This is a genomic window from Halomonas halophila (assembly GCF_030406665.1).
Taxonomy (GTDB): Bacteria; Pseudomonadota; Gammaproteobacteria; order Pseudomonadales; family Halomonadaceae; genus Halomonas; species Halomonas halophila.
Window position 1 is genome coordinate 2,685,196 of the sequence record NZ_CP129121.1, and the last position, 55,956, is coordinate 2,741,151.

Annotated in this window: 53 protein-coding genes (2 of these 53 cut by a window edge); 9 read left to right on the forward strand and 44 right to left on the reverse strand. The window is 67.2% G+C overall.

Going from position 1 to position 55,956, the window contains the following annotated elements; all coding sequences use genetic code 11:
* The 5 genes from phaC to prmB form a co-directional block, all read right to left on the reverse strand.
* On the reverse strand, positions 1–1,470 hold the 5' portion of the coding sequence (gene phaC / locus QWG60_RS12630) for a class I poly(R)-hydroxyalkanoic acid synthase (protein WP_146910135.1). The gene continues 360 nt to the left of window position 1, outside the view; only the first 1,470 of its 1,830 coding nucleotides appear in the window; its start codon is at positions 1,468–1,470; its stop codon lies off the left edge, out of view.
* A gap of 86 nt (positions 1,471–1,556) precedes the next feature.
* Positions 1,557–2,042 (reverse strand): phasin family protein, encoded by a 486-nt coding sequence (locus QWG60_RS12635; protein WP_146910137.1) that lies wholly within the window; start codon positions 2,040–2,042, stop codon positions 1,557–1,559.
* Between the two features lie 132 nt (positions 2,043–2,174).
* Complete coding sequence (locus tag QWG60_RS12640; protein WP_107181580.1) at positions 2,175–2,573, reverse strand: DUF6489 family protein; 399 nt, start codon at positions 2,571–2,573, stop codon at positions 2,175–2,177.
* Between the two features lie 55 nt (positions 2,574–2,628).
* Positions 2,629–3,714, reverse strand: a complete 1,086-nt coding sequence (gene aroC / locus QWG60_RS12645; protein WP_107181579.1) for a chorismate synthase — start codon at positions 3,712–3,714, stop codon at positions 2,629–2,631.
* A 19-nt stretch (positions 3,715–3,733) separates the two neighbouring features.
* Positions 3,734–4,690: a 50S ribosomal protein L3 N(5)-glutamine methyltransferase gene (gene prmB / locus QWG60_RS12650; RefSeq protein WP_046078952.1), complete on the reverse strand. Its 957-nt coding sequence runs from the start codon at positions 4,688–4,690 to the stop codon at positions 3,734–3,736.
* 190 nt (positions 4,691–4,880) lie between these two features.
* Here prmB and QWG60_RS12655 point away from each other — a divergent pair, with 190 nt between their 5' ends.
* Positions 4,881–5,456: a Smr/MutS family protein gene (locus QWG60_RS12655; RefSeq protein WP_107181578.1), complete on the forward strand. Its 576-nt coding sequence runs from the start codon at positions 4,881–4,883 to the stop codon at positions 5,454–5,456.
* Between the two features lie 4 nt (positions 5,457–5,460).
* On the opposite strand, the gene QWG60_RS12660 is transcribed toward QWG60_RS12655, so the two are convergent.
* The 10 genes from QWG60_RS12660 to QWG60_RS12705 form a co-directional block, all read right to left on the reverse strand.
* Positions 5,461–6,513 carry a patatin-like phospholipase family protein gene (locus QWG60_RS12660; RefSeq protein ID WP_146910139.1) on the reverse strand — a complete coding sequence of 351 codons (1,053 nt, stop codon included), beginning with the start codon at positions 6,511–6,513 and terminating at the stop codon, positions 5,461–5,463.
* Between the two features lie 13 nt (positions 6,514–6,526).
* Positions 6,527–7,387: an alpha/beta fold hydrolase gene (locus QWG60_RS12665; RefSeq protein ID WP_107181577.1), complete on the reverse strand. Its 861-nt coding sequence runs from the start codon at positions 7,385–7,387 to the stop codon at positions 6,527–6,529.
* Positions 7,384–8,199, reverse strand: coding sequence for an alpha/beta fold hydrolase (locus QWG60_RS12670; protein WP_107181576.1), 816 nt, complete (start codon positions 8,197–8,199; stop codon positions 7,384–7,386). The genes QWG60_RS12665 and QWG60_RS12670 overlap by 4 nt, the downstream gene beginning before the upstream one ends.
* 248 nt (positions 8,200–8,447) lie before the next feature.
* Entirely contained in the window at positions 8,448–9,176 is a 729-nt protein-coding gene (locus QWG60_RS12675; RefSeq protein WP_046078947.1) for a FadR/GntR family transcriptional regulator, read from the reverse strand.
* A gap of 114 nt (positions 9,177–9,290) precedes the next feature.
* Positions 9,291–10,316 carry an Ldh family oxidoreductase gene (locus QWG60_RS12680; RefSeq protein ID WP_046078946.1) on the reverse strand — a complete coding sequence of 342 codons (1,026 nt, stop codon included), beginning with the start codon at positions 10,314–10,316 and terminating at the stop codon, positions 9,291–9,293.
* Positions 10,317–10,424: 108 nt separating this feature from the next.
* Entirely contained in the window at positions 10,425–11,222 is a 798-nt protein-coding gene (locus QWG60_RS12685) for an NAD-dependent epimerase/dehydratase family protein (protein ID WP_046078945.1), read from the reverse strand.
* Positions 11,223–11,358: 136 nt separating this feature from the next.
* Positions 11,359–12,501, reverse strand: a complete 1,143-nt coding sequence (locus tag QWG60_RS12690; protein ID WP_146910141.1) for a mandelate racemase/muconate lactonizing enzyme family protein — start codon at positions 12,499–12,501, stop codon at positions 11,359–11,361.
* 28 nt (positions 12,502–12,529) lie between these two features.
* Positions 12,530–13,810 (reverse strand): TRAP transporter large permease, encoded by a 1,281-nt coding sequence (locus tag QWG60_RS12695; protein ID WP_046078943.1) that lies wholly within the window; start codon positions 13,808–13,810, stop codon positions 12,530–12,532.
* Positions 13,811–13,813: 3 nt separating this feature from the next.
* Positions 13,814–14,347, reverse strand: coding sequence for a TRAP transporter small permease (locus QWG60_RS12700; RefSeq protein ID WP_046078942.1), 534 nt, complete (start codon positions 14,345–14,347; stop codon positions 13,814–13,816).
* Positions 14,348–14,409: 62 nt separating this feature from the next.
* A complete protein-coding gene (locus QWG60_RS12705) occupies positions 14,410–15,414 on the reverse strand; it encodes a TRAP transporter substrate-binding protein (protein WP_046078941.1) in 1,005 nt (334 codons plus the stop codon).
* Positions 15,415–16,028: 614 nt separating this feature from the next.
* Here QWG60_RS12705 and QWG60_RS12710 point away from each other — a divergent pair.
* Positions 16,029–16,970, forward strand: coding sequence for an AEC family transporter (locus QWG60_RS12710; protein ID WP_106489191.1), 942 nt, complete (start codon positions 16,029–16,031; stop codon positions 16,968–16,970).
* A 108-nt stretch (positions 16,971–17,078) separates the two neighbouring features.
* Here QWG60_RS12710 and QWG60_RS12715 read toward each other — a convergent pair whose 3' ends face one another.
* From QWG60_RS12715 to QWG60_RS12750, 8 genes are all read right to left on the reverse strand, one after another.
* On the reverse strand, positions 17,079–18,656 hold the full coding sequence (locus QWG60_RS12715; protein WP_107181570.1) for an aldehyde dehydrogenase (NADP(+)): 1,578 nt from the start codon (positions 18,654–18,656) through the stop codon (positions 17,079–17,081).
* A gap of 158 nt (positions 18,657–18,814) precedes the next feature.
* Entirely contained in the window at positions 18,815–20,140 is a 1,326-nt protein-coding gene (locus tag QWG60_RS12720; protein ID WP_146908451.1) for an enolase C-terminal domain-like protein, read from the reverse strand.
* 43 nt (positions 20,141–20,183) lie between these two features.
* The gene (gene garD / locus QWG60_RS12725; RefSeq protein ID WP_046080340.1) at positions 20,184–21,752 is read right to left on the reverse strand and encodes a galactarate dehydratase; all 1,569 of its coding nucleotides are present in this window, start codon (positions 21,750–21,752) and stop codon (positions 20,184–20,186) included.
* 26 nt (positions 21,753–21,778) lie between these two features.
* Positions 21,779–23,290, reverse strand: coding sequence for a tripartite tricarboxylate transporter permease (locus QWG60_RS12730; RefSeq protein WP_046078937.1), 1,512 nt, complete (start codon positions 23,288–23,290; stop codon positions 21,779–21,781).
* Positions 23,291–23,303: 13 nt separating this feature from the next.
* Entirely contained in the window at positions 23,304–23,747 is a 444-nt protein-coding gene (locus QWG60_RS12735; RefSeq protein WP_035593085.1) for a tripartite tricarboxylate transporter TctB family protein, read from the reverse strand.
* A gap of 101 nt (positions 23,748–23,848) precedes the next feature.
* Positions 23,849–24,901, reverse strand: a complete 1,053-nt coding sequence (locus QWG60_RS12740) for a type 2 periplasmic-binding domain-containing protein (protein WP_046078936.1) — start codon at positions 24,899–24,901, stop codon at positions 23,849–23,851.
* 54 nt (positions 24,902–24,955) lie between these two features.
* Complete coding sequence (gene kdgD / locus QWG60_RS12745) at positions 24,956–25,873, reverse strand: 5-dehydro-4-deoxyglucarate dehydratase (protein WP_146908453.1); 918 nt, start codon at positions 25,871–25,873, stop codon at positions 24,956–24,958.
* A gap of 276 nt (positions 25,874–26,149) precedes the next feature.
* The gene (locus tag QWG60_RS12750; protein WP_046078932.1) at positions 26,150–27,112 is read right to left on the reverse strand and encodes a 2-hydroxyacid dehydrogenase; all 963 of its coding nucleotides are present in this window, start codon (positions 27,110–27,112) and stop codon (positions 26,150–26,152) included.
* Between the two features lie 388 nt (positions 27,113–27,500).
* Between QWG60_RS12750 and QWG60_RS12755 the strand changes: the two genes are divergently transcribed.
* The gene (locus QWG60_RS12755) at positions 27,501–28,460 is read left to right on the forward strand and encodes an AEC family transporter (protein WP_046078931.1); all 960 of its coding nucleotides are present in this window, start codon (positions 27,501–27,503) and stop codon (positions 28,458–28,460) included.
* Positions 28,461–28,534: 74 nt separating this feature from the next.
* Here QWG60_RS12755 and QWG60_RS12760 read toward each other — a convergent pair whose 3' ends face one another.
* From QWG60_RS12760 to QWG60_RS12780, 5 genes are all read right to left on the reverse strand, one after another.
* Positions 28,535–28,855 (reverse strand): antibiotic biosynthesis monooxygenase family protein, encoded by a 321-nt coding sequence (locus QWG60_RS12760; protein ID WP_046078930.1) that lies wholly within the window; start codon positions 28,853–28,855, stop codon positions 28,535–28,537.
* Positions 28,856–28,875: 20 nt separating this feature from the next.
* Positions 28,876–29,358, reverse strand: coding sequence for a phosphohistidine phosphatase SixA (gene sixA, locus QWG60_RS12765; protein WP_046078929.1), 483 nt, complete (start codon positions 29,356–29,358; stop codon positions 28,876–28,878).
* Positions 29,351–30,451, reverse strand: coding sequence for an NAD(P)H-dependent glycerol-3-phosphate dehydrogenase (locus QWG60_RS12770; RefSeq protein ID WP_046078928.1), 1,101 nt, complete (start codon positions 30,449–30,451; stop codon positions 29,351–29,353). Before QWG60_RS12770 ends, sixA begins: the two co-directional genes overlap by 8 nt.
* 106 nt (positions 30,452–30,557) lie before the next feature.
* Positions 30,558–32,000 (reverse strand): NAD(P)(+) transhydrogenase (Re/Si-specific) subunit beta, encoded by a 1,443-nt coding sequence (locus QWG60_RS12775; protein ID WP_046078927.1) that lies wholly within the window; start codon positions 31,998–32,000, stop codon positions 30,558–30,560.
* A 16-nt stretch (positions 32,001–32,016) separates the two neighbouring features.
* The gene (locus QWG60_RS12780) at positions 32,017–33,588 is read right to left on the reverse strand and encodes a Re/Si-specific NAD(P)(+) transhydrogenase subunit alpha (RefSeq protein WP_146908456.1); all 1,572 of its coding nucleotides are present in this window, start codon (positions 33,586–33,588) and stop codon (positions 32,017–32,019) included.
* A gap of 208 nt (positions 33,589–33,796) precedes the next feature.
* Between QWG60_RS12780 and QWG60_RS12785 the strand changes: the two genes are divergently transcribed.
* Positions 33,797–33,943, forward strand: a complete 147-nt coding sequence (locus tag QWG60_RS12785) for a hypothetical protein (protein WP_161796804.1) — start codon at positions 33,797–33,799, stop codon at positions 33,941–33,943.
* Here the strand turns inward: QWG60_RS12785 and htpG are convergent, their stop codons facing one another.
* The gene (gene htpG / locus QWG60_RS12790; RefSeq protein WP_046078925.1) at positions 33,944–35,848 is read right to left on the reverse strand and encodes a molecular chaperone HtpG; all 1,905 of its coding nucleotides are present in this window, start codon (positions 35,846–35,848) and stop codon (positions 33,944–33,946) included.
* An 87-nt stretch (positions 35,849–35,935) separates the two neighbouring features.
* Positions 35,936–36,253 carry a YkvA family protein gene (locus QWG60_RS12795; RefSeq protein WP_046078924.1) on the reverse strand — a complete coding sequence of 106 codons (318 nt, stop codon included), beginning with the start codon at positions 36,251–36,253 and terminating at the stop codon, positions 35,936–35,938.
* A gap of 152 nt (positions 36,254–36,405) precedes the next feature.
* Between QWG60_RS12795 and QWG60_RS12800 the strand changes: the two genes are divergently transcribed.
* Complete coding sequence (locus QWG60_RS12800; RefSeq protein ID WP_146908458.1) at positions 36,406–38,364, forward strand: transglycosylase SLT domain-containing protein; 1,959 nt, start codon at positions 36,406–36,408, stop codon at positions 38,362–38,364.
* Between the two features lie 129 nt (positions 38,365–38,493).
* Here QWG60_RS12800 and QWG60_RS12805 read toward each other — a convergent pair whose 3' ends face one another.
* Both QWG60_RS12805 and QWG60_RS12810 read right to left on the reverse strand, forming a co-directional pair.
* Positions 38,494–39,138, reverse strand: coding sequence for a LysE family translocator (locus tag QWG60_RS12805; protein ID WP_146908460.1), 645 nt, complete (start codon positions 39,136–39,138; stop codon positions 38,494–38,496).
* A gap of 10 nt (positions 39,139–39,148) precedes the next feature.
* Complete coding sequence (locus QWG60_RS12810) at positions 39,149–39,574, reverse strand: NINE protein (RefSeq protein ID WP_035593112.1); 426 nt, start codon at positions 39,572–39,574, stop codon at positions 39,149–39,151.
* Between the two features lie 294 nt (positions 39,575–39,868).
* On the opposite strand from QWG60_RS12810, the gene QWG60_RS12815 reads away from it, so the two are divergent.
* Positions 39,869–40,075, forward strand: coding sequence for a cold-shock protein (locus QWG60_RS12815; RefSeq protein WP_016853765.1), 207 nt, complete (start codon positions 39,869–39,871; stop codon positions 40,073–40,075).
* A gap of 96 nt (positions 40,076–40,171) precedes the next feature.
* Here the strand turns inward: QWG60_RS12815 and QWG60_RS12820 are convergent, their stop codons facing one another.
* The 3 genes from QWG60_RS12820 to yegS all read right to left on the reverse strand — a co-directional run bounded on the left by QWG60_RS12820 (position 40,172) and on the right by yegS (position 42,393).
* Complete coding sequence (locus tag QWG60_RS12820) at positions 40,172–40,900, reverse strand: hypothetical protein (protein WP_146908462.1); 729 nt, start codon at positions 40,898–40,900, stop codon at positions 40,172–40,174.
* Between the two features lie 70 nt (positions 40,901–40,970).
* On the reverse strand, positions 40,971–41,399 hold the full coding sequence (locus tag QWG60_RS12825) for a VOC family protein (protein WP_202020700.1): 429 nt from the start codon (positions 41,397–41,399) through the stop codon (positions 40,971–40,973).
* Positions 41,400–41,463: 64 nt separating this feature from the next.
* Positions 41,464–42,393 carry a lipid kinase YegS gene (gene yegS, locus QWG60_RS12830; RefSeq protein WP_246124660.1) on the reverse strand — a complete coding sequence of 310 codons (930 nt, stop codon included), beginning with the start codon at positions 42,391–42,393 and terminating at the stop codon, positions 41,464–41,466.
* A 116-nt stretch (positions 42,394–42,509) separates the two neighbouring features.
* Here yegS and QWG60_RS12835 point away from each other — a divergent pair, with 116 nt between their 5' ends.
* Together QWG60_RS12835 and QWG60_RS12840 are read left to right on the forward strand one after the other, a co-directional pair.
* Positions 42,510–44,108, forward strand: coding sequence for a cation:proton antiporter family protein (locus QWG60_RS12835; RefSeq protein WP_173835015.1), 1,599 nt, complete (start codon positions 42,510–42,512; stop codon positions 44,106–44,108).
* Positions 44,109–44,187: 79 nt separating this feature from the next.
* Complete coding sequence (locus QWG60_RS12840) at positions 44,188–44,475, forward strand: hypothetical protein (RefSeq protein ID WP_046078168.1); 288 nt, start codon at positions 44,188–44,190, stop codon at positions 44,473–44,475.
* Positions 44,476–44,559: 84 nt separating this feature from the next.
* On the opposite strand, the gene pepN is transcribed toward QWG60_RS12840, so the two are convergent.
* The 4 genes from pepN to QWG60_RS12860 all read right to left on the reverse strand — a co-directional run bounded on the left by pepN (position 44,560) and on the right by QWG60_RS12860 (position 48,863).
* Positions 44,560–47,190: an aminopeptidase N gene (pepN, locus tag QWG60_RS12845; RefSeq protein ID WP_146908464.1), complete on the reverse strand. Its 2,631-nt coding sequence runs from the start codon at positions 47,188–47,190 to the stop codon at positions 44,560–44,562.
* A 112-nt stretch (positions 47,191–47,302) separates the two neighbouring features.
* A complete protein-coding gene (locus tag QWG60_RS12850; RefSeq protein WP_035593123.1) occupies positions 47,303–47,680 on the reverse strand; it encodes a YbaN family protein in 378 nt (125 codons plus the stop codon).
* Between the two features lie 122 nt (positions 47,681–47,802).
* The gene (locus tag QWG60_RS12855; RefSeq protein WP_035593125.1) at positions 47,803–48,288 is read right to left on the reverse strand and encodes a YajQ family cyclic di-GMP-binding protein; all 486 of its coding nucleotides are present in this window, start codon (positions 48,286–48,288) and stop codon (positions 47,803–47,805) included.
* A 98-nt stretch (positions 48,289–48,386) separates the two neighbouring features.
* Positions 48,387–48,863 carry a GNAT family N-acetyltransferase gene (locus QWG60_RS12860; protein WP_046078170.1) on the reverse strand — a complete coding sequence of 159 codons (477 nt, stop codon included), beginning with the start codon at positions 48,861–48,863 and terminating at the stop codon, positions 48,387–48,389.
* Positions 48,864–49,059: 196 nt separating this feature from the next.
* Here QWG60_RS12860 and cobO point away from each other — a divergent pair, with 196 nt between their 5' ends.
* Positions 49,060–49,659, forward strand: coding sequence for a cob(I)yrinic acid a,c-diamide adenosyltransferase (cobO, locus tag QWG60_RS12865; RefSeq protein WP_146908466.1), 600 nt, complete (start codon positions 49,060–49,062; stop codon positions 49,657–49,659).
* Between the two features lie 57 nt (positions 49,660–49,716).
* On the opposite strand, the gene QWG60_RS12870 is transcribed toward cobO, so the two are convergent.
* From QWG60_RS12870 to dctP, 5 genes are all read right to left on the reverse strand, one after another.
* Positions 49,717–50,433, reverse strand: a complete 717-nt coding sequence (locus tag QWG60_RS12870) for a 3'-5' exonuclease (RefSeq protein WP_046078172.1) — start codon at positions 50,431–50,433, stop codon at positions 49,717–49,719.
* Between the two features lie 13 nt (positions 50,434–50,446).
* On the reverse strand, positions 50,447–52,357 hold the full coding sequence (locus QWG60_RS12875) for a DUF294 nucleotidyltransferase-like domain-containing protein (protein ID WP_046078173.1): 1,911 nt from the start codon (positions 52,355–52,357) through the stop codon (positions 50,447–50,449).
* 150 nt (positions 52,358–52,507) lie between these two features.
* Positions 52,508–52,921: a DUF4168 domain-containing protein gene (locus QWG60_RS12880; RefSeq protein WP_046078174.1), complete on the reverse strand. Its 414-nt coding sequence runs from the start codon at positions 52,919–52,921 to the stop codon at positions 52,508–52,510.
* A gap of 146 nt (positions 52,922–53,067) precedes the next feature.
* Complete coding sequence (locus QWG60_RS12885) at positions 53,068–55,263, reverse strand: TRAP transporter large permease subunit (protein ID WP_052719282.1); 2,196 nt, start codon at positions 55,261–55,263, stop codon at positions 53,068–53,070.
* Positions 55,264–55,407: 144 nt separating this feature from the next.
* A protein-coding gene (gene dctP / locus QWG60_RS12890; protein ID WP_146908468.1) for a TRAP transporter substrate-binding protein DctP crosses the window boundary here: on the reverse strand, positions 55,408–55,956 show its 3' portion. Its footprint extends 609 nt past the window's final position; only the last 549 of its 1,158 coding nucleotides appear in the window; its start codon lies beyond the right edge, outside the window; its stop codon occupies positions 55,408–55,410.

Here is a 55,956-nt window from a genome sequence, read left to right on the forward strand (position 1 = left end):
GATGTGGTCGTCGCGGGTGGAAACGAAGTAGCTCGGCACCGAGATCTTGCGCAGGTCGATCTTCACGCCATCGAGCTCGATGCCGCCGGGCTCGACCAGGCGGTTCTCGACGTAGAGGTGGCGCAGATACCAGCCGTGGGTCGCCGCCGGCAGGTTGGTGCCGTCGGTGTTCCAGTACAGCAGGTCGAAGGGGGCCGGAACGTCGCCCTTGAGGTAGTTGTTGATGTAGAAGGACCAGAAGAGGTCGTTCTCGCGCAGCAGGTTGAAGGAGTAGGCCATGATCCGGCCGTCCAGGTAACCGTCCCGCTCGAGCTTGGCCTCGATGCCGCTGAGCACCGGCTCGGCGAGGAAGACGCCGATCTCGCCGGGATCGCGAAAGTCCCACAGGCTGGTCATGTAGGTCGCCGACTTGACCTTGCGCCCGCGTCGGGTGCTGGTCAGGTAGGCCACCGTGGAGCCCGCCAGGGTGCCGCCGACGCAGTAGCTCAGCAGGTTGACCGACTTCTCGCCGGTGGCCTGCTCGATCGCCTCCATGGCGCTGATCGGGCCCAGCTGCATGTAGTCGGCCCAGGTCAGGTCGCCCTGCTCGGGGCCGGGGTTGCGCCAGGAGATCAGGAACACGGTGTGCCCCTGGTCCACCAGCCACTTGACCAGCGAGTTGTCCTGGCGCAGGTCGAGGATGTAGTACTTGTTGATCCAGGGCGGCACGATCAACAGCGGCGTCTTGTAGACCTGCTCGGTGCTCGGCGCATACTGGATCAGCTGGATCAGCTCGTTCTCGTACACCACCGAACCGGGCGTCACGGCGATGTTTTCCCCCACCGCGAAGGCGCTGCGGTCGGTCATGGTGACGTTGAGCCCCTCGGCGGAGTTCAGCAGGTCCTGGCGCAGCCGGGCCAGGCCCTCGACCAGGTTCTCGCCGCGGGTCTCGAGGGTGCGACGCATCACCTCGGGATTGGTGGTGACGAAGTTGGTCGGCGCCATGGCGTTGACCAGCTGGCGCGCATAGAAGGCCAGGTTGCGCTTCTGCTCGGCGGAGAGCCCGTCGAGCCGCTCGATCAGCTCCTCGACCCAGCGCGAGAACAGCAGGTACTGCTGCATGATGGCGAGATAGTGAGGATCGCTGGTCCAGGCCTCGTCCTGGAAGCGGCGGTCGCCCCTGGCAGGCATCACCAGCGGCTCCACCGCCTCGCCGGCCAGGGCGCGCATGCCGTTCTGCCACAGCTGGAACTGATCCTGCACCAGGCGTGACTGGGTCTCCCACAGCAGGGTCGGGTCCTGCATCAGCGACTCCGCCCCGGCCTGGAAGGCCTCGCGCATGTGCCCATAGACGGACTGGGCCGCATCGTCCGGCACCATCCGCGGAATCAGGTCCTCCAGGAGGGCCTGGTACTCCTCGCCGATCGCCTGGAACTGGGCTTGCCAGGCCTGCATGTCGGCCTGCGAGAATGCTTCACTCCCTGGCTGCATTGACACCTCCTGTCGCGCTGCCATGAACGCAGGACCACCGCCCCTGGTACCACGAGGCGGTGGCCATCACATGCCGGGTCGAACGGTCAGCTGGCGCTGCCGCCGCTGCGCTTGCGCGTCGCCTGGCTGGTGGACTTGGCCGGCGCCGGCTTCTCGGCGGCTTCGGACTTATCCGCCGTCGGCTTGGCGGCAGCGGCCGGCTTGGCTGCCTCGGCCGCCTGGCCGGCCTGCTCGGCAAAGGCCTGGCCGGATTCGGTGTAGAGCTGCTCGAGCTCGGCCTTGAACTGCAGGCTCATCTCGCCGAGCGTGCGGGCGTCCTCCAGCATCTGCTGAGAGAGCGCGTTCATCATCTCGGCCTGGCGGGTGCCGAAGTCGCGCAGGCTTTCGGCATCGGTGACCTCGGTGGCGTCGCGAAGGCGCTCGGTCCCCATCTGGCTGTAGCGCTTGAGAGACTCCATCTGATACTCGCTGACGCGCTCCATGTTCTGGAGCATCAGGGAATTCAGCTTGCGCATGGGCTCGAAGAACTGGCGAGTCTGTTCGTTGAAGGCATCGAACGTCTTGTCCTGCATGGTCACTCCTCCCGAAGGAATACTGACGAAAGCCGTGCTGCACTGCACAAAGACTAGTCTCGCACGCCTGTCGTTGCAAGCGCATGACAGGCGTCAAGCCCCGCAGGAAAAACGCGCGAGCCACGCGCGTGATCAGCCCTCGCGCTTGCTCCGGGAGCGGGCGCTGGCCGCCGAGGCGCCACCGCCCGAGCCGCCCTCGGCACCACCGCTCGTGTCACCTCCGGCGCTGCCGCCCTCCTCGCCGCCACGGTTTCCCGCGGCGGCCTTGCTGAGCATGTCGAGCATCATCTGCTGGTAGCTGCCGAAACTGGCCAGCCCCTGTGACAACCCCTGCTGGAAGCCGGGCTGCTGGAACATCGACTGCTGCAGGAAGGGCTGCATCAGGCTCATCGGGTCGTAGCCCTCGACGCCGGATTCCATCTGCTTCTGGATGCGCGCCAGCAGGTCCTGCTGGAAGGCCTCCACGTCGGGCAGGCCCAGGGCGCGGCGAAACTCGTCCGGGGTCAGGTCGAACTCGACGTTGATCTTCATATGACCGCCTTGTCGAAGATGGGTGGCTGTGCCGATCAGTGTAGCAGTCGCGGCCTCAGGACAGCCGCGGCGTGCTCACGCTGACGTCGGCGTTCTGGCCGCGATGGCGCAGCAGATGATCCAGCAGGGTCAGGGCCATCATCGCCTCGGCGATCGGCGTGGCGCGAATGCCCACGCAGGGATCGTGGCGCCCCTTGGTGACCACTTCCACCGGATTGCCCTCCAGGTCGATGGACTGCCCTGGCGTGGTGATGCTGGAGGTCGGCTTGAGCGCCAGATGCACAACGATCGCCTGGCCGCTGGAGATGCCGCCCAGCACGCCGCCGGCGTGGTTGGAGAGAAAGCCCTCCGGGGTCATCTCGTCGCGATGCTCGCTGCCGCGGCTAGCCACCGAGGCGAAGCCGTCGCCGATCTCCACGCCCTTGACCGCGTTGATGCTCATCAGCCCGTGGGCCAGCTCGGCGTCCAGTCGGTCGAACACCGGCTCGCCGAGCCCCGGCGGCACGCCTTCGGCGACCACCGAGACCTTGGCGCCCACCGAGTCCTGATCGCGGCGCAGCTGGTCCATGTAGGCCTCGAGTTCCGGCACCCGGTCCGGATCGGGGCAGAAGAAGGGATTCTGCTCGACGGCGTCCCACTGCTTGAAGTCGATGGCGATGGGGCCGAGCTGGCTCATGTAGCCGCGGATGGTGATGCCCTGGCTCGCCAGGTATTTCTTGGCGATGGCCCCGGCCGCCACGCGCATGGCGGTCTCGCGGGCGCTGGAGCGTCCACCGCCGCGATAGTCGCGGATGCCGTACTTGTGCTGGTAGGTGTAGTCGGCGTGGGCCGGGCGGAACTGGTCCTTGATCTTCGAGTAGTCCTTGGAGCGCTGGTCGGTGTTCTCGATCAGCAGGCCGATCGAGGTGCCGGTGGTCACGCCCTCGAAGACGCCGGACAGGATGCGCACCCGGTCCGCTTCCTGGCGCTGGGTGGTGTGACGCGACGAGCCGGGGCGGCGACGGTCGAGATCGCGCTGCAGATCCTCCTCGGTCAGCGGCAGGCCCGGCGGGCAGCCGTCGACGATGGCGCCGAGCGCCGGGCCGTGGCTCTCGCCGAAGGTGGTGACGGTGAACAACTTGCCGAAGGTATTGCCGGACATGGGCGTGCCTCTTGACTGCTCAGCTGAAGGACGCCGCATGGGCGTCGAGTTCCGCGGCGGTGAGGGCGAACACGCCCTGGCCGCCGCGCTCGAATTCCAGCCACAGGAAGGGCACCTCGGGGAAGGCGGCCTCCAGGTGGCGATCGGAGTTGCCGACCTCGACGATCAGCACGCCGTCGTCGGTCAGGTGGTCGCGGGCCTCGCGCAGGATGCGCCGCACGATATCCAGGCCGTCGTCGCCGGCGCCCAGCGCCAGGCCCGGCTCGTGACCGAACTCGGCGGGCATGGTGGCCAGGTCGCGCTCGTCCACGTAGGGCGGGTTGGAGACGATCAGGTCGTAGCGCTCGCCCTCGAGACCGGCGAACAGATCCGACTCGACGGCGCGCACCCGGTCGGCGACGTCATGGCGGGCGATGTTCTGCCGCGCCACGGTCAGCGCCTCGGAGCTGATGTCGGCCAGGTCGACCTCGCAGGTCGGCAGGTACAGGGCGGTGGCCAGGCCGATGCAGCCCGAGCCGGTGCACAGGTCGAGCACCCGGGCCGGTGGCTCCATCGGGAACCAGGCGCCGAAGCCGTGCTCGATCAGCTCGGCGATGGGCGAGCGCGGGATCAGCACCCGCTCGTCGACGCTGAACGGCAGGCCGGCGAAGAAGGCCTCGCCGAGCAGGTAAGGCAGCGGGCGACGGCTGGTGATGCGCTCGCGCACCAGGGCCACGATGCGCGCACGCTCCATGGGCAGCAGCCGCGCCTCCTGCACGCCGGGGTCGACGTTCCACGGCAGGTGCAGGGCGCCGAGCGTCAGCGCCACGGCCTCGTCCCAGGCGGAGTCGGTGCCGTGCCCGTAGTGCAGGCCGGCCAGGTGAAACTCGCTGGCGGTCCAGCGCAGGCAGTCCCTGAGTGTGATCAGCCCCTCGACGAGGGCCTCATCGGTGAGCGTCAGGGTCGAAGCGGACGAGGAAGCGGAAGGTTCGGCCACGAGACATCCTGTGGTTGACGGTGGGGAAATCGGCAAGGCCCTGATTGTACCCGCGGCGGCGGTTCACAGCCACGTCAGGGCCGGTATACTCGGATGGCTCGAGAGGCGCCTGCCCGGCAGGGCATCGCCTCGGACCGTGTCTCCGTCACCTCTTCCACCGCCATCGCCAGCCGACCTCCGAGAGAGCCCCATGAGCCGACGCCGCCACCGCCCCGACGACGACGAGATCAGCGCCTTCCGCCAGGCCCTGAGCGACGCCGGCGTGCGTCCGCTGAGCAGCAACCGTGCCGACCCGGGTCGCCCGCGACGCGCCGACGAGGCCGCCCGGGCGCGGCGCGAGGCCGCTACCTCGGCCGGCGAGGACGCCGCCAGCGGTCGCACCTCCGACGGCCGGGTGGAGGCGGTGCGCCCCTCGGAGTATCTGGATTTCTTCCTGCCGGACATGCCCTATCGCGACCGCCAGCAGCTCAAGCGCGGCCAGATCGCCTGGGAGGCGGGACTCGACCTTCACGGCTACACCCTGGAAGAGGCCCGCGCCGAGCTGGAAACCTTCCTCGCCGATGCCGCCGCCAACCGCGCCCGCTGCGTGCTGGTGGTACATGGCAAGGCCTGGACCGGCCAGGCCGATTACCCGGTGATCAAGAGCCACGTCAACGCCTGGCTGCGCGAATGGCCCAGCGTGCTGGCCTTCTGCTCGGCCACCGAGGCCGACGGCGGCACCGGCGCCGTCTACGTGATGCTGCGCCGTCAGCGCGACGGACGCTGAGGCGCTACGCCTCCTCGCCGGAACCCTCGGCGGAGACCGGCCGCGCTTCCACCACCTCCGGTCCGGACACCCGCCCGAGCCCCTGCTCGCGGCGGTCGAGCGCCTCACGGGCCAGATGCCGCCCAAGCGCGATCAGCGCCTCGGCGCGATGGAATTCGTAGGCGCCGCAGACCGTCTTCGGCACCTCGATCAGCACGTCCGGCGGATAGCCCGCCACCTTGTACTTGGCCAGCGCCGCCTGGGCGATGTCGAAGGAGGCCAGGATCATGTCCAGCCGCCCCCAGGCGCGGCGCCCCGGCTCTGACTCCACGGCCTCGGCGGGCTCGCCCTCGCTGCCGTTGCCGAACAGCCGCCGGGTGGCCCCGCGCACGCCTTCCATCCAGCCGCCGAAGTCGACCGCGCCCTTGTCCCGCGCCACCTCGCGGGCCTGCTCCTCGGCCGCCTCGTCGGGCGGCAGCAGCGCCTCCAGGGTGACCGGCTGGGAGCTCTGGGCGGTGACGTTGACCGCCATCACCAGGTCGGCGCGGGTGGACACGGTCGGCATGATCGGCAGCGGATTGAGCAGCCCGCCGTCGACCAGCACCTGGTCACCGCGATGGACCGGGGTGATCACCCCGGGCACGGCGATGGAGGCGCGGATCGCCTCGAGCAGCGGGCCGTGCTGGAACCATACCTCGCGCTGACGGATCAGGTCGGTGGCCACCGTGGTCACCGGGATCGACAGGTCCTCCAGGCGGATATCGCCGATCAGCTCGTCGAGCTTGTTCATCACCTTGCTGGCCTTCATGGCCCCCATCGGGCTCCAGGTGACGTCCACCAGCCGCAGCACGTCGAAGTAGTCGAGCCGGCACACCCACTCCTTGTAGCGGTCGAGCTGCCCGGCCGCGTAGACGCCGGCCACCAGCGCGCCCATGGAGCACCCCGACAGCGCCACCACCTCGTAGCCGCGCGCCTCCAGCTCCTCGATCACGCCGATATGGGCATAGCCCCGGGCGCCGCCACTGCCCAGCGTCAGCGAGACGCGCCGCCCCTGTCCGGTCTCCTGCCTCGCCTTCATCGCTCGCCTCCCGTCACGCCTGGCCGGCCACGATCGCCTCGGCCACCGCCGCCACCCGGCCCGGCTCCAGGTGCAGGTGATGCCCGCCCGGCAGCACGCGCCGCTGCAGGTCGACCACCGCGGCGCGGGCCCGCTGCGCCCGTTCCCGCTCGCCGAGGATCCCCGTCTCCCCCTCCACGCAAAGCACCGGGCAGCGGATCGCCGCCAGCATGGCCATGGCCTGCTCGGGCGTGAAGCGCACCGGCGACGCCCGCAGCAGGCGCGGGTCGGTGCGCAGGCGCAGATGGCCATCGCCCTCCTCGGCCAGGTTGCGCCTCACCAGCGGGCGGGCGGTCTCGGCGTCGATCGGGGTGACGCCGCCGGCCACCCGGGCCGCCACGGCACTCTCTTCATCAGGATAGCGTGGCGCCCGCGACATCGGCCGCCGATGGGCCCGCAGCCCCTTGCGCAGTTGCCCCGGTGCATCCGAGGCTTCGGTGGTCAGCACCCCAAGCCCGTCAATCAGGCGCAGCGCCGCCACGCGCTCCGGCATGGCGGCGGCCAGCAGGCAGGCCACGCCAGCGCCCATGGAGTGGCCGAGCAGCGTGGTCCGCTCGAGGTTCAGGGCCTCCATGACATCGAGCACATCGTGGCAGTAGTCCCAAAGCGCCACGTCGGCCGCGCCCGGCTGCGGCGACGAATAGCCGTGGCCGGCGAAGTCCAGCGCCACCAGGCGAATGCCCAGGCGCTCGACCAGCAGCGGGCCAAGCCGCGAGAAGCTGGCGGCGTTGTCGAGCCAGCCGTGCAGCGCCAGCCAGGTCGGCGCCGACGCGTCTCCCCAGGCCAGGGCGGCGAGGCGGCCGTCGGCCAGCCGCAGCGCTTCCGGCGCCGTCATGGCGAGGCCTCCAGCATCTCGTCGACCATCGTCGTCAAGGCACGCCGGGTGGCGTCGGGATGCTCCATGGGGAACATGTGGCCACCCGGCACCTCGGCCAGACGCACGCCGCGCCGCTTCAGCCGTCGGCAGCGGTGCGGCGTCAGCAGGTCTGACTCGCCGCCGGCCAGCACGCCCACCGGGACCTGCAGCGTGTCCGGCAGCTCGTCCAGGTGGTCGGGCAGATGGCGGAACACCGCCACCTCGATGTCGGGGTCGAACAGCAGCACCACACGGCCGTCATCCAGGGTGCGGGTACCGCCCTCCACGTAGTCGTCGAGGGCCTGGTCGGTGAAGCGCCGGAACAGCCGACGGCGCCGCAGGTAGTCGCGCATCGCCTGGGGGCTCGACCAGCTGTCGCGTCGGCCGACGGTGCGGCCCGCGGGCGTGAAACGGTCGGTCAGCCCCAGACGCTTGACCGCCTTCATCGCCAGGGCATCGAACCCCAGCATCAGCGGCGGGTCGAGCATCACCACGCAGCGGAAGCGCTCCGGCGCCTGCTCCGCAGCCATGGCCATCAGCACGCCGCCCATGGAATGGCCGACGCCGATCACCGGGGCATCGAATTCGGCCAGGTGCTCGAGCAGTTCGTCGCGCAGGGCCAGCCAGTTGTGGCCAACGGGGAAGTCGGGGTGGTGGCCGAGCCGGTCCAGGGGATGGATGTCGAAGCGCTCGGCCAGCGGCGCCAGCAGGCTGCGGTAGCTCTGGCCCGGGAAGCCGTTGGCATGGGCGAAGACCAGCGGCTGGGGGGCATCGGGGGCGTGTCGGCGCATGGCATCATCCGTGTCGAGGCGCGAGTGGCCATGGCAGGCTAACGAGAATACCATGGGCCGCCAAGTCGTCTTTTGGCCACCCTGCCCAACGGAGCCCCGCGTGAATCCCCACAAGCCGTCCCGCGATACCCGCCTGCGCAACCGCCTGTTCTTCGCCACCGTGATCGCCGCCGTGGTGGTCGGCCTGTGGCTGACCCGCTGACGCGGCACGCCTTCCCCGTCCCACCGAACGCCGCCTCGGGCGCTCCTCAACTCTCGCGATAGCGGGCGTACATCGCCCGGGAACGCTCGAGATGCTGCTGCATCGCCTCGCGCGCCGCCGGGCCGTCCCGGTCGAGGATGGCCTCCAGAATCCGCACGTGCTCCTCGTTCACCCGCTCCAGATAGCGCGCCGTGCCGCGCGGGTCGATATCGCCGCTGAGCAGCTTGGCCCGCGGAATGACACTGTCGCTCAGCGGCTCGTAGAGACGGTCGAAGCAGTCGTTGTGGGTCGCCTTGATGATCGCGTGGTGGAAGGCGAAGTCCTCGCGCCGAGCCTGGGAGTTCGCCGCCTGGGCGGCGATGAACTCGGCGTGACGCGCCTCCAGCCGCCGACGATCCTCCTCGTCGTGCCGCTCGGCAGCCAGCTCGGCGGCCCGCGGCTCCAGGGTCAGCCTCAGCTCCAGCACCTGCAGGATGTCCTCCACGGTCCGCGGGCTGACATGCACCGCCGGACGCGCCTCGGCCGCCTCGTTGCGCAGCACCGTAGTGCCGACCCCACGACGGGTCTCGACCAGCCCCAGCGACTTGAGATGGGTGATCGCCTCCCGAATCACGGTGCGACTGACGCCGAAGGCGTCGCACAGCTCGCTCTCGGTGGGCAGCTTGCTACCCACCGCGACCTCACCGGAGGTGATGCGACGCTCGAGCTGCTCCACGACAGCCTGGGACAGGCTGCCCGTACGTTTGACTCGCTGAACCTCCCACGATCTCGCCATTTCCGAATCCTTTACCGACTGTTTCACCGCATGACCGACATGATACCGACGACAGACGCAGGCGCCACCGGCATTCATCATACATCATACCAATAGACCTTCCGCCTCGCCGCCTCAGCCTCGAGCGCCATCCCGCAGCCGGACCAGCTCCTGATAAAGGCCTCGGGGGATCGTCACGCCTTGCTCCCGGCTGCGTCGACGGGCCTCATGACGACGCCGTGACGGAAGCCGAGCGCCCTGCTCCAGCACGCCTGCGAAGAGCGCCTCGGCATGCTGGAGATGACGCGCCGCCTCATCGCCAAGCAGCCTGTGCGGATCGATCACCACGATCAACTCCCCATGCCAGGGCCGTCCGGCCCTCTCCTCGTTGGCCGGCGACGTCTCATGACCCAACAGATCGCCAATCAACGGGCCTGCGAGCAGCTCTATCATGATCGACAACGCCGATCCCTTGTATCCTCCGAACGTCAGCATGGCGCCATTCAGCGCTGCGTCAGGATCGAGGGTGGCGCGCCCTTGCGCATCCAGCGCCCAGCCCTCGGGAATCGTATCGCCGGCCCGACGGTGCAGCTCGATTTCGCCGCGGGCCACCACGCTGGTGGCGAAATCGAAGGTAAAGGGCATCCCATCGGGACGCGGCCATGAAAAAGCGATGGGGTTGGTGCCGAGCAACGGCCTCTGCCCGCCCGCCGGCGCGACGAAGGCATGGCTGGGCGTCATCGCCAGCGCCACCAACCCGGCGTCCGCCAGCGACTCCACCTCGGGCCATAGCGCCGAGAAATGGAAGGCGTTGTTGAGCGCCAGAAGCGCCACGCCGTGCTCGCGGGCCTTGTCGATGAGCGCCGGGCGGGCGCGTTCGAAGGCCAGCAGCGAACAGCCCTGGCCGGCATCGACGCGCACGATGCCGGGCGAGACATCCAGGACGTAGGGCGTCGCATCGGGACTGACGCCTCCTCGACGCAGCGTCTCGACGCAGTCGATCAGCCGATAGACCCCATGGGAGTGACACTCGTCACGCTGCGCCGCGACGACGCTGCGCGTGATGGCATCGGCATGCGCCTCGTCGAATCCGTGCCGGGTCAACAGCTCCCGACTCAGCGTTTCCAGGGCGCCCAGCGACAGGGTGACGGTCTTGTCCATGACAGCTCCCCCTCTTTGGTTGGTTGGCGCCTCATGCGCGGCGCCCGCCCCAGGACAAGTGCCGGCGGTCTGCCGCGTCGATCGGGCGAGGCGCCAGCGAGGCATCGCTCAGTCGTCGGGATGGCCGAGGGTCACGAACTTGCCGCCCTGGTAGACCACCGCCGGGTCGTCGGGCTCGATCTCGCCGGCCTCGGCCTCGACCTCCACGCGCCAGGGTTCGGAGCTGTCGCGGGGCGTCCAGCCGAGGAACGCGGCCTGGCTGTTGTCCCACCAGCGCTCGGCGTTGGCGGAGGCACCATAGACCACCGTGTAGGCCAGCTTCGGGGCGGCGAAGGCGCGCTCGAGCAGGGCGACGAAGTCCTCCACGCTCAGCCAGGTCGCCAGCATTCGGGTGTCCGCCGGCTTGGGAAAGCAGGAGCCGATGCGCACGCTCAGCGTCTCGACGCCGAACTTGTCGTGATAGAGGCTGGCCAGGTCCTCGCCGAAGCACTTGGAGACGCCATACAGGGAGTCGGGACGGTGCGGCACCCGACTGTCGATGCGCGTGGTGCGCGGATAGAAGCCGATCGTATGGTTGGAACTGGCGAACACGATGCGCGGCTTGCCCAGGTCGCGCGCCGCCTCATAGAGGTTGTAGACCCCGATGATGTTCGACTGCAGGATCCCCTCCCAGGGCTTCTCCACCGACACGCCGCCCAGGTGAATCACGCCATCGCAGTCCGCCATCAGCGCCTTGACCGCCTGAGCGTCGGCCAGGTCGCAGGGCACGAGTTCCTCGTGCTCGGCCGCTTCGCCCAGGTCGGCGACGTCCGACAGGCGCACCCGATGAGCCAAGCGCGAGAGATGGGGGCGAATGGCCTTGCCTACGCCGCCGGCGGCGCCGGTGACCAGAATCCGATTCAACATCTGTTACCTCCTTCGCGTTCGAGTCGCTACCGGCCCTCTTGGACACGGAAGCGAATGGAAAAACAGGATCAGCGTCGCTCCGCTGTCAGGCGGAGTCGAAGCCTTGCAGCGCGCCGCGTGCCGGCGGGCAACCCGGTCATGCGCCCTCCTCCACTAGCGCGAACCGCTGCAAGGCATCACGGTCGATGGCGATGCCCAGCCCCGGCCCGTCGGGAATGCGCATGACGCCGTCCCGATGCTCGAGCGGCGCCTCGACCACGGCCTGACGGAAGGGGTTGGTGGTGCGATCGAACTCCATGATCGGCTCGATGGGGCGACGCCGCGGCGGATTGGGCGGCAGCGCGGCCATGCTCTGCAGGCTGGCGGCGATGCAGACCGCCGTGCCCCAGACGTGCGGCACCAGGCGCACGCCGAACATCGCCGCCATGTCGGCCACGCGGCGCATCTCGCTGACGCCACCGACGCCGCAGACGTCGGGCTGGACGATGTCCACCGCCCGGGTCGCCAGCGGCTCGAGCATGGCGTAGCGGCCGTGCCAGTTCTCGCCGCTGGCGACGGGGATCGGCTGGCCCTGGCGCACGGCACGATAGGCCTCAAGCTGCTCGGGCAACACCGGCTCCTCGAACCAGTCGATGCCGAAGCGCTCGGCGCGCTTGCCGACCTCGATCGCCTCCAGCACGTCATAGCCGTGGTTGGCATCGATCATCAGCCGCCGCTCGGGGCCGATGGCCTCGCGCACGGCGGCGATGACGCGCAGGTCCTCCTCGACGTCGAAGCCGATCTTGATCTTGACGCCGTGGAAACCCTCCCGGGCATGGCCGGCCACCTCCTCGGCGACATCCTGCACCCGGTCCACGCCGTCACGGCGGAACGAGCCGGTGGCGTAGGCGCGAATCTCCTCGCGGAAGCGCCCGCCGAGCAGCTCGCTGACCGGCGCACCGTAGCGTTTGCCCTTGATGTCCCACAGCGCGATGTCGATGCCGCTCAGGGCCGTCATGGTCAGGCCGCGCTGCCCCTGGTCGCGCAGACGGTGGTAGAGGTCGAGCCAGAGCTTCTCGGTCTCGAGGGGATCGGCCCCGACCAGGGCGTCGGCATAGAGCCCGACGATGGTGGCGTTGGCCCTGGCCGGTCCCAGGCATTCTCCCCAGCCCACGGTGCCGTCGTCGCAGACGATCTCGACCAGACAGTGCTGGCGCCGCTCGAAGCGCATCGAGGCGCTCTCGAAGGCCTGATCGAGCCGATAATCGAGAACATGCGTCTGCACGCGTTCGATCTTCATCGAGGAATCCTTTCGTGTACGAGAAGCCTTACTGGAAGAAGGACGGCAGCAGCAACGACACCGCCGGCACGTAGGTGACCAGCATGAGCACCGCGAACAGCGCCAGGTAGAAGGGCCAGATGGTGCGGACCGCCTGCTCGATCCGGATCTTGCCGATCACGCTGCCGACGAACAGGCAGGACCCCACCGGCGGAGTGCACAGCCCAAGCCCCAGGTTGATCATCAGAATGATGCCGAACTGAATCGGATCCATGCCGAACTGGGTGGCGACCGGCAGGAAGATCGGCGTACAGATCAGGATCAGCGCCGCCATGTCCATGATCATGCCCAGGCCGAGCAGCAGCAGGTTGAGCATCAGCAGGATCACGTAGGGATTGTCGGAGATCGCCAGCAGCGCGTGGCTCAGCATCTCCGGCACGCTGTACAGCGCCAGCAGGTAGGAAAACGCCGAGGCACAGCCCACCAGAATCATCACCAGCGAGGTCGTGCGCACCGACTGGTAGACAGCCTGCTTGAACGATGCCCAGCGCAGTTCACGATAGACCAGCCCCGTGATCACGATGGCGTAGATGGCCCCGAAGGCGCCGGACTCGGTCACCGTCAGGATGCCGGACAGCACGCCACCGACGATGATCACCGCCGTCAGCAGGCCGGGCAGCGCCGCGGCGAAGCTCACGGCCAGCGCCTGCCAGCCCGGAAAGGCCTCGCCGGCGTAGCCCCGCTTGACGGCCACCACGTAGGCCGCGACGGCCAGGGCCAGGCACATCAGGATGCCGGGGACGATGCCCGCGATGAACAGCTGGGTCACCGAGATGCCGCCACCGGCGGCCACGGCGTAGAGGATCATGTTGTGGCTGGGTGGAATCACCACCCCGGCCACCGAGGAGGTCACGGTGACGTTGACCGCATAGTCGGCATCGTAGCCCTTCTCCTTCATCACCGGCACCAGGATCGAGCCCAAGGCCGAGGTATCGGCGACCGCCGAGCCGGAGATGCCGCCGAACAGCATCGACGACGAGACGTTGACCATGCCGAGCCCGCCACGCATGCGCCCCACCGCCGCCGAGGCCAGCCGTACCAGCCGGTTGGAGATGCCGCCATGAAGCATCAGCTCGCCGGCGAAGATGAAGAAGGGAATCGCCAGCAGCGAGAACACCGAGATGCCGGAGAGAATGCGCTGGAAGCCGACGAACAGAGGGAAGCCTTCATAGAGAAAGGTGACGACCGACGCCAGGCCCACGGCGAAGGCCACCGGCGCGCCGGCGATCAGCCCCAGAAAGAAGACGCCGAAGAGAATCGCGAGTCCCATGGATCACCTCCCGGTAGGCGCGACGAGGCGCTGGACGATGTTGACGGCGGCGAACAGCATCATCAGCCCACCGCTGATGACCAGCGGCAGCGCACGCCAGCTCTCGGAGAGCCCGATCATCGGGATCGGCCGCTGGAGGTTGTCCAGCACCATGATCCCGCCCTGCCAGGCCATGAAGACCCCGAACAGAGCCACGAAGAGATCGGCCACATGGCACATCAGCGCACGAGGCAGGGCCGGCAGCCCGTCGCGAATGAACTCGATGCTGAGGTGGCTCTTGTTGCGCACCCCGGCGGCGGCCCCCAGGCAGGTCACGTAGACCACGATCAGCAGCGACGACTGCTCCACCCAGGTCGGCGTGTCGTTGAGCACGTAGCGGCCGAAGACCAGCCAGCCGAAGGACGCGATCAGAAAGACCAGCAGCACGCCCGACACGACGATGCAGGCGTGGGCGATACCGTCCAGCCCCACATCGATCACCGAACGAGCACCGCCGTCCTCCCCGGCTTCCTGCGTGTGATCAGAGTAAGCGCTCACGTTGTCGGATCCTTTCGGGGAGCCCCGGCCTGACGCCGGGGCCCTCGTGGGAGAGGACAGGATCATTCCTGGGCGGCCTGAACATCCTCGACCAGCGCCTCGAGGTCGGGATGCGAGGCGACGAAGTCGTCGTAGATCGGCTGCATCTCGGCCTGGAACGCCGACTTGTCCGTCACCTCGTTGATCTCCACGCCGTCATCGAGCACCCGCTGGCGGCTGGTCTCGGCCCGCTCTTCCCACAGCCGACGCTGCTCCACGGCCGCGTTCTGCGCCGCTTCACGCACGATGCCCTGATCCTGCTCGGACAGCTCGTCCCAGCTCGACTTCGCCACGCACAGGCATTCCGGCAGGATCAGGTGCTCGGTGAGGGAATAATACTTCGCCACCTCGTAGTGGCCGCTGGACTCGAAGGAGGGGTAGTTGTTCTCGGCGCCGTCGATGACACCGGTCTTGAGCGACTGATAGACCTCGCTGTAGGCCATCGGCGTGGCGTTGCCACCCAGTTCATCGATCATCTGCACGTAGAGGTCATTGTTCATGACTCGGACCTTGAGCCCCTCGACGTCCCCGGGCGTTGTCACCGGATGATCGGTGTTGTAGAGGCTGCGCGCCCCCGAGCCGAACCAGGAGAGAGCCACCAGGTTCTTCTCTTCCAGCGCCTCGGCGAAGCGTTCGCCGATGTCCCCGTCCATCACCCGATACATGTCATCCGGGCTCTGGAAGATGAACGGCAGCGAGAGGATGTTCGTCGCCGGCACGATCGGCCCCATCGGGCCCATGTTGAAGTTGGCGAAATTCAGGGCCCCGTTGCGGGTCTGCTCTATGGCATCGGGCTGAGCGCCCAGTACGCCATTGTGGTACACCTTGGGCTCGATCCTGCCATCGGTGTTCTCCGCCACCTCCTCGGCGAAGCTCTCCAGCGCCATGCTGTTCGGATAGGACGGCGGATGGATGTTCCAACCGCGCCACTGCTCGGCCTGTACCGACATCGAGACGGCCGACGCGATGCCGGCCAGGGCGAACACTTTCAGGGTTCTGCTGGTCTTGATGATCTTGTTGGTCAGCATGGCAAACTCCTCGAGTGCAGGATGAGATAGCGTATTGTGGTTTTTTGTCTTGCCGTCGCCGGACGACATGCAACAGCTTCATCGGCTGTTCTGTTGCTTCCTGACAGATCCCCTCCAGCAAGATGCGCCGTCAGAAACATGCGCCATGCGCCGGTGATCGAACCCAATGCCGAGGGCACTGGGCAGGAAGCCATCTGGCCATTGAGGATTCCACTCAGGGTGTGGCGAAGCGGCCTCTCCCGACGACATTCACCGATGACAACGCCGAGATACCGGCTTGATTCATCAAGTTTAAAGAGGCCCTTTTTATTACGATTCTTCACGAAACCGAGAGGGAAACACTCCAAGTAATACATAATATGAATGACAAGCTAGTCGGGGCGCATATGACTGACAAGCGTTTCCAAGGTCATTTATACCAAAGTGCTAAAAGACAGCTTCGACTCCGAAACGACGCAAAACAGCATCCTTCTCTGACGATTCGAACATGATCCTCAATCGATCAGACACTTGCCGCCCCTTCTTATGTAATACATCATACAAATAAGACACATAAATAACGCCCGCAAAGCTCTGGCCGGCGTATCAAAAGCAAACAGGGAGGAAACAGCAAGATGGGCGACGTTCTACACGGGACACTGGAAGTCAGCCTCCCCGTTTTCGCCATGGTGTTCATCGGCGCACTCCTGAAACGCCTGGGCTGGATCGATCAGGCCTTCGTGAATACCGCCTCGAGCCTGGTGTTCAAGGCCACCATGCCGACGCTATTGTTCCTGAGCATCCTGCGCGCGGAGCCGGGCCGCACGCTCAACCTCGAACTGGTCGGCTTTTACCTGGGCATCTCGACCCTGGCCTTTGGGCTGATATGGCTATGGGCACTCCCCCGCTGCCGGCACGAGGACCGTGGCGTCTTCGTCCAGGGCGCCTTCCGCGGCAACTGCGGCATCGTCGGCCTGGCGCTGGCGGCGAGCATGTACGGCGATCTCGGCCTGTCCCTCGGCGGCCTCATGGCCGGCGCCATCATCGTGCTCAATCTGGTGCTGTCCGCGATCGTGCTGGCGGTCTACAGCCCCACCATCAGCTCGCATCCGCTCGCCATTCTCAAGGATGTCGCCACCAACCCCCTCATCCTCGGCATCCTGGCAGCACTCCCCCTCACCTATATGCGTGTGGAACTGCCGGCCTGGCTGATGACCTCGGGCGACTACCTGGCCTCACTGTCGCTGCCGTTGGCGCTGATCTGCATCGGCGGCGGCCTCAGCGTGTCCGCCATCAAGCAGAGCAGCGCACTGTCCCTCGAAGCCAGCCTGTGGAAGGTCCTGCTGATGCCGGCTCTCGGCGTCCTGCTGGCCCTGCCGATGGGCTTTCGTGGCCCCGAACTCGGCATCCTCTTCCTGTTCCTGGGCAGCCCCAGTGCCGCCGTGGCCTACGTCATGGCCCGTGGCGCCGGCGCCAATGCGGAGCTGGCCGCCAGCATCATCGTGGTCAGCACCCTGATCAGCCTCTTCACCATCAGCACGGGCGTCTTCGCGCTAAAGGCTCTCGGGCTCGTCTGACCCTCTGTATCTGGGCCTCATGTCAGTCAGCGGTACGGCACCGGCCTACAAAAAAGGCGGCCCGAGGGCCGCCAAGAAACTACTGCTTGCCAATCAGAGTGATGCGACTCAGGCCTCGCGCTGGCCGTCGACCAGGCGGCTGACGCCGGCCGGGTTGCCGTCCTGGATCGCCTCGGGCAGCAGGCCCTGGGGCAGGTTCTGGTAGCACACCGGGCGCAGGAAGCGATGGATCGCCGCGCTGCCCACCGAGGTGGTGCGCGCGTCGGAGGTGGCCGGGTACGGGCCGCCGTGGACCATGGCGTGGCACACCTCGACGCCGGTGGGCCAGCCGTTGGCCATCACCCGGCCGGCGCGACGCTCGAGGGTCGGCAGCAGCGCGCGGGCCGCGTCCAGGTCGGCGTCGTCCATCTGCAGGGTGGCGGTGAGCTGGCCTTCCAGCGATTCGGCCACGCGCTTGACCTCGTCCAGGTCGGCGCACTCGACCACCAGCGAGGTGGCGCCGAAGACCTCGGCCTGCAGCGCTTCGTCGCTCATGAAGTCCTCGGCGGAGGCCACGAACAGCCCGGTCTGGCAGGCGTTGGGGCCCTCGCCGGCGTTGCCGCGGGCGATCTCGCGGGCCTTGCTGCTGGCGACCAGGCCGTCGACGCCCTGCACGTAGGCGTCATGGATGCCCGGGGTCAGCATGGTCTGGGCCGCGGAGCCCTTCACCGCCTCGGCGGCGGACGCCACGAAGGCATCCAGCGCCTCGCCCTTGACGGCGATCACCAGGCCGGGATTGGTGCAGAACTGGCCGGCGCCCATGTTCAGCGAGCCGACGAAGGCCTCGCCCAGCGCCTGGCCACGCGCCTGGAGCGCTTCCGGCAGCAGGAACACCGGGTTGATGGAGCTCATCTCGGCGTAGACCGGGATCGGCTCGGGGCGCTCCTGGGCGGCCTGCATCAGCGCGGTGCCGCCGCCGCGGGAGCCGGTGAAGCCCACGGCCTTGATGCGCGCGTCGCGCACCAGTGCCTGGCCGACCTCGCGGCCGGAGCCGTAGAGCAGCGAGAACACGCCCTCGGGCAGCTCGCATTTGGCCACGGCGCGCTGCACGGCGCGGCCTACCAGCTCGGAGGTGCCGGGGTGGGCGGAGTGGGCCTTGACCACCACCGGGCAGCCGGCGGCCAGCGCCGAGGCGGTGTCGCCGCCGGCCACGGAGAACGCCAGCGGGAAGTTGGAGGCGCCGAACACGGCCACCGGACCCAGGGCGATGTGGCGCTGGCGCAGGTCGACGCGGGGCATCGGCTGACGCTCCGGCAGCGCCGGATCGAGGCGCACGTCGAGCCACTCGCCGGCGCGCACGACCTTGGCGAACAGGCGCAGCTGGCCGCAGGTGCGGCCGCGCTCGCCTTCCAGGCGGGCCCGCGGCAGGCCGGACTCGGCCATGGCGCGAGTGATCAGCTCATCGCCGATGGCCTCGATCTCGTCGGCCACGGTCTCGAGGAACGCGGCGCGGGCCTCGAGGCCGGTCTCGCGGTAGGCATCGAAGGCGGCCCAGGCCAGCTCGCAGGCGCGCTCGACCTCGGCCTGGCCACCCCCGGGATAGACCGGGGACAGGGTCTCGCCGGTGGCGGGATCGACGGCCTGGATCGCCTTGCCGTCGCTGAGCACGGCCTGCTGGCCGATCAGTTGCTTGCCTTCCAGGGTCATGCGGCTTCTCCTGTCGTAGGGCGCCGGATCGGCGCCGTTCGGGTCAGACGGGGCGACATCCGTCGCCACGCCGTCTAGCAGTGTAAAACGTTAGCATGCTAAATCTACATGCCATACCATCGAGCCGCTTGCCGCCGGCTCTCGTCGACGCTCGCGCCTCAGCGCACCAGGGCCGGACGCTTGGGATCGAATTCCCAGCCCTTGATCAGGTACTGCATCGCCATGGCGTCGTTGCGCTGGGTGACGTCGAGGCGCTTGTACTTCTCGTGGGCTTCCATGAGCTTGTCGTCGTCCAGCTCGATGCCGAGGCCCGGTGCCTTCGGCACGCTCAGCTTGCCGTCGCGGATCTGGAGCGGATCCTTGGTGATACGCTGGCCGTCCTGCCAGATCCAGTGGGTGTCGATGGCGGTGATCTCGCCCGGGCAGGCAGCGGCCACGTGGGTCATCATCGCCAGGGAGATGTCGAAGTGGTTGTTGCTGTGCGAGCCCCAGGTCATGCCCCACTCGTTGCACAGCTCACCCACGGCCACGGCGCCCTGCATGGTCCAGAAGTGGCAGTCGGCCAGCGGGATGTCGACCGAGTTGAGCTGCACGGCCAGCTGCAGCTGCTTGTAGTCGGTGGCGATCATGTTGGTGGCGGTGGGCAGCCCGGTGCGCTTCTTGAACTCCGCCATGGTCTCGCGGCCGGAGAAGCCGCCTTCCTGGCCGCAGGGATCCTCGGCGTAGCTGAGCAGGTGCTTGATCGGCTCCAGCACGCGCACCGCCTCGTCCAGCCTCCAGGCCCCGTTGGGGTCCAGGGTCAGGCGCGCCTCGGGGAAGGCCTCGTGCAGCGCACGGATGCAGTCGGCTTCTTCCTCGCCGCGCAGCACGCCGCCCTTGAGCTTGAAGTCCCTGAAGCCGTAGCGGTCGTAGGCGGCCTTGGCCAGGTTGGCGATGGCATCCGGCGTCATGGCCTCGCGATAGCGGGCCTCGTCCCAGGCATCGACCGGGTCGGTCACGCGCGGGTACGGCAGGTCGGTCTTGTCCGGGTCGCCGAGCAGGAACAGGTAGCCCAGGGCCTCGACCTCGTCGCGCTGGCGACCGTACTGGCCCAGCAGGTCGGCGACCGGCATGCCCAGCGCCTGGCCGAAGAGATCGAACAGCGCCGACTCGATGGCGGTGATGACGTGTACGGCCACGCGCAGGTCGAAGGTCTGGCGACCGCGCTCCTCGGGGCCGCCTTGAGCCAGCAGGTCACGGCAGCGGCTGAGCACCTGCTTGACCTCGTTGACGCGCGCGCCTTCGACCAGGCCGCGGCACTTGTCCAGGCCCTTCTGGATGCCCTCGCTGGTGGGAATCTCGCCCACGCCGCGGTTGCCGGACTCGTCCTCCAGCACCAGCACGCAGCGGATGAACCAAGGCGCATGGCCGCCGCTCAGGTTGAGCAGGAAACCGTCTTCGCCGGCGACCGGCACGATGTTCATCTTGGTGATCTTGGGAAACATGGCATTGCCTCTTCTTGTAACGGTCGAAATAACCATCAGACGGTCAGGTCACCGGCGCGGGATTGAACAGCACCAGGTCGTTGTAAAGGCCCAGCCGGTCGGCGGCGACCCGGCGGCGGCCGCTGGCCACGTCGAGGATCAGGTGGAACAGCTCCCAGCCCATCTCCTCGATAGTGGCGTCGCCGGTGGCGATGCGCCCGGCGTCGAGATCGATCAGGTCGTGCCAGCGCTGCCCCAGGGTGGAATTGCTGGCGACCTTGATGACGGGCGTCATCGGCAGGTTGTAGGGCGTGCCGCGGCCGGTGGTGAAGACCTGCAGGTTCATGCCCGCGGCGGCCTGCAGGGTGCCGCAGATGAAGTCGCTGGCCGGGGTCGCGGCGAAGGTCAGGCCGCGCCTGCGCACCCGTTCGCCAGGACCGATGACGTCGACGATCGACGAGTCGCCGGACTTGATCACCGACCCCAGGGCCTTCTCGACGATGTTGGAGAGCCCGCCCTTCTTGTTGCCCGGCGAGGTGTTGGCACTGCGATCCGCCTGGCCCTGGGACAGGTAGTCGTCGTACCAGGCCATCTGGTCGATCAGCGCCTGACCGACCTCGGGATCCACGGCCCTCGGCGTGAGCAGATGGATGGCGTCGCGGACCTCGGTGACCTCGGAGAACATCACGCTGCCCCCGGCGCGCACGATCAGGTCGGTGGCGAAGCCCACTGCGGGGTTGGCGGTCAGCCCGGAGAAGGCATCGCTGCCGCCGCACTGCATGCCGACCACCAGCTCGGAGGCCGGGCAGGTCTCGCGGCGGCGACGATCGAGGCGCTCGAGATGACGTTCGGCCATCGCCATGATGCCCTCGATCATCTCGCCGAAACCCTCGAAGGACTCGTCCTGCAGGCTGAGGACGTTGGCCTCCGGGTCGGCCGCCGCGGTGTTCTCATAGAGCTTCACCGGGCGATCATCGACCAGGGTCGAGGGCTGCAGCTTCTCGCAGCCGAGCCCGATGACCATCACCTCGTTGCCGAAGTTCGGGTTCCGGGCCAGGTTCTTGAGGGTGCGGATCGGCACCACCGCGGCCGGCGCGTTGATCGCCACGCCGCAGCCGTAGCTGTGGTTGAGCCCCACCACGTCGTCGACGTTGGGGAAGCGCGGCAGCAGCTCGCGCTTGATGCGCTGGACCACGTGATCGACGGTGCCGGCCACGCACTGCACGCTGGTGGTGATGCCGAGCACGTTCTTGGTGCCGACGCTGCCGTCGGCATTGCGGAAGCCCTCGAAGGTATAGCCCTCGAGCGGCGGCGTCTCGGGCGCAGGGCGCGTCGCGAGCGGCAGGTCTTCCAGGGCCGGCGGCGTGGGCATGTGCAGGTTGGTCTCGTTGACGTGACCGCCCTGGGGAATCCCTACGGCGGCGGTACCGATGACCTCGCCGTAGCGGATCACGGCGTCGCCCTCCGACAGCGCCACCAGCGCGACCTTGTGGCCCTGTGGCACCGGCTGGCAGAGCACGATACCGCCCTCGATGCGATCCCCGTCCGCCAGCCCGCCCTGGCGGACGACGACCGCCACGTTGTCACCGGGATGGACACGAATCACGCGGGGAGCGTTCGTCGATGATGTCATGCGGCCGTCCGACGTCTGCGTGGCACTCATTGGGGGCTCTCCATGCGGCGGTGGGCGCGACTCTTCAGGCTCATGATCACCGAGAAGGCCACGGAGGCGGCGATCAATCCCCACAGCACCACGGCGATCGGGCTCTTGGTGAAGAAGATGCCGTAGCTACCGGCCGATTCCAGGCTCTTAACGAAGTAGATCTCCGCCTGGCCACCGAGGATGAAGCCGATGATCAGCGGGGCGACCTCGAGGCCGACCTTCTGGATCAGGTAGCCCAGCACGCCGAAGATCAGCAGGGTCCAGACGTCGAACATGATGCCGTAGTTGATCGCATAGGCACCGACCACGCACATCATCACGATGATCGGGTAGAGGATGTACTTGGGCACCAGCACCACCTTGGCGATGTGCTTGATGGCATAGAACATCAGGAAGAACATCACGATGTTGGCGAACACCAGGGCGGTCATCATCACGTACCAGGTGTCGGCGTTCTCCGGGATGAACAGCGGCCCGACCTGGATGCCCTGGAGCGTGAAGGCGCCGATCAACACCGCCGTGGTGGAATCTCCCGGAATGCCCAGCGACAGCAGGGGGATCAACGCACCGCCGGTCAGGGCGTTGTTGGCCGACTCGGAAGCGATCAGCCCCTGGGGAGCGCCCTTGCCCATCTCGTCGGAGTCGCGCGAGAGGTTCTTCTCCTGGGTGTAGGCCAGCACCGAGGCGGCGCTGCCGCCGACGCCCGGCAGCATGCCGACGAAGGTCCCGATGAAGGAGGAACGCACCAGGTTGGTCAGCCGGCCCCTGAAGATGCCGAAGGAGAAACCGCCGCCCTTGCCGAACTTGACGTGCTTGCCGCCCAGGCCGCCCTTGATGCCCTCCTCCGCCTCGAGAAGGATGGTGGCGATGCCGAAGATGCCGATCAGCACCGGCAGCAGGGAGAAGCCCTCGAAGAGGTAGGGCTCGAGGAAGTCGAACATCAGACGGGTATGGCCGTTGCCGCCGTCGGAAATGCTGTAGGTACCGATCAGGCTCAGCCAGATGCCCAGCACGCCGCTGAAGATGCCCACCAGCATGTTGCGCGACATGGAGGCGATGACGGTCAGCGCCAGCAGGATGATCAGGAACTTCTCGACGTAGGAGAACTTGATCGAGAACTCGGCCAGCAGCGGCGCGAACAGGAACAGCACGGCGGCGCTGATGAGTCCGCCGACCAGCGAGGCCACCACGCAGACCCGCAGGGCGCGTTCGCCCTCACCCTTCTGGGCCATGGGGAAGCCGTCGAAGGTGGTGGTGATGGACGACGGCGTGCCGGGAATGTTGAGCAGCACGGCCGGCACCATGCCGCCGGAGATGCCGCCCACATAGAGGCCCAGCAGCAGCGCTAGGCCGTGGTTGAGCCCGAGCGCGTAGGTAAGCGGCAGACACACCGCCACGGCCATGGTCGCGGTCATCCCGGGGATGGCACCGAAGACGATGCCGACCAGGGCCCCCAGGGCCGCCAGCAGGAAGAAGGTGATATCGAGTAGCGACAGGATATCGAGCATGGGAAGGACTCCGCTACGGCAGGGTGATCTGGAACAGCTTGGCGAGGATGAACCACGCCAGCGTCGGTGCCACGAGCGCGTTGATGCCGGCCGTGAGGACCTTGCGCCGGGTCCTGGTGTGCATGTACATCAGCGACATCAGGAAGAGAAAAGGCATCGACACGAACAAAAAGCCGTAGCCCGTATAGGGGAAGACGTTGCCGACCACCGCCATCAGATAGAAATAGGCGGAGATCAGCGCCAGGGTGCCGAAGAAGCGGAACTTGTCCATGGACTCGCCGAGGATCGGCAGCGTCCTGTCACCTCGCCTGACGGCGGCGAGGAAAGGCACGACGTTGAGCACCAGGACCAGGGCGAAGAGGATGCCCATCACCCAGTGAATGATATGGGGGAAGAACAGATGGGAGGTCTCGAAGTCGATCGAGACACTCAGCAGGGATGACAGTCCTGATTCCATGGCGGCTCCGGTGAAGGCTCTCGTCAGGCGGCCTTTCGATCGTTATGGGAATGAAGCAGCAGCCGCGAGCGCCGGCGGGCTTCCCCGCCGGCGACCCTGCCTTACTGGATGTTGGTGATGATGTCCTCGTAGACGGACATCTTGGTCTCCAGATACTGGGCGGCTTCGTCGGACGGCTTGAAGTTGGGAATGAAGAAGGAGTTCTTCTGGGTCTCCTGGATCTCACCTTCGGCATAGATCTCGGCGAGCGCCTGGTCGATCTGGTCGACGATGGCCTGATCCATGTCCTTGTTGTAAAGGAAGAAGAATTCCTTATCGAAGGTGAAGTTGTTGCCGTTGCCCATCGGCACGGACACATTGGGCTCGACGTACTGCAGCAGCTGCTCGCGAGTGGTCTGGCCGAGACCGTCTTCCGGCGCCTGTTCGATGGTGCCCTGACGCGCGGTCAGCCACAGGAAGCGCATGGCCTTCTGGTCGTCTTCCGGCAGGCGCGTGTACTGCTCGTTGGCCTGCACGGTGCCATTGATCATGTCGGCCTGGTCATCGAAGAGCTGCTGGTTCTTGTCGGCCTGAGAGCCGGTGTTGACGGCCACCAGGTTGTCTTCCATGCCCGGATGCTCGATGGCGATGGCATTCTTCAGGGCGCTGAAGCCGATTTCCGAGACGCCGCCGGGCTGGATGGCGACACGCACTTCCTCACCGTTACCGACCGCCGCGATCACGTCGTCCAGGGTCTCGTAGGGCGAGTCCTTGGGCACCAGGTAGGCATTGCCCGGGTTGATGGCGACGGTCGGCCCGATGGTGTACTTCTCGAAGATGTCGTCGTACCCCTGAACGCCGTACAGGTTTCCGAGGTAGGACTGATCGTGGAAGATCATCAGGGTGTTGCCGCGCGCATCGCGATCCAGAAAGCGGAAAGCCGAGCTCGCACCGACGGCATCCACCTTCATGTTGATGTCGAGGTGCTCGGCCAGGGCATCGGCGACGATGCTGGAGTTCTGGTAAGTATCACCGCCCGTGGAGGTCGAGCCGATCACCACGCGCACGTTGCCGCGCAGCGGACCGTCGGCGGCCATGGCGGCGGCACTGCCGAACGCCATGCCGGCCATCAGGACGGAGGTTCCGAGTGTCTTGCAGATGCTGGGCATGCTCATGTTTCACCTCTTCGCTGTCATTGTTGAGAGTGGGTGAAGTTCGGGCTCTTGCTCTTAGTAGCCCTTGGCGGTCTCGACCAGCGTAGCCAGTCGTTCCCGTTCCTCGGCATTCGGCATCTCGAGCGGCGCGCGAACGCTGCCGGCGGGACGCCCAATGATCTCGGCACCGGCCTTGATCAGGCTGACCGCATAGCCGGACTTCTGGTCGCGCAGATCGACGAAGGGCAGGAAGAAGTCGCGGGAAATGCGCCGCACGGTGTCGCTGTCGCCGGCCCGCAGCGCCTTGTAGAAGGTCACCGCCATGTCGGGCACGAAGTTGAACACCGCGCTGGAGTAAGTGTTCACGCCCACGGCCAGATAGGCCTCGGCCATGATCTCGGCGGTGGGCACGCCACCCACGTAGGCCAGCCGGTCGCCCACGGTGCGGATGATCCGGTTGAGGGCCTGCATGTCGCCCTTGCCATCCTTCAAGCCGATCAGGTTGGGGCAGGCATCGGCCAGGCGCTTCACCGCGTGCGGCTTCATGATGCCGTTGGCACGGTTGTAGTAGATGACGCTGATGGAGGTCGAGTCACAGATCTGGCGCGCGTACTCCACCAGACCGTCCTGGGGGCACTCGGTCAGGTACGGCGGCATCAGCAGGATGCCGTCGGCGCCCTCTTCCTCGGCGATCTTCGCGAAGGCGCTGCCGGTGGCCACGCTCAGACCGGCGCTGGCGATGACCGGGAGCTTGCCGTCGACGACCTTCACCGCCAGACGCACGATCTCGCGGAACTCGTCCTGGGACAGGTTGAAGAACTCCCCGGTGCCGCCGGCGACGAACACCGCCGAGATCTCGTGGCTGATGAACCACTCCAGACGCTGCCGATAGCTCTCGGCATCGAAACGCCCTTCGGCGTCGAAATCGGTGATCGGGAAGGACAGCAGTCCATCGCTGATCGCTTGTTTGACATCTTCGCGGGTAAAGGTCACCAGATCGTCCTCTTGTCAGCCTCGGGATAACACGAGGAGGCGGGTTCCTCATGTCATACATCATACAAAGTGAGAAATTAGTCACCCTGCGCCGGCCTGGCAATAAGCCCAAAGTCGTGTATAGACTAAAGTCGCATCACCTGCAGCATCGCACCAGCGCCCCTCGAGCCGCCTGATGCCGACCCTCACGCCGGGAAAGGCTCCCCCAAGAAAAACGGGCAGACCGAAGATCGGTCTGCCCGGCAGTAGAAAAAGCAGCGCCACGCATCGTCTTGCTCAAACGGCGGTGATCGCTCCCTCGCCGGCCAGCACCCGCTTGACGTTGTCCACCGCCAGATCGCACATGGCATTACGCGTCTGGAAGGTCGAGGAACCGATGTGAGGCAGGCACACGGCATTGTCGAGCGTCATCAGGGGCGACGCCGTGGACAGCGGCTCCCGCTCGTACACGTCCAGTCCCGCACAGTGGAGGGTACCGTCCTGCAGGCAGGCGACGAGCTCATCCTCGCGCACCACCTTGCCGCGGGAGATGTTGACGAAGACGGCATGCGGCCGGGTCAGCGCGAAGTGCTCGCGTCCGATCAGCCCTTCGGTCTCTGCCGACAGGGGGACGGTCACGCAGATGAAGTCGGACTCGCGGAACAGGGTCTCGAGATCGACACGACGGGCCTCGAGCGCGTCTTCCACCTCCGGCTTGGCCGAGCGGTTGGTATAGTTCACCGACATGCCGAAGCCGTCGTGGCCGCGCCGTGCCACCGCCTGCCCGATGCGTCCCAGGCCCACGATGCCCAGGGTCTTGCCGTGGACGTCGACGCCGAAGTCCTCGCGCGAGAGCGAGGCCGTCCATTCATGACCGCGAACCTTGCGCAGCATCTCGCCGGCGCGACGCGCCGCCATCATCAGCAGCAGGAAACCGGTATCGGCCGTGGATTCGGTCAGCACGTCCGGCGTGTTGGTCAGCACGATGCCACGCTCGCGCATGGCCTCGATCGGGTAGCTGTCGACACCGACCGAAACGCTGGCCACCACCCTGAGGCGGGGCGCCTTGTCCAGCAGTGCCTCGGTGAACGCCACGTTCGACCCCAGATAGGCATCGGCCTGGGCCATGGCCTCCTCGAAGGCGGCGCGGTCCTGATCGTCGACCAGCCTCGTGAAATGCGTCAGATTGAACGCGTCGGAGAGGGCCTCGACGAGCGCCGGATACAGCTCGTGCACGACCACCAGGTTTTGCGTTTTCATCACTGCGGGCTCCACCACATTGTCGATCGACGGAACGCTTGGCGCATCCGGGCACCTCATCCAGGCACGGCCAGGAAGGCCGCCGGGGTGGCAGGCTGACGGTCGCCGATGCCTCCTTGCGTCCGGCTCATGGCGACACGAGGCACAGGGCTCATGTCATACATCACACAAAATAGAAAACTATCGAGCCTCCTAATGGTAGGGCAAGTCAGTCGGCATGAGTCGAGACTAAAGTGCAAGCGCCCTGCCGCCGCCGTTTCGGGCAATGAGACTTGAACGTGCGTCATGAGACATGCATTCAATAGCGGGAAATTATTAGCCAACACATCGATTTGGCGACACCATATACGACTTTAGTTTAACAACCGCCGCCACCCCCGGACGCCTCATGCCCCTGATCGATATCTTCCTCTCGACGCTGAACATCACCCTGCCAGTCTTCGCCATGGTCTTCATCGGCATCGGGCTGAAGCGTCTTCGCTGGATCGATCAGGCCTTCGTCGACACGGCATCGAAGCTGGTCTTTCGGGGCACCCTGCCGACCCTGCTGTTTTTCGGCCTGGCCGGGACCGATCTGGAGGCGACGCTCGACCCCTGGATGCTGGCGTTCTTCACCCTGGCCACCCTGCTGAGCTTCGCCGCGGCCTGGGGCTGGGCCCTGCTGCGGGTGCGGCGCCCGCTGCGCGGAGTCTATGTTCAGGGCGCGTTCCGCGGCAACTGCGGCATCGTGGGGCTGGCCCTGGCCGCCGGCATGTACGGCGATGCCGGCATCTCGCTGGCGGGGCTGCTGCTCGGCGTGGTGATTCTCAGCTACAACGTGCTCTCGGTCATCGTGCTGGCCACCTACCAGCCCCGCGAAACGGGAGGACGAGGCGTCGACTGGGCCCATATCGTGCGCCACATCGTGACCAACCCGCTGATCCTGGCCGTGCTTGCCGCCACGCCCTTCGCCATCTTCGAGGTGCCGCTGCCCGACTGGCTGACCACCACCGGCGACTACTTCGCCTCGTTGACCCTGCCCCTGGCCCTCATCTGCATCGGCGCCACCCTCTCCACCCGCGCCCTCAGGAAGGGCTATCGCACCACCGTCAGCGCCAGCCTGGCCAAGATGGTGGCCGTGCCCGCCGTGGCGACGCTGCTGGCGGTGGCGGCGGGCTTCACCGGGCCGGCACTGGGCGTGATGTTCCTGTTCTTCGCCAGTCCCACGGCGGCGGCGGCCTTCGTGATGGCCAAGGCCATGGGCAACGACGAGACCCTGACCGCCAACATCATCGCCATGACCACGCTGATGGCCAGCGTGACCGTGACCCTAGGCGTCTTCGTGCTAAGGCTGGCCGGACTGATCTAGCCGAGGCGGCCGCCCGAGACGACGACGGCGCCCCTGGGGCGCCGTCGTGATGCTGGCATGGCAGGCATCGCGGATCAGCGATAGCCGCCGGCCACGGTGCCTTCGACCACCGCGAACTGCTCGATGCCGCCGCCCTCGGCGGTGGCCTCCGCCGGCAGCGGATTGGCATGGGCGCGCTTGAAGTCGTCGCTGCCGACCCAGGCACGGAAGGCCTCCTGGCTTTCCCACTCGGTCTCCACCACGTAGGGGGCCTGGTTGCCCTGAGGGCGCAGCACGCGCATGGCGACGAATCCCGGCTGCTTGTCGATCTCCCCGGCGCGGGCCCGGAAGCGCGCCTCGAACGCGTCCTCGAAGCCCGGATTCACATGGATGCGGTTGTTGACGATATAGCTCATGGTTTCAGCCCTTCCTTCACTCAAGCGATGTCGGCGGGTGACGTGAAACGGGCCAGCCGCGCGCAGCCGGCGGCCCGCACCTCGGCGTCGAGCTCTGCGACGGCGGCGGTGGGAAAGCCGAGACCGCGATCGCCGCGCCCCTCGACCAGCAGCCCCGTGAGCGCGCCGACCAGCGGCATATGGCTGACCAGCAGCAGCGGGCGGTCGTCGTCCTGCTCGAGCAGCCAGTCGACCACGGCCTGGGGCGGATCGTCCGGGGTGATGCAGGGCAGCGTCTCCGCCGGCACGCCGAGAGCCTCGCCAACGCGCTCCGCGGTCTGCTGGGCGCGGCGATAGGGGCTCGCCACCAGCCGCAGGCGCGCGAGGTCGAGATCCGTTCGCCCCGCCAGCCAGGCGCCCATGCCCGCGGCCTCTTCCTGGCCGCGGACGGTCAGCTCGCGGGCCGCATCGGGGCTGCCCGGCCCCGCTTCGCCATGGCGCATGATCAACAACGGTTCAGCCATGCGGGCCTCCGGTGTCGCGATGGTCCTGCTGGACGTTCTCGCGCGAGAGCACGAACTCCACGTCGCTGCTCTGTTCGCCACGCATCAGCAGACGCGCCATCTCACGCGCGGGCACGCCCTCGAACAGCACCTGATAGAGCCCCTCGGCGATCGGCATGTAGACGCCCTCCTCGCGGGACTTGTCGCGCACCAGGCGCACGGTATTGACGCCTTCGGCGACCTGGCCCAGTGCCTCGACGGCCTCGTCGAGGGTGCGCCCCTCGCCCAGCGCGAAGCCGACCCGGTAGTTGCGCGAACGGCTCGACGAGCAGGTGACGATCAGGTCTCCGACCCCGGCCAGGCCGAGGAAGGTCATGGGATTGGCGCCCTGGGACACGGCGAAGCGGCTCATCTCGGCCAGCGCCCGGGTCATCAGCATGCTGCGGGTGTTCTCGCCCATGCCCAGCGCCGCGGCCATTCCGGCGGCGATGGCATAGACGTTCTTGAGCGCCCCGCCCAGCTCGACGCCGTAGCGGTCGTTGCTGGCATAGACGCGGAAATAGTCACAGCCCAGCGCCGTCTGCACCCGGGTGCGGGTCAGCGGGTCGTCGCTGGCAATCACCGTGGCGGTGAGCTGGCGCTCGGCGACCTCGGTGGCCAGGTTGGGGCCGGAGAGCACGCCGATGTGCGCGAAGCCGGTCTCCTCCTCGAGCAGCTGGCTCATCAGCTTGAAGCCGTCTTCCTGGATGCCCTTGGTGGTGCTGACCAGTATCTGGGACGGCGTCAGCCAGGGCAGCGCCTGACGCACCACCTGACGGAAGGCCTGGGACGGAATCGCCACCAGCACCAGGCCGGCGCCGGGCAGCACGTCCTCGAAGGCGCTCGAGGCCTTCACGGCGGGATTGATGGCATAGTCGGGCAGGTAGCGGCCGTTGCGATGCTCGCGGTTGATCTGCTCGACCAGCGCGGGGTCGCGCAGCCACTGGCGCACCTCGAAGCCGTTGTCGGCGGCGATGCTGGCGAGCGCGGTGCCGAAGCTGCCGCCCCCGAGCACCGCCACCCGCTGACTGCGATCATCGCTGCTGCGATCAGGATTGCTGCGATCGTCGGACATGGTCGCCCCGGGAGTGGAAATGGTCCGGCGATTGTAACGAAAAACGCCCCCAGTGGGGGCGTCCTGACGGCTGGTGTCGGGCCGCCGGAGCGGCCCGCAGGGCGGATCAATCGATCAGCGGCACCAGGGTGTCGATGCTCGAACGGGCATCGCCGTAGAGCATCCGGGTGTTCTCCTTGAAGAACAGCGGGTTCTCGATGCCGGAGTAGCCGGTGCCCTGGCCACGCTTGCAGACGAACACGTTCTTGGCTTCCCAGACCTTCAGCACCGGCATGCCGGCGATCGGGCTGTTGGGGTCTTCCTGGGCGGCCGGATTGACGATGTCGTTGGAGCCGATGACGATCACCACGTCGGTGCTGGCAAAATCGTCGTTGATCTCGTCCATCTCGAGCACGATGTCGTAGGGCACCTTGGCCTCGGCCAGCAGCACGTTCATGTGCCCCGGCAGGCGGCCGGCGACCGGGTGGATGCCGAAACGCACTTCCTTGCCGGCACTGCGCAGCTTGCGGGTCAGCTCGCTGACCGCGTTCTGCGCCTGGGCCACCGCCATGCCGTAGCCCGGCACGATGACGACGCTGTCGGCGTCGTTCAGCGCGCTGGCCACGCCGGCGGTGTCGATCGCGACCTGCTCGCCCTCGATCTCCGCCGCCGGCCCCTGGCTGCCGCCGAAGCCGCCCAGGATCACGTTGACGAAGTTGCGATTCATCGCCTTGCACATGATGTAGGAGAGGATCGCACCGGAGGAGCCCACCAGGGCACCGGTGACGATCAGCAGGTCATTGGACAGCGTGAAGCCGATGGCCGCCGCGGCCCAGCCGGAGTAGCTGTTCAGCATCGACACCACCACCGGCATGTCGGCGCCGCCGATGCCCATGATCAGGTGCCAGCCGATGAAGAAAGCCAGCAGCGCCAGCAGCAGCAGCGTCCAGACGCCCGCCCCGTTGAGGTAGAGCACCGCCAGCCCCACGGAGGCGGCCGCGGCGGCGGCGTTCAGCAGGTGGCCGCCGGGCAGCTGCTTCGGCTTGCCGTCGACCTTGCCGGCCAGCTTGCCGAAGGCGATCACCGAGCCGGTGAAGGTCACCGCGCCGATGAACACGCCGAGCACCACCTCGATCTGCAGGAAGGTGAGCTCCGCCGGGGTCTTCTTCGCCACCAGGGCGGCGAAGGCCGAGAAGCCCTCGGTGCCTTCCCCGGCCAGCTGGCTGGCCAGTACGCGGCGGCGCTCCAGGTCGGCGTTGAGGCCGACGAACACCGCGGCCAGGCCGACGAAGCTGTGCAGGGCCGCGACCAGCTGCGGCATCTCGGTCATCTCGACCTTCTTCGCCAGGTAGGCACCGATGACGGCGCCGATGGCCATCATCGGCAGCATCCACCAGTAGCCGCCGATGCCCGGCCCGAGGCCGGTGAAGAAGACGGCCACGCCCATGCCGATGATGCCGTACCAGACGGCGCGCTTGGCCTTCTCCTGGTTGCTCAAGCCCCCCAGCGAGAGGATGAACAGTACGCTTGCCGCGATCGAGGCGGCGGATACGAATCCTTGACTCAACATCTCTTGATCTCCGGCCTCAGGACTTCTGGAACATGGCGAGCATCCGGCGCGTGACCTGGAAGCCCCCCACGATGTTGATGGTGGCGATCAGCACCGAGATGCCGGCGAGCAGGCTCACCAGGGCACTGCCGGAGCCGATCTGCAGCACCGCGCCGAGCACGATGATGCCGGAGATGGCGTTGGTCACGGCCATCAGCGGGGTGTGCAGCGAGTGGCTGACGCCCCAGATCACCTGGAAGCCCACGAAGCAGGCCAGGGCGAAGACAATGAAGTGCGACATGAACGACGCCGGGGCCACCTGGCCGAGCAGCAGCATCAGCGCGCCGCCCACGCCCAGCAGCGTCGCCTGACGCTTGGTCTGGGAGACGAAGGCGGCGTGTTCGGCGGCCTTCTTCTCCTCCGGCGTCGGCTCGGGCTCCTTCGGCTTCGGCTTGGCCGCGGCGATCGCCTGCACCTTGGGCGGCGGCGGCGGGAAGGTGATGTCGCCCTCGAAGGCCACCGTGGACCCACGGATGACGTCGTCATCCATGTCATGGTGGATGACGCCATCCTTCTCCGGCGTCAGGTCGGTCAGCATGTGGCGGATATTGGTGGCGTAGAGCAGCGAGGCCTGGGTCGCCATGCGCGACGGGAAGTCGGTGTACCCGACCACGATCACGCCGTTGTCGGTGACGATGCGCTCGTCGGGCACGGTCAGGTCGCAGTTGCCGCCCTTCTCGGCGGCCAGGTCGACGATCACCGAGCCCGGCTTCATGGCCTTGACCATGTCCTCGAGCCAAAGCTTGGGCGCCGGGCGGCCGGGGATCAGCGCGGTGGTGATGACGATGTCGACGTCCGGGGCCTGCTCGCGGAACAGCGCCAGCTGCTTCTCGCGGAACTCGGGGCTGGAGGGCGCCGCATAGCCGCCGCTGCCCGAGCCGTCCTGGCTGTCCTCGAAGTCGAGGAACAGGAACTCGGCACCCATGGACTCGATCTGCTCGGCCACCTCGGGGCGCACGTCGAAGGCGCGCACCACGGCGCCCAGGCTGGTCGCGGTGCCGATGGCGGCGAGACCCGCGACGCCGGCGCCGACGATCAGCACCTTGGCCGGCGGCACCTTGCCCGCGGCGGTCACCTGACCGGTGAAGAAGCGCCCGAACTGGTTGCCCGCCTCGATCACCGCGCGATAGCCGGCGATGTTGGCCGTGGAGGACAGGGCGTCCATCTTCTGAGCCCGCGAGATGCGCGGCACCATGTCCATGGCGATGACGTTGGCGCCGGTGTCGCGGCAGCGCTCGAGCAGCGGCTCGTTCTGGGCGGGCCAGAAGAACGAGATCAGGGTCTTGCCCTTGCCCAGGTAGCCGACCTCATCCTCGACGGGCTCGCGGACCTTGACCACCACCTCGGCGGCGTTCCACAGCGCCTCGGCCCCGTCGACGACGGTGACGCCGACCGAACGGTAGGCGTCGTCATCGAAACCGGCGGCCGAACCGGCGCCGGCTTCGATCAGGCATTCGTGTCCCAGCTTCTGGATCTGTTGCGCGCTTTCCGGGGTCAGCGCAACACGCGCCTCCCCGGAGGCATGCTCCTTGGGTGCACCAATCTTCACGTTGGATCTCCCGTTTTGGCGTTATTGAAACTTTCGAAACACCGCAGTCTTGCCTAGGCATGCGGGAATCTCAACCCGCATGACGGCCATGACAGCGTCGCTGTCGGAAACGATATGTCCTTGAAAATCCGTCGATCCAATTGACGTGGACGTCAAGGTCAAGCGACGAGGCGCGAGGCCACGGCGCCTGTCATCGAGCGCTCCGGTCATGTCCGTGGTGGACGGCATCGGGGAAGACTGGAAGGAAAAAAGAGAGGAAAAGGAAAAAAAGCACGAAACGAAACGCGCCGATCACCTTGCGGAGATCGGCGCGTCCGGCATGCCGCCCTTCAGGGCGACGACAATGGCACCGTGATCAGGCGCCGAGCAGCGCGTTCAGGCGCTTGACGTAGGCCGCCGGGTCGTCGAGATGGCCGCCCTCGGCGATGATCGCCTGGTCGAGCAGGATCCGCGACAGATCGGCGAAGCCATCCCCCTCGGCGCTCTCGAGGCGCGCCACCAGGGCGTGCTCGGGGTTGAGCTCGAGGATCGGCTTGACCTCCGGCAGCGGCTGGCCGGCGGCTTCCATGATGCGGCGCATCTGGTAGCCCATCTCGTGCTCCGGCAGCACCACGCAGGCCGGAGAATCGGTCAGGCGATGGGTCACCTTGACCTCCTGGACCTCATCACCGAGCGCTTCCTTGACGCGCTTGACCAGCTCTTCCTTGGCCTTGGCGGTCTCTTCCTGGGCCTTCTTCTCGTCCTCGTCCTCGACCTCGCCGAGGTCCAGGTCGCCCTTGGCCACGTCGACGAACGGCTTGCCCTCGAACTCGGTGAGGTGGCTCATCAGCCACTCATCGATGCGGTCGTGGAGCAGCAGGACCTCGATGCCCTTCTTGCGGAAGATCTCCAGGTGCGGGCTGTTCTTGGTCGCGTTGAAGCCGTCGGCGACGATGTAGTAGATCTTCTCCTGACCTTCCTTCATGCGCCCGATGTAGTCGGCCAGCGACTGGTCCTGGGTGGCGCTGTCGGTGTGGGTGCTGGAGAAGCGCAGCAGGCCGGCGATCTTCTCGCGGTTGGCGTGATCCTCCGCCGGGCCTTCCTTGAGCACGCTGCCGAAGGTGTTCCAGAAGGTCTGGTAGGCCTCGGGATCCTTGGCCAGCTTCTTGAGCATGTCGAGGGAGCGCTTGGTCAGCGCGCTCTTGATCTTCTCGACCTGCGGGTCCTGCTGCAGCAGCTCGCGGGACACGTTCAACGACAGGTCGCGGGTGTCCAGCACGCCCTTGATGAAGCGCAGGTAGAGCGGCAGGAACTGCTCGGCGTCGTCCATGATGAAGACGCGCTGAACGTAGAGCTTCACGCCGCGGGCGCCGTCACGCTCGTAGAGATCGAACGGGGCGCGGCCCGGCACGTAGAGCAGGCTGGTGTACTCGAGCTTGCCCTCGACCTTGTTGTGGCTCCAGGTCAACGGATCGCTGAAGTCGTGGGCCACGTGCTTGTAGAAGGCCTTGTACTCGTCGTCGGTAAGTTCGCTCTTGGGGCGCACCCACAGCGCGGTGGCCTCGTTCACGGTCTCCCAGCTGACGGTCTCGCTGCCCTCGATCTCGTTGCCGTCCTCGTCGCGGGCGGTCTCGGTCTTGGGCATGCGCACCGGCACTTCGATGTGGTCGGAGTACTTGCGCACCAGGTTCTGCAAACGGAAGTCGTCGGCGAACTCGCCGGCGTCTTCCTTGAGGTGCAGCACGATCTCGGTGCCATGGGCCTGGCGCTCGATGTCGGCGACGCTGAACTCACCCTCGCCGCGGGAGTGCCACTCGACGCCCTCGCCCTGGTCGGTGCCCGCCTTGCGGGTACGCACCGTGACCTCGTCGGCGACGATGAAGCCGGAATAGAAGCCGACGCCGAACTGGCCGATCAGGCGGGCGTCCTTCTGCTGCTCGCCGGAGAGCTGCTTGAGGAACTCGGCGGTGCCGCTGCGGGCGATGGTGCCGAGGTTCTCGATCACTTCGTCACGATTCATGCCGATGCCGTTGTCGCGCACGGTCACGGTGCCGGCCTCGGCGTCATGCTCGATCTCGATGCGCAGCTCGCTGTCGCCCTCGTAGAGAGCGTCGTTGTCCAGCGCGGCGTAGCGCAGCTTGTCGCAGGCGTCGGCGGCGTTGGAGATCAGCTCGCGCAGGAAGATTTCCCTGTTGGAATACAGGGAGTGAATCATCAGGTGCAGCAGTTGCTTGACCTCGGTCTGGAAGCCGAGGGTCTCTTCACGAGTAGCAGTGGTCATCTCTTGCGGACCCTTTGTCGACGGTTCGGCGGTGGCGAGGCCACCCTTTGCTTGGATACCGTCGATATGGGGACCGGCGAAGGTTTTTCAACCGTCGTTCTCGCGCCAGGCGCGATAGCCCTCCAGTGCACGGTCGACCCGGGTCAGCAGCCAGCCGACGATCATCGCATCATCGACCAGCCCCACCACCAGCAGCACGTCCGGAATCAGGTCCAGCGGCGAGATCAGATAGACCAGGGCGACCAGCATCCACAGCAGCGCCGACCAGGGCACCGGTCGATAGCGTCCGCGCACCACGTCGGCCAGCATCGGCGGGAACCAGCGCAGGGCGCGGCGCATGCGCAGGAAGACGCCGGCGCGGCGCTTGATGCGCGTGAGCGGCGGGGAACCATCGGGGCGTGCCATGAGCGCTCTCCTTGCCGAGTGTCGGATTCACCGCTACAGAATGAGGAGAGTGTCGGCGGAATGCCAGCCGTCGGCCCCGAGCGACACTACTCAAGCGCCGCGCCATGGGCGACCATGGGAGCCCGCTCCACGCACCCTCGAGAGGCGACACGATGCCCAACACCCCGTTCCGCATCCCCTGGAAGCCCCTGCTGACCGCCGCCCTGCTGTGCCTGCCGGCCACCGGCCAGGCCCAGCCCGGCGACGGCGACGGCGCCATGCGCGATGCCCTCCAGGCCGCGCGGGCCAAGGACTGGTCCGCCATCGACCGGGCCGCCATCGCCGATCACGCGCTGGCCGGCTACGTCGACTATCACCGCCTCAAGGCGCGGCTGCCCGGCACCTCGCCGAACGAGGTCAACGCCTTCATCGACGCCAACGCCGATTCCCCGCTGGCCGGCTGGATGCGCGGTCAGGCCATTTCGGCCTACGGCGAGGCCGGCCGCTACCGGGACCTGCTGGCGGTGGCCGATGGCGAGCCCCGCGGCACCGCGCGCCAGTGCCACTACTATGCCGCCTTGCTCGGCAGCGATCCGGCCACCGCCGCCGAGGGCGGCCGCGAGCTGTGGCGGGCCGGCCACTCGCAGCCGGATGCCTGCGACCCGCTGTTCAACACCCTGCGCGCCCGCGGCGAGATCGGCCCGGAGCAGGTCTGGGAGCGTCTCACCCTGGCCTGGCAGGCCGGCGAGACCGGCATGGTCGGCTACCTCGGCCGCCAGCTCGGCGACGACTGGGCCGGCGCCCGGGCCGCCCTGGAACGCCTCGACGACGATCTATCGGCGATCACCCGGGTGCCGAGCTGCATCGGACCGGACTGTCGCGGTAGCGGGGCGCTGTTCGCCGCGGCCATGCACGACTACACCCGCGCCGACACCCAGGCGGCGCTGGCGGCCTGGCGCCGGCTGTCGCCACAGCTGGCCATCGACGAGGCCCATCGTCACGAGATCGAGCATGATCTGGCCTTCTATTCGCTGGTGCGCGACGTCTCGCCCAACCGCGACTGGGTCGACGGCGTGCTGCCGCGCCTCGACGACACCGACCTCACCGTGCTGCGCATCCGCGTCGCCCTGGCCGACCGCGACTGGGCCGACGTGCTGGCCTGGGCCGATCGTCTGCCCGCCGAAGAGGCCAGCGATGCCCGCTGGCAGTACTGGCAGGCCCGCGCCCTGGAACAGCTCGGCGACGACGCCGGCGCGAATGCGGCCTACGCCCGTGCCGCCGAGCAGCGCAGCTTCTACGGCTTCGCCGCCGCCGATCATCTCGGCCAGCCCTACGCCCTGAACCGGGCCGACACCTCGGTCGACGAGGCCCGCCGCCGGGACATCGCCGCCATGCCGGCGGTCCAGCGCACCGAGGCGCTGCTGCGCATCGGCGAGCCGGGCCTGGCCAGCAGCGAGTGGTATGCCGCCGCGGCCCGTGTCTCCTCCGACCGGGCCATGGCGATGGCCGACTACGCGGCGCGCCGCGACTGGCCCGCCCGGCTGGTCCAGACCACCATAGCCGCCGGGCTGTGGGACGCCCTGGAATGGCGCTTCCCCGAGGCCTATCGCGATGACTTCCTGCACTGGGGCCGGCGCCACGACGTCGACCCCTATCTGCTGATGGGCATCGCCCGGCGCGAGAGCGCCTACAATCCGGAGGCCCTGTCGCCGGTCGGCGCCCGCGGCCTGATGCAGCTGATGCCGGGCACCGCCAGCCAGGTCAGCCGCCAGCTCGGCATGGCCGATCCGGGCCGCTACGGCGTCCTCGAGCCCTCGGTCAACATCCGCCTCGGCAGCGCCTACATCGGCGAGATGATGGACCGCTATCGCGGCAACCGCCTGGCCGCCACCGCCGCCTACAACGCCGGCCCCGGCCGGGTCGATAGCTGGCTGCGCGACGCCCCGCAGCAGTTCGACCTGTTCGTCGAGTCGATCCCCTTCCGCGAGACGCGCCGCTACGTGCAAGCGGTGATGGCCTACCGGGTGATCTTCGAGAGCCTGGCCAATGGCGGCAACACTCGCGGCGTGGCGATGCTGACGCCGGCGGAGCGCCAGGGCGACTACGACCGCTCGCTGCTGGCACGCCGCTGACCTTCGTGCCCTGCCCCAGCCGTAGAGTAGAAAAGAAGAAGGCCCGCCGAATGGCGGGCCTTCTCGATTCAGGGCCGGATACCGGACCGGCGAATCAGCGCCTCGCGCTAGGCCGGGCCAAGGTCAGCGCTATGTTGGCGCCCGGGTCAGCGCCAGCTTGGCACCGAAGGCCACCAGCACGCCGCCGGTGAGACCGTTGAGCCAGCGCGCGAGCACGGGGCTCGCCAGCCAGCGGCCGGCACGGCCGACCAGCAGCACCACGGCGATCTGCCAGACGTTGGCGATCAAGAAGTGCACGCTGGCCAGCCACAGCGACTTGGCCAGGGCCGGATCGCCCGGGGAAATGAACTGGGGCAGGAAGGCCATGTAGAAGACCACCGTCTTGGGATTGAGCACGTTGGACAGCAGCCCCTCGCGCAGCGGCCGCCAGGCCGGCACCCGCTGGCGCTCGCCGTCCACCGCCCCCACCGGCAGCCCCTGGCCGCGGCGCGCCTCGCGGAGGCTGGCGATCCCCAGCCAGATCAGATAGGCGGCGCCGGCCAGCTTGAGCGCGGAGAAGGCCCAGGCCGACTGCAGCAGGATCAGCGAGATGCCCAGCGCCGAGACGGTGGCATGCACGAACAGCCCGGCGCAGATCGCCAGGCTGGTCAGCACGCCGTCACGCACGCCGCCGCGGGCGGTGTTGCGGATCACCAGCAGGGTGTCCACGCCGGGGGTGATGCTGAGCAGGGTGATGGCCACCAGGAAGGGCCAGAACTGGGCGTCGAACCACATCAGGCCGCCCTCACCCGCCGAACACGCCGCGCTTGGCGTGGCGCATGGATATCTGGTCGTTGAGCGTCCAGAAATCGTAGAGCACGCCCAGGCCGAACAGCCCCAGGGTGCACAGGTAGATCACTCCGGTGACCCACTTGCCCAGATAGAAGCGGTGCACGCCGAAGGCGCCGAGGAAGGTCAGCAGCAGCCAGGCCAGGGTGTAGTTGGTGGGACCGGCCTGAAAGCGCAGGTCGGCCTGCCGATCCATGGCCGGGATCAGGAACAGGTCGATCAGCCAGCCGATGCCGAGCAGGCCAAGGGTGAAGAACCAGATCGTGCCGGTGACCGGCTTGCCGTAGTAGAAGCGGTGTGCGCCGAGGAAGCCGAAGAGCCACAGCAGATAGCCGATGGCCTTGCTGTGGGTATCCTGAGAGGCGATGCGAGTGTGTTCCATGGAAAAGTCTCGTCGATGCCCTGGAGGTCGCTGGACGCCCGGGGGCTGAGTGGCTACATTGACCTAGCGGGCGGAGGCACCAGTTTCACTGCGGCACGTTGTTGACGCAACCCTGGCGCTGATGCACTATCCGCTGCGTAGGTTAGCAAGTAGAAAGTCGTCAGTTGTACTTCGATTCCTTCGATGCACCCGGTGCGCACTTCTTCTTTGTCTGCCCACGCAAGACGGGCTCGTGCCGTGTGAAACGGCCAATACGACCCAGCATCAATATTTAGTTTGTTAAGGAAATCGACAATGGCAACTGGCACTGTCAAGTGGTTCAACGACACCAAGGGCTACGGCTTCATCTCTCCGGAAGACGGCGGTGATGACCTGTTCGTCCACTTCTCCGAAATTCAGGCTGAAGGCTTCAAGTCCCTGCAGGACGGCCAGAAGGTCTCCTTCGAAGTGACTCAGGGCAAGAAAGGCCTCCAGGCCTCCAACGTTCGCGTCGCCGAGTAAACTCGACCGACAGGACGATCGACCGCCGGCCATGCCGGCGGTTCGAGTAGAAAAAGGCCCGCCGTCCGGCGGGCCTTTTTCGTGGGCGCTCGAGTCTCAGGGCGAGGCCGAATCGCCACCGCTCGCCTCGTCATCGAGCGAGTCGCCACTATCCGGCGGGGTCTCCGTGGCCTCGCGAATCTCGCTCGGCACGCCCTGCTCGGCCTGCTCGAACTGTTCGTCGATCTTGCGGCGAGCCTCCTCGAAGCGGCGCTCGGTCTCTTCGAGGATCGCCTCGACCTCGGGATCGGAGGTCGGCGCAATGCCGTCCGTCGCCATGGGCTCGGGGTCGAGGGCATCGTCCAGCTGACTCGCGTCCGCGGCGTCCATTTCCGGCAGCGACGCCTCGTCGGGCGTCTGCCGCGAGACTTCCTCGTACTGGCTGTCGATATTCTGCTTGGCTTCCTCGAAGCGACGCTCGGTGTCCTTCAGGATCTGCTCGACCTCGGCCTCGGTTTCCTGCTCGGAAGGCGGCGCCATCTCGCCCGAGGGCACGACGTCGGCGGTCTCGGGCACGCTGGCCGGCGCGGCTTCCTCGGCCGTGGCATCCGGCATCGCGGCCTCGCCCTCGACGGACGCTTCGGCGTCGGACGCCGCGTCGGCGCCATCGTCCCGGTCCGGCGCCGCCGTGACAGCATCCTCGGAGGCACTCCCCTCCTCGACGGCAGGCGCAGTGTTCGTGGCATCGCCGGCGGGCGCGGTCTCGTCGCTCGGTTCGCCCTCGTCGTTGCCGCAGCCTGCCAGGGCGATCGCGACCGCCAGAACGAGCGGTTTCCAGGGGGTCATGGCCTTCCTTCTCTTCGATGGGTGTCGAACGTCATTGCACCAAAGGGCGACGGGCACCGCAAGACAGGCCTCAGCGCGCGAACAGCTGCCCGGCGATGTCGCGGAAGGCCTTGAATTCGATGGCGTTGCCGCTGGGATCGCGGAAGAACATGGTGGCCTGCTCGCCCGGCTCACCGGCGAAGCGCACATAGGGCTCGATCTCGAAGCGGATGCCGGCATCGGTCAGCCGGTCGACCAGCGCCTCCCAGTCGGCCATTTCCAGCACCACGCCGAAGTGCGGCACCGGCACGCCGTGCCCGTCGACCGGGTTGCGATGGGTTTCCCGGGGCGACTCGCCGAGGGCGGGGTCGAGATGGCAGACGAACTGGTGACCGTAGAGATCGAAGTCGATCCAGGTATCGCTGCTGCGCCCTTCGGGGCAGCCCAGAAGCTCGCCGTAGAAGCGCCGCGCCTCGGACAGGTCGCGGACCGGCACGGCGAGATGGAACGGGGTCAACATGTGCACGTCTCCTTGAGCCAGGATGGCCTCATGATGCCGCGCCCGAGGCCGGCTGGCCAGTCGCTTACTTCGACAGCAGCGGGCAGTCGTCCGGCAGCGCCAGCGACAGCGCGTGCGGCTCGACCTCGACCCGGAAGGCCCGGCGGTGGCAGGGTTCGCCGTCCAGGGTCAGCGGCAGGTCGGTCTCCGCCTCGATGCTGAGCCAGGTGGTACGGAAGGTCTCGACGAAGGTGCCCTCCCCGGGGCGACGCTGAAGCTCGCGACGCATCCGCACCATGTCGCCAAGCGAGGCGAAGTCGCGCAGGATCAGCACGTCGAGCTGACCGTCATCGATGCGGGCCGCCGGCGTCAGGTGCTGACCGCCACCGGAGCGGGTGCCGTTGCCGAGCGCCAGCACGAACAGCGACGCCTCGCGCTCGCCCTCCGCCCAGCGCAGCTGGACCGGATAGGGACGATACTGCCAGGCCTTCAGTGCTCCGATCAGGGAATAGGCCCCGCCGCCGAGCAGTCGCTTGAGGCTCTTGGGCGTCGAGGAGGTGATCTCGGCGCCGAAGCCGCCGGTGGCCATGTTGAGGAAATAACGGCCGTCGAGCGCCGGCACGTCGACCGGCCGCAACGGCAACGACAGCGCCGCCTTCAGCGCGGCCAAGGGGTCCTGGGCAAGCCCCAGGGCACCGGCCAGGTCGTTGGCGCTGCCCAGCGGCAGCAGGCCGAGCCCCGGGCGGTCCTCTGCCGGCAGACGCATCAGGCCGTTGACCGCTTCGTTGATCGTGCCGTCGCCACCGCCGACGATCACCCGCCGAAGGCCGTCACGCCCGGCCTGCTCCGCCATGCGCGCGGCGTCCCCGGCCTCCCAGGTGACCCGCACCGCGAGCTCGGCGCCGGCCTCGCGGCAGGCGCTCACCGCCTGGCGCACCGCCGGCAGTTGCGCCGACTTGCCGTTGAGGATCAGCATTGCCATGGTCTCGCGTTCCTTGTCCTTGATCGTCGTCATGGCCGCTTCACGGCCGGCCGGCATGCTCAATGGATGAATCCCATTCACTCTATGACTTCCTTACACTGTCTGTCTTCTCGCATCGTTTATCGACCACCGCGACATAGGGAGTTGTCATGATCGCACCCGCCTTCCTCCTGGCGGCCTTCCTTGGCGGCCTCGCCGCCATGTGCCTGCGCCTTCCGCCCCTGGTAGGCTTCCTGGCCGGCGGCTTCGTGCTCAACGCCCTGGGCTTCACCTCCACCCCGCTGCTCGAGGTGGTGGCCGATGTCGGGGTCACGCTGCTGCTGTTCAGCATCGGCCTGAAGCTCGACATCCGCACCCTGCTGCGCCGCGACGTCTGGGGTGGCGCCACCCTGCACATGCTGCTCTCCAGCCTGGCGCTGGTGGCGCTGCTCGGGCTGTTGAAATGGCTGAGCCTGCCGCTGCTGGCCGAGGCCGGCTGGTCGACCCTGGCCCTGCTGGGCTTCGCGCTGTCGTTCTCCAGCACGGTGTTCGTGGTCAAGGTGCTGGAGAAGCGCAGCGAGAGTCAGACCGCCTACGGCCGCCTGGCCATCGGCGTGCTGATCATGCAGGACATCTTCGCCGTGGTCTTCCTCACCGCCTCCACCGGCGCCCTGCCGAGCCCCTGGGCGCTGGGCCTGCTGCTGCTGATTCCCCTGGCCCCGGCGCTGCGCGCCCTGCTGGACCGCCTGGGCCACGGCGAGATGCAGATGCTGTTCGGCATGCTGCTGGCGCTGGTGATGGGCTATGCGCTGTTCTCGTCGGTGGGGCTCAAGGGCGACCTGGGCGCGCTGGTCATCGGCCTGCTGCTGGCGCCTCACCCGGCCGCACAGGCCCTGGCACGCTCGATGTTCAGCCTCAAGGAGCTGCTGCTGGTGGGCTTCTTCCTGAGCCTGGGCCTGACCGCCATGCCCAGCTGGGAGCTGCTCGGCACCGCACTGCTTCTGGTGCTGGCCCTGCCGCTCAAGGGCCTGCTCTACCAGCTGGTGTTCATGCGTTTCCGCATGCGCCACCGCACCTCGGTGCTGTCCGCCCTGAGCCTGACCAACTATTCGGAGTTCGGCCTGATCGTCGGGGCGCTCGCCACTGCCGAGGGCTGGCTGCCGGAACGCTTCCTGGTGGTGCTGTCGCTGGCGGTGGCGCTGAGCTTCGCCGCCTCGGCGGTGGTCAACGGCTTCGGCGAGCGTTTCTATCGCTGGCTGGAGCCGCGCCTGCCCGAGATCGACGAACGGGACCTCACCCCCAGCGACCGCCCCATCGAGGTCGGCGACGCCGAAGCCGTGGTGCTGGGCATGGGCCGCATCGGCAAGGGCGTCTACCGTCGCCTGCAGAAGGAGTACGGCCTGCAGGTGCTGGGCATCGACAGCAACCCCAAGAGCATCGAGCGGCTCACCGCCATGGGCTTCAACGCCCTGGAGGGCGACGCCGTGGACTCGGAGTTCTGGGACAAGCTGCTGATGTCCTCCGAGGTGCGCCTGGTGGTGCTGGCCATGCCCCACCATGCCGGTAATCTGGCCGCCCTGAAACAACTGCGCTCGCGCCACTTCCCCGGGCGCATCGCCGCGGTGGTGGAATATCCCGAGGAGATCGAGCCGATCCGCGAGCTCGGCGCCAGCGCGGTCTTCCACGTCTACGACGAGGCCGGCCGCGCGCTGGCCGACAGCGCCGCCGAGGAGGCCGGACTCAGCTCGCGCACCAGTCAGCTGGGCTGACGGCCACCACGCCCGCCCCGGCGGGCGTGGTACCCTATGGCGCCGTCCCCGACGCCCTTCGTCTCGAGATCTCCCGCGCATGAACGATTTCTTTACCGCGATCGGCCAGTTCATCGGCCACGTCATCCGCTTCATCGTCGATGCGCTCGGCGCCGGCCTGAACGGCCTGGACGACGCCGCCAGCAGCCTGATCGGCGGCATCGCCGGAGGCCTCGGCATTCCCGCCAACCTGCTCAGCCTGCTGGTGCTGGCGCTCGGCCTGTGGCTGCTGTGGAAGGCCTTCTCGGCCCTGCGCCGGCGAGCCGTGGTCGCCACCCTGATCTGGGTGCTGCTGGGCGTCAGCGTACTGAGCTGGCTGATCAACTGATCACTCCGAAGCATTCGCCCCGCGCACAAAAAGACGCCGCCCTTCCGGGCGGCGTCTTGTCGTTCTCGCGAGCGAATGTCGCGATTACGCGAGGGCTTTCTCGATCACCTCATACACGTTCGGCGAGAGTTTTTCTTCGCGGATGCGCTCGAGCTCACCCTTCATGAGTTCCTGGCGAGTCTCGTCGAAGCGGCGCCAGCGGGTCAGCGGGGTCACCAGCCGCGAGGCGATCTCGGGGTTCAGGCGGTTGAGCTCGATGACCACGTCGGCCAGCAGCCGGTAGCCCTCGCCGTCGAGGCGGTGGAAGTTGACCCGGTTCTGGGCGAAGGCGCCGATCAGCGCGCGGACCTTGTTGGGGTTGGTCAGCGAGAAGGCCGGGTGGTCCATCAGGAACTTGACCCGCTCCAGGGCATCGGACTGCGGGCGGGACACCTGGACGCTGAACCACTGGTCCATGACCAGCGGGTCGTGGGCCCACTTCTCGCCGAAGGTGCGCAGCGCCGGGTCGGCCAGCTCGTCGCGACTGGAATGCACCAGCAGCGTCAGGGCGGCGCGCACGTCGGTCATGTTGTGGTCGGCCTCGAACTGGCGGCGGGCCAGCTCGATGCCCTCCTCGTCCTCGATGCTGACCAGGTACGACAGTGCCACGTTCTTGAGGCTGCGCGCGGCGATCTGCTCGGGCTCCGGTGCATAGGGGGCGTCGCCGACGTTCTCCTGATAGACGCGCAGGAAATCGTCGCGCAGGGCCATCGCCAGCGACTGCTTCACGAACTGGCGGGCGGCGTGGATGGCGTCCACGTCGACCAGCGGCTGCTGCTCGGCGATATAGGCCTCGGAGGGCAGCGTGAGCATCTCGGCCAGCACCGCCTTGTCGTCGGTCTCGCGCTTGAGCAGCTCACGGAAGGCCTCCACCACCCGCGGGTCCATGACCTTCTCGACGCCGTTGCGATGCGCGGCGATCAGGTCGTCCAGCGCCAGCAGCGCCAGGCGCTGGCCGGCGTCCCAGCGATTGAAGCCGTCGCTGTCATGGGTCTGCAGGAAGGCCAGGTCCTCGCGCGAGTAAGGGAAATTGAGCTTGACCGGCGCCGAGAAGCCGCGCGCCAGCGACGGCACCGGGGCCTCCTCCACGTCGGTGAAGACGAACTCCTGCTCCTCCTCGCGCAGGTGGATCACCCCGTCGGTGCCGAGCGACTCGCCGTCCAGGGTCAGGCGCAGGTCGCGGCCGCTCTTGGTGCCGACCAGGCCCAGGCGGATCGGGATATGCTGCGGCGCCTTGTCGGGCTGCCCCGGCGTGGCCGGGGTACGCTGGCGCAGCAGCAGCCGGTAGGCGCCGTTGGCATAGTCGTATTCGCCGTGGGCGTCGATCTCCGGGGTGCCGGCCTGGGAGTACCAGCGCATGAACTGGTCGAGGTCCTGACCGGACGCCTCGGCCATGCAGGCCACGAAGTCCTCGATGGTCACCGCCTGCCCGTCGAAGCGCGAGAAGTACAGGTCGCTGCCGCGACGAAAGGCCTCCCAGCCCACCAGGTTGCGCAACATGCGCACGATCTCGGCGCCCTTCTCGTAGATGGTCAGGGTGTAGAAGTTGCCGATCTCGATGTAGTGGTCCGGCCGCACGGGATGGGCGGTGGGGCCGGCATCCTCGGCGAACTGGGCGGTGCGGAAGAAGGACACGTCCTCGATGCGTTTCACCGGCGCGGAGTTGGTGTCGGCACTGAAGGTCTGGTCGCGGAAGACGGTGAAGCCCTCCTTCAGCGACAGCTGGAACCAGTCGCGGCAGGTGACGCGGTTGCCGGACCAGTTATGGAAGTACTCGTGGGCGACGATACCCTCGACGCGCTGGAAGGCGGCATCGGTAGCGGTGTGCGGATGGGTCAGCACCGCCGCCGAGTTGAAGATGTTGAGCCCCTTGTTCTCCATGGCGCCCATGTTGAAGTCGTTGACCGCCACGATCATGAACAGGTCGAGGTCGTACTCGCGACCATAGGTCTCCTCGTCCCAGCGCATGGCGCGCTTGAGCGAGGCCATGGCGTGATCGGTCTTGCCGAGGTTCTCCTCTTCGACCCAGATCTGCAGCGTCACCTCGCGGCCGCTCATGGTGGTGAAGCGATCCTCGACCTTCTCGAGGTCGCCCGCCACCAGCGCGAACAGGTAGCAGGGCTTGGGATGCGGATCTTCCCAGGTCACGAAGTGGCGGCCGTTCGGCAGCTCGCCACGCTCCACCGGGTTGCCGTTGGAGAGCAGCACCGGCTCACGGTCGAGGCGGCCGATCACGGTGGTGGAGAAGGTCGCCATGACGTCGGGGCGATCCGGGTAGAAGGTGATCCGCCGGAAGCCCTCGGCCTCGCACTGGGTGCAGAACATGCCGCCGGACTGGTAGAGGCCCTCCAGGGCGGTATTGGCCTCGGGGGCGATCTCGACTTCGGTGTCCAGCAGGAAACGCTCCGGCGCCCGCTCGATGCGCAGGCCCTGCTCGGTCAGCGCATACTCGTCGTCGCCCAGCGGCTGGCCGTCGATGGCGATGGCCTTCAGCGCCAGCTGCTCGCCGTCGAGCTCCAGCGGCTCGCCGGCCTCACGCTCCGGGTGGCGCTCCACGTGCAGGCGCGCCTTCACCCGGGTGGCCGAGGGATCGAGGTCGAAGGTCAGCTCGGTGTGGGTGACGCGGTAGGCGGGGGGACGATAATCGCTGAGATGGATCGGCTGAGGTTCGGACATCGAGGATGGCTCCTGTGAAGGTTGCCGGCCATTGTACGGCCCTCTCTGCCTCGACCTCAAAGTGCCGTCGTCAACTCCGCTACGGGGTACGGCGATACCGCCCGAGGGACGCTCAGGAGTCGACGACCGGCTCCGGGCGGGTCAGGATCCAGCCGGCGAGCCCGGCCAGACCGAGGATCAGCACCAGCTTCAGCCACAGCGCGCCGATCACCAGGGCCAGTACCACCATCGAGAACAGCAGCATGCCTCCGGCCAGCCACTTGGCATGGCGGGGGATCGCCCGCTCGGATTCCCAGGCCACGATGGTGGGGCCGAAGCGCGGGTGCGCACGGATCCAGCCGGCGAAGCGCGGCGAGCCCCGGGAGGCTGCCCACACCGCCACCAGCATGAAGCAGGTGGTGGGCATCAGCGGCAGGAAGGCGCCGATCACGCCCAGGGCGAAGCTGGTCCCGGCGAGGATCAGGTAGAAGATGCGGCGCGCTTGGGACATCGAGCGCTCACTCCTTTGGCGACAGGCACGTCTCTATTGAAGCCCAAGCCACCCCCCGCTGCCAATCGCCATCGCCAATGAGGATGACGGCCCGGGGCTATGGCCGCGTGTCGATGACGGGCTCAGTCGCGGAAGTTGTCGAACTGCAGCGCCAGGTCGGGACCGTCCTCGCCCTTTAGCAGGGCCATGACCTGCTGCAGGTCGTCGCGCTTCTTGCCGGTGACGCGCACCTTCTCGCCCTGAATCTGGGCCTGGACCTTGAGCTTGGTGTCCTTGATGCGCTTGACGATGTCCTTGGCTTCCTTCTGCTCCAGGCCCTGCTTGAGGCGCACCGCCTGGCGGGCGCGAACGCCGGAGAGTTCGGGGTCATCGATCTCCAGGCAGCGCGGATCGATGCCACGGCCGATCAGCTTGTTGCGCAGCATGTCGAGCATCTGGCGCAGCTGGAAATCGACCTCGGCCTCGAGGGTGACGGTCTCGCCCTCGAGCGCGAAGGAGGCCGTCACGCCCTTGAAGTCGAAGCGGCTCTGCAGCTCGCGGTTGGCCTGGTCGACGGCGTTGCTCGCCTCGTGCTTGTCGAACTCGGAGACGATATCGAAGGAGGGCATGGCGGATTCCCGATGATGAACGATGGCGCCATTCTAAGCGCGACGGGCCACGGCGCCTAGCCGGCTGCACCTAGCCGGCCACACCTAGCCGGCCGCACCTAGCCGGCCTGGGCCTCGGGGCCGGCGAACAGCGCCTTGCTCATCCGCCAGGCCGCACAGCCGTCCTCGTAATAGTCGGCCATCCAGTCGCTCGGTACGAAGCCCGAGCCCCGATAGAGCGTCAGCGCCGCCTGATTGTCGACGCGCACCTCGAGCACCAGCCAGTCGCAGCCCTGCTCCCAGGCCATGCCCTCGAGCCGCTCGAGCATGCGGCGCCCCAGGCCGCCGCCGCGGGCCTGGGGATGCACGCAGAACGAATAGAGCCGGGTCTGCTCGCTGCCCAGGCGAAACAGCAGGGTGCCGTAGCCGAGCAGCGCGCCGTCCTCGTCCACGGCCAAAAGCGTCAGGGCATGGGCCCGGTTGAGCAGGTGCCAGAGCTGACGACGCGTGAAGCGGTCGCCGCTGAAGGCCAGTTGCTCGAGGGCGTAGAGCGCGTCGAGATCGCGAGCGGTCGCGGTACGCAGGATCGCAGACATGACAGGGCTTCCAGGGTCACTCCCTGCGGATTCTGACGTCGTCGGATGACGCTGTCTTTGGCGACAGCGATGAAATCTTTTCAGTCTGCGACCGCACCATGCCGCACTCGACTCATCCCTCTGTGGCCGGCGGCTGACGCCGCTCGCCGCCTGGGGTAGGCTGCCTGCCCGACCCACGACACGAACAGGAGCCGAGATGAGCGAACGTGACGAGCGCCACCGCAAGGCCATGCAGACCCTCAAGTCCCGCGTCGACGAGAAGGTCGCCGCCGCCGACGAACGCCGCGGCCAGCTGCTGGTGTTCACCGGCAACGGCAAGGGCAAGACCACCGCCGCCTGGGGCACCGTCACTCGCGCGCTGGGCTACGGCTATCGCGTCGGCGTGGTGCAGTTCATCAAGGGCCAGTGGGAATGCGGCGAACGCAACCGGCTCGAGGACGATCACCACCTCGAGGTGGCGATCATGGCCACCGGGTTCACCTGGGAGACCCAGAACCGCGAGAGCGATACCCAGGCCTGCCGCGAGGTATGGGCCGAGGCGACGCGAATGCTCGCCGATCCCGAGGTCTACCTGGTGGTGCTCGACGAGATCACCTACATGCTCAAGTTCGGCTACCTGGACATTGCCACGGTCAGGCAGGCACTGGAGAACCGTCCCGTCGAGCAGACGGTGATCGTCACCGGGCGCAACGCCCACCGCGAGCTTCAGGCCATGGCCGACACCATCACCGAGATGACGGAGGTGCGCCACGCCTTCAATGCGGGCCTGGAGGCACGACGCGGCATCGATTACTGACCGCACCGGACGCCGTGCCGGCGTCGATCGACGCGTGTGCACTGGCCAGGGCCTGCCTCAGCTCCAGATCGTGCCCACCGGCGTCTCGGGACTGTAGTGGTGGGCGATCTGCGCCTGCAGCAGCTCCGCGGTGGCCAGCGCATCCGTCAGCGCATGGTGGCCCTGGTAGGGTGGCAACCCGTAGCGAGCGCGGCTGTCAAACAGGCGGATGGAGGCCGGCGGCCGCCCGATCCAGCGCTTGAAGCGTGCCACCAGCGACTGGCGGTGGATGCGCGCCTCGAGCGACATGGTGTCGATCATCGGGTAGACCACGCCCTCCCCCAGCCGCGCCTTGACGGCCACGTCAAGGAAGGGGCGCTCGATGTGCCGGTAGTGCACCACCGCCAGCCGACCGGCCAGGGCATCGAGCAGGTCCTCCAGGATGTCGCCCAGCTCCGGGGCGTTGGCGATGTCGGCATGGGTGATGTGGTGAAAGGTCACCGACTCGGCGTTCAGCGTACGCCGCGGGCGCACGATCCAGTAACGACGCTCGGTGACGGCGATACGCCCCAGGGTGAAAGGCACCAGGCCGATGCTGACGATGGAGTTGCGCCGGGCATCGAGCCCGGTGGTCTCCATGTCCAGCGCCACCAGCGGGGCTTCGCCGATCGGCGTCTCCGGCGCCGGGGCCCCGGCGGTGAAGAAGCGCGACAGTCGCGGGTCCTGGGCGGCCGCGGCGCGATGCGCCAGGTAGCTCGTCCAGTCGGGTATCTGGGTCCTGCGTCGCATCAGCATCCGGGCACCTCGCTCATTTGGCCCGCGAGGGCATCGGGTAGCGGAACTTGAGGAACTTCTGGGCGTGGCTCAACGCCTGGAAGGCATCCTTGAGGTGATGACGCTCGCTGCTCGAGACGTTCTCCGGCTCGATGTTGTTGTCCGGCGTCTGGTCGTGCTGGATATCGATCACCTGGTGGCGGATTCGCGACATCGACAGAAACTCCAGGGCGTAGCGCAGGCGATCGCTGACCCCCGGGGCCAGCAGCTGGGTGCGATCGATGTCGTCGAGCCGGTCGAAGCTGTTCTGGGCGCTGGAGCCGCAGGCCAGGGCATGCACCCGGATCAGGTCGACCATCGGCGCGGTGCCGCGGCGCTTCAGGTTGATCGAGTTGTTGTGCTTGCCGTCCTTCTCCATCACGAAGGTGCGGAAGAAACCCAGCGGCGGGGTGCGGTTCAGGGCGTTGCGGGCCATCGCCGCCAGGAAGCGCGGATGCCGCGCGGCCTGGTAGGCCACCAGGTCCTGGAGCTGCTCCACCAGCACGTTCTCCCCGTAGACGGCGTCGAGATCGAAGAAGATCGAGCTATGCAGCAGCCGCTCGGGATTGGGCTGCTCGATCCACTCGGTGAAGTAGCGCTTCCACACCGACAGGGGCTGCCGCCAGCTCGGGTTGGTGGCCATGATGTCGCCCTTGCAGTAGGGGTAGCCGCAGGCATCCAGGCCATCGCTGACGAACTGCGCCAGCTCGAGGAAGTAGGCGTCGTGCTGCTCGGGATCGAAATCGTCGGACAGCACCAGGGCATTGTCCTGGTCGGTGGCGATCGACTGCTCGTTGCGCGCCATGGAGCCCATCGCCATGAAGCAGTAGGGCACCGGCGGCGGCCCCAGGCGCTCCTCGCCCAGCTCCAGCAGGCGGCGGGTGAAGCTGCGCCCGATGGTCGACAGGGCGCTGCCCACCATGCGCGAGTCGGCGCCCTCCTCGACCATGCGCACGAAGGCCGCACTGACGTCCGGCGCCAGCCGTGCCAGGCCCTCGGCGTTGGGCTGGTGGAAGATGTTGCTGACCAGGTACAGGCTGCTCTGGGTCTCGTAGCGAATGATGTCCGAGAGGTGCACGATGCCCACCGGGCGGCGGCGATACATCACCGGCAGGTGGTGAATGTTGTAGCGCAGCATGACCAGCATCGCCTCCTGCACCGACTCGTCGGACTGCACGGCGATGACGTTGCCGGCCACCACCTCGCCGACCGGCGTCTCCGGCGACAGGCCTTCCGCCACCACCCGGGTGCGGAAGTCGCTGTCGGTGAGGATGCCGCGCAGCTGCCAGGCGCGCTCCTCGCTGTCGCGGAAGGTGTAGCGCGGATTGTCCTCTTCGCCGGGGTCGTCGAGCACCAGCACCGCCGAGGCCTGGAAGTCGGTGATCTGACGGGCGGCCTCCTGGACGGTGGTCGAGGCCTCGACCATCAGCGGGTAGCGCGTGACCAGCTTGCGCACCCGGGTGATCATCATGTCGTTGTTCTTCTTCTGCTCCTCGACCACGCTCTCGAGCCGCGGGCGCTGCAGCTCGACGAAGTCGGCGAAGTCGTCGTCAGCCTGACAGAGATGCTGGAAGACCGTCTCGGGAATGAAGTAGATCAGCGAGTCTTCCATGGCCCGCACGGGATAGCGGACCCGGTTGTTCCGCAGCAGGCTGAACTGGCCGAAGATCTCGCCCTCGCCCCGGCGGTTGTAGAGCTCCCCGCCGCGACGATAGACCTCCACCGCGCCGCTGCGGATGTAGCACAGCTCGTGGAGCTCCTGGTCGAGCGTCAGGATATCGGTGTCGGCCTTGAAGTAGGCCACCTGGACGTTGCTCGCCACCTCGTCGAGCAGTTCGTCGGACAGCGTCTCGAAGGGCGGAAAACGCCCGAGATGCTGGCGAATTTCCAGCAGTTCCACATCCATGGCCCAGTGCCTACCCGGTCGTTGAGGATAGGCCAAGTCTGAAAGGCGCCGAGGACGGTGTAAAGAGCTTGTATCACGGGGGCCGGAACGCGGAAAGGCCGCCCCGAGGGGCGGCCTTTCATCGCACAGGGATCTCGCGGGATGACGGGATCAGGAAGCGGACTCGCCGCTGCCCTGGGCCATGCCCTGGACGCGCTGCATCAGCTCGGGATCCTGCTGGATCGCCTGGCCGATGGCGTTGAAGGTCTCCACTTCGAGGCCGCTGTTCTGGACCGCCTCGACCATCTGGTCGTTGGCTTCCTGACGGACCTGCTGCTGGGCCTCTTCACCCTCGGCGTTCTGCAGCTGCTGGGTGTAATCCTGAGAGATCACCGCGATTTCCTCGGAGGCATCGGCGAACTTCTGCAGCTGGGCGTCGGAGAAGTTCTGGGTCGCGGCCTGCGCCTCGGCCGGGGCCTGGCCCTGGCTGGCGGTGGCATCGGCACTGTCCTGTGCATACGCCATGGAGCTCATCATGCCGGCACTGAGCAGGGCGGCGGAAAACAGGGCGGTGATACGTTGCATAGATACCTCCGAAAACATTGTCTTGCATGCGTGGGGTGCCCTCCTGTGACGAGCCACGTCGACAAGGGTTCACCACCATCGTGTAACAGTTTGAAAAGACGACGCTCCCGGTCGGGAGCGTCGTCGGTGGTGGCACGCGTCGTCGCCTAGCCGTAGGCGAGATTCGGCAGCCAGGTGACCAGCGCCGGGAACAGGATCACCAGGATCAGCCCCAGGGCCTGGATGCCCAGGAATGGGAAGGACGAACGGAAGATCTGCCCCATGGTGATGTGCGGCGGGCACACCCCCTTGATGTAGAACAGTGCGTAGCCGAACGGCGGACTGAGGAAGGACATCTGCATGTTCACGAGGTAGATGACCCCGAACCACAGCGACACGTCGGCGGGCGACACGCCGGGCAGCCCGAATACCCCGTCGAAGCTCATCGACTGGATCAGCGGCACGAAGATCGGCACCGCCAGCAGCAGGATGCCCACCCAGTCGAGGAACATGCCCAGCGCCACCAGCAGCACCATCATCAGCGCCAGCACCGCGTAGGGGCCGAGCCCCGCGCCGGAGATCAGCTCCTGCACGAAGGTCTGGCCGCCCTGGAGGATGTAGAAGCCGACGAAGATGCTGGCGCCGAAGATGATCCACATCACCATCGCCGAGGCGACCAGGGTGGTCATGCAGGCGGCGTGCAGGTTGGGCCAGGTCAGGCGCTTGTGCAGCGCCGCCACGACCAGGGCGCCGAAGGTCCCGATACCGGCCGCCTCCACCGGCGTGGCGATGCCGGTGAAGATGATGCCCAGCACCAGCACCACCAGCACGATGGGGGCCAGCATGTTGCGCAGCAGGCGCAGCTTCTCCTTCATGTCGACCCGGTCCTCCACCGGCATCGGCGGCGCCATCTTGATGTTCAGGGTGCCGCGCATCCAGCAGTAGAAGCCGTACATGAAGGCCAGCAGCAGGCCGGGAATCAGCGAACCGAGGTAGAGTTCACCCACCGACTGCTGGGCGATGACGCCGTAGATGATCGCCAGGATCGACGGCGGAATCAGGATGCCCAGGGTGCCGCCGGCCATGATCGAACCGATGGCGATCTCCGGGTCGTAGTGACGCTTGAGCATCGCCGGCAGGGCGATCAGGCCCATGGTCACCACCGCGGCGCCGATCACGCCGACCATGGCGGCGAGCAGCGTGGAAGCGATGACGGTGGCGATGGCCAGGCCCGCCTTCAGGCCGCCCATCCACTTGTAGACGACGTCGAACAGCTCCTCGATGATCCCCGCCTTCTCCAGCACCGAGGCCATGAAGATGAACAGCGGAATGGCCGACAGCTGGTAGTTGGTCATCATCGGGAAGATGCGCGACGGCATCAGGTTGAGCATGTGCTGATCGCCCACCAGGTAGAGGAAGGCCACCCCCAGGCCGCCGGTGACGAAGGCCAGCGGCAGGCCCGCCACCAGCACCACCATCAGGGTGCCGAACATCACCAGGGTCAGACCGCCGATGCCCAGGCCGCTGAGGCTGTTCTCGAGGCTGCCGGCCAGGCTCTGGTAGTCGGTGGTGGCGATGTTGACCATCTCGAACAGCACCCACGCCCCGAGGACGATGCCCAGCGCGATCAGCAGGGTCGAGAAGGTATGGCTGCCGCCATGCGCCCGTCGATGGTGGCGGAAGGCCTGGACGTCACGGATCAGCTGGGCGATGCCCTGGAGCAGCAGCAGCAGCGCCCCGAAGAACAACATGAACTTCACCGGGTAGAACTGGATCGCCCACTCGGTGAAGGACGTCTCGTTGGCATAGCTGGCGCCGAAGAAGAAGCGATCACTCACCGACTGGGAGAAGAACTTCCAGCCGGTCACCAGCAGCGCGATGGTGAAGATGAAGAAGGACACCGAGGTCAGCAGGTCCAGCGCCGCCTTGTTCACCGGCCGGGCACGCTGGTAGAGGATATCGACGCGCACGTGCCCGCCCTCGCGCAGGGCGAAGGCCCCGGCGATCAGGTACTGCATGCCGAACATCAGGGTCATCGACTCGTGGGCCCAGTTGGTCGGCGAATTGAAGGCATAGCGCATCAGCACTTCGTAGGCGAACACGAAGGGGGCGATCAGCGCCCAGTAGGCCACGTAGCGGCCGAAGAAACCGGAGATGCGGTCGACCAGGGCGGTGAAGAGGTTGCCCGGGGGATGGTAGCGCGCCACCGGCGCCTCGCCGGGGACCTCGCCGGTGTCGCCGCCGCTGATGGTGCCGCCGCGCCGGAAACTGCGGTCGACGAGCCACATCACCAGCAGCGGCAGGAAGAACAGTGCCGACCAGTAGAGCCAGTGCGGCAGAACGAAATTGATCTCGAGATTCATGAAAACTCCTCCGCGATACCATCGCTTCCCGGCGATGGCGACGGATCATCTAGCCGACGGGATGCAGGGTTGAGGGCATGGCGCCCATGCAAACCGGGGCTGCGGCGCTCGGCCCACAGCCCCCGGATGAAGCAAGCAGAGGGATCAGACGTTGAGTTCGAAGTCCTTGATGTCGTCCTCGGTGATCAGCGCCACCGCCGGATCCATCATGGTCCTCAGGTGGGCCCGGAACATGCGCGCGGCGTCAGGGTCCTTGTTGGCCCACTTGAACCACAGCGGGATGGCGACCTCGCGGAAGCGGACGGCGTCCTCCTCGGAGAGGTGGATGATCTCGACGCCCTTCTCGCGGTACTTGGGCCAGGCCTCGGCGTTGGCCTTCTGGATCGCCGCGTAGTGCTCGCGGGAATAGCCCGCCACCAGGTCGTGCATCAGGTCCTGCACCTGGGGCGACATGCGTTCAAAGACACGGCGATTGACCGAGATGTCCATCAGGTCGACCGCCTGGTGCAGGCAGGGCGTGGAGGGCGGGCCCATGATGATGTAGTCGGCCACCTGCCAGAAACCGAGCTCGTAGTTGACCGCCGCCCCGGTGAAGTCGGCGGCATCGATGGTGCCTTTCTCCAGCGCCGGATAGACCTCGGAACCGGGCAGCAGCGTGGTACGTGCGCCCATCTCGGCGAAGGTCTCGGCGAC

Coding starts and splice junctions, on each gene's coding strand:
- QWG60_RS12635 (WP_146910137.1), bottom strand. CDS start 2,042: ATGCAGGACAAGACGTTCGATGCCTTCAACGAACAGACTCGCCAGTTC.
- QWG60_RS12640 (WP_107181580.1), bottom strand. CDS start 2,573: ATGAAGATCAACGTCGAGTTCGACCTGACCCCGGACGAGTTTCGCCGC.
- aroC (WP_107181579.1), bottom strand. CDS start 3,714: ATGTCCGGCAATACCTTCGGCAAGTTGTTCACCGTCACCACCTTCGGC.
- QWG60_RS12655 (WP_107181578.1), top strand. CDS start 4,881: ATGAGCCGACGCCGCCACCGCCCCGACGACGACGAGATCAGCGCCTTC.
- QWG60_RS12660 (WP_146910139.1), bottom strand. CDS start 6,513: ATGAAGGCGAGGCAGGAGACCGGACAGGGGCGGCGCGTCTCGCTGACG.
- QWG60_RS12665 (WP_107181577.1), bottom strand. CDS start 7,387: ATGACGGCGCCGGAAGCGCTGCGGCTGGCCGACGGCCGCCTCGCCGCC.
- QWG60_RS12670 (WP_107181576.1), bottom strand. CDS start 8,199: ATGCGCCGACACGCCCCCGATGCCCCCCAGCCGCTGGTCTTCGCCCAT.
- QWG60_RS12675 (WP_046078947.1), bottom strand. CDS start 9,176: ATGGCGAGATCGTGGGAGGTTCAGCGAGTCAAACGTACGGGCAGCCTG.
- QWG60_RS12680 (WP_046078946.1), bottom strand. CDS start 10,316: ATGGACAAGACCGTCACCCTGTCGCTGGGCGCCCTGGAAACGCTGAGT.
- QWG60_RS12685 (WP_046078945.1), bottom strand. CDS start 11,222: ATGTTGAATCGGATTCTGGTCACCGGCGCCGCCGGCGGCGTAGGCAAG.
- QWG60_RS12690 (WP_146910141.1), bottom strand. CDS start 12,501: ATGAAGATCGAACGCGTGCAGACGCATGTTCTCGATTATCGGCTCGAT.
- QWG60_RS12695 (WP_046078943.1), bottom strand. CDS start 13,810: ATGGGACTCGCGATTCTCTTCGGCGTCTTCTTTCTGGGGCTGATCGCC.
- QWG60_RS12705 (WP_046078941.1), bottom strand. CDS start 15,414: ATGCTGACCAACAAGATCATCAAGACCAGCAGAACCCTGAAAGTGTTC.
- QWG60_RS12710 (WP_106489191.1), top strand. CDS start 16,029: ATGGGCGACGTTCTACACGGGACACTGGAAGTCAGCCTCCCCGTTTTC.
- QWG60_RS12715 (WP_107181570.1), bottom strand. CDS start 18,656: ATGACCCTGGAAGGCAAGCAACTGATCGGCCAGCAGGCCGTGCTCAGC.
- QWG60_RS12720 (WP_146908451.1), bottom strand. CDS start 20,140: ATGTTTCCCAAGATCACCAAGATGAACATCGTGCCGGTCGCCGGCGAA.
- garD (WP_046080340.1), bottom strand. CDS start 21,752: ATGACATCATCGACGAACGCTCCCCGCGTGATTCGTGTCCATCCCGGT.
- QWG60_RS12730 (WP_046078937.1), bottom strand. CDS start 23,290: ATGCTCGATATCCTGTCGCTACTCGATATCACCTTCTTCCTGCTGGCG.
- QWG60_RS12735 (WP_035593085.1), bottom strand. CDS start 23,747: ATGGAATCAGGACTGTCATCCCTGCTGAGTGTCTCGATCGACTTCGAG.
- QWG60_RS12740 (WP_046078936.1), bottom strand. CDS start 24,901: ATGAGCATGCCCAGCATCTGCAAGACACTCGGAACCTCCGTCCTGATG.
- QWG60_RS12750 (WP_046078932.1), bottom strand. CDS start 27,112: ATGAAAACGCAAAACCTGGTGGTCGTGCACGAGCTGTATCCGGCGCTC.
- QWG60_RS12755 (WP_046078931.1), top strand. CDS start 27,501: ATGCCCCTGATCGATATCTTCCTCTCGACGCTGAACATCACCCTGCCA.
- QWG60_RS12760 (WP_046078930.1), bottom strand. CDS start 28,855: ATGAGCTATATCGTCAACAACCGCATCCATGTGAATCCGGGCTTCGAG.
- sixA (WP_046078929.1), bottom strand. CDS start 29,358: ATGGCTGAACCGTTGTTGATCATGCGCCATGGCGAAGCGGGGCCGGGC.
- QWG60_RS12770 (WP_046078928.1), bottom strand. CDS start 30,451: ATGTCCGACGATCGCAGCAATCCTGATCGCAGCAGCGATGATCGCAGT.
- QWG60_RS12775 (WP_046078927.1), bottom strand. CDS start 32,000: ATGTTGAGTCAAGGATTCGTATCCGCCGCCTCGATCGCGGCAAGCGTA.
- QWG60_RS12785 (WP_161796804.1), top strand. CDS start 33,797: ATGTCCGTGGTGGACGGCATCGGGGAAGACTGGAAGGAAAAAAGAGAG.
- htpG (WP_046078925.1), bottom strand. CDS start 35,848: ATGACCACTGCTACTCGTGAAGAGACCCTCGGCTTCCAGACCGAGGTC.
- QWG60_RS12795 (WP_046078924.1), bottom strand. CDS start 36,253: ATGGCACGCCCCGATGGTTCCCCGCCGCTCACGCGCATCAAGCGCCGC.
- QWG60_RS12800 (WP_146908458.1), top strand. CDS start 36,406: ATGCCCAACACCCCGTTCCGCATCCCCTGGAAGCCCCTGCTGACCGCC.
- QWG60_RS12805 (WP_146908460.1), bottom strand. CDS start 39,138: ATGTGGTTCGACGCCCAGTTCTGGCCCTTCCTGGTGGCCATCACCCTG.
- QWG60_RS12810 (WP_035593112.1), bottom strand. CDS start 39,574: ATGGAACACACTCGCATCGCCTCTCAGGATACCCACAGCAAGGCCATC.
- QWG60_RS12815 (WP_016853765.1), top strand. CDS start 39,869: ATGGCAACTGGCACTGTCAAGTGGTTCAACGACACCAAGGGCTACGGC.
- QWG60_RS12820 (WP_146908462.1), bottom strand. CDS start 40,900: ATGACCCCCTGGAAACCGCTCGTTCTGGCGGTCGCGATCGCCCTGGCA.
- QWG60_RS12825 (WP_202020700.1), bottom strand. CDS start 41,399: ATGTTGACCCCGTTCCATCTCGCCGTGCCGGTCCGCGACCTGTCCGAG.
- yegS (WP_246124660.1), bottom strand. CDS start 42,393: ATGACGACGATCAAGGACAAGGAACGCGAGACCATGGCAATGCTGATC.
- QWG60_RS12835 (WP_173835015.1), top strand. CDS start 42,510: ATGATCGCACCCGCCTTCCTCCTGGCGGCCTTCCTTGGCGGCCTCGCC.
- QWG60_RS12840 (WP_046078168.1), top strand. CDS start 44,188: ATGAACGATTTCTTTACCGCGATCGGCCAGTTCATCGGCCACGTCATC.
- pepN (WP_146908464.1), bottom strand. CDS start 47,190: ATGTCCGAACCTCAGCCGATCCATCTCAGCGATTATCGTCCCCCCGCC.
- QWG60_RS12850 (WP_035593123.1), bottom strand. CDS start 47,680: ATGTCCCAAGCGCGCCGCATCTTCTACCTGATCCTCGCCGGGACCAGC.
- QWG60_RS12855 (WP_035593125.1), bottom strand. CDS start 48,288: ATGCCCTCCTTCGATATCGTCTCCGAGTTCGACAAGCACGAGGCGAGC.
- QWG60_RS12860 (WP_046078170.1), bottom strand. CDS start 48,863: ATGTCTGCGATCCTGCGTACCGCGACCGCTCGCGATCTCGACGCGCTC.
- cobO (WP_146908466.1), top strand. CDS start 49,060: ATGAGCGAACGTGACGAGCGCCACCGCAAGGCCATGCAGACCCTCAAG.
- QWG60_RS12870 (WP_046078172.1), bottom strand. CDS start 50,433: ATGCTGATGCGACGCAGGACCCAGATACCCGACTGGACGAGCTACCTG.
- QWG60_RS12875 (WP_046078173.1), bottom strand. CDS start 52,357: ATGGATGTGGAACTGCTGGAAATTCGCCAGCATCTCGGGCGTTTTCCG.
- QWG60_RS12880 (WP_046078174.1), bottom strand. CDS start 52,921: ATGCAACGTATCACCGCCCTGTTTTCCGCCGCCCTGCTCAGTGCCGGC.
- QWG60_RS12885 (WP_052719282.1), bottom strand. CDS start 55,263: ATGAATCTCGAGATCAATTTCGTTCTGCCGCACTGGCTCTACTGGTCG.